Annotated in this window: 55 protein-coding genes and 1 tRNA gene (2 of these 56 cut by a window edge); 26 read left to right on the top strand and 30 right to left on the bottom strand. The window is 41.6% G+C overall.

Features of this window, described 5'->3' with window-relative positions; translation table 11 throughout:
• Nucleotides 1–133, bottom strand: partial view of a LytR/AlgR family response regulator transcription factor gene (locus tag BFS30_RS24095; protein WP_069381635.1) — the 5' end (the start) only. 569 nt of this gene lie to the left of the window's left edge; only the first 133 of its 702 coding nucleotides appear in the window; it begins with the start codon at nucleotides 131–133; its stop codon lies beyond the left edge, outside the window.
• Nucleotides 130–1,794 carry a histidine kinase gene (locus BFS30_RS24100; RefSeq protein WP_069381636.1) on the bottom strand — a complete coding sequence of 555 codons (1,665 nt, stop codon included), beginning with the start codon at nucleotides 1,792–1,794 and terminating at the stop codon, nucleotides 130–132. The genes BFS30_RS24095 and BFS30_RS24100 overlap by 4 nt, the downstream gene beginning before the upstream one ends.
• Before the next feature lie 125 nt (nucleotides 1,795–1,919).
• Here BFS30_RS24100 and BFS30_RS24105 point away from each other — a divergent pair, with 125 nt between their 5' ends.
• On the top strand, nucleotides 1,920–4,316 hold the full coding sequence (locus BFS30_RS24105) for an outer membrane beta-barrel family protein (protein WP_069381637.1): 2,397 nt from the start codon (nucleotides 1,920–1,922) through the stop codon (nucleotides 4,314–4,316).
• On the opposite strand, the gene BFS30_RS24110 is transcribed toward BFS30_RS24105, so the two are convergent.
• Nucleotides 4,313–4,726: a DUF1348 family protein gene (locus BFS30_RS24110; protein ID WP_069381638.1), complete on the bottom strand. Its 414-nt coding sequence runs from the start codon at nucleotides 4,724–4,726 to the stop codon at nucleotides 4,313–4,315. The genes BFS30_RS24105 and BFS30_RS24110 overlap by 4 nt on opposite strands.
• A gap of 160 nt (nucleotides 4,727–4,886) precedes the next feature.
• On the opposite strand from BFS30_RS24110, the gene BFS30_RS24115 reads away from it, so the two are divergent.
• From BFS30_RS24115 to BFS30_RS24135, 5 genes are all read left to right on the top strand, one after another.
• Complete coding sequence (locus BFS30_RS24115) at nucleotides 4,887–5,417, top strand: DUF4269 domain-containing protein (protein WP_069381639.1); 531 nt, start codon at nucleotides 4,887–4,889, stop codon at nucleotides 5,415–5,417.
• A gap of 110 nt (nucleotides 5,418–5,527) precedes the next feature.
• Nucleotides 5,528–5,959, top strand: a complete 432-nt coding sequence (locus BFS30_RS24120; RefSeq protein WP_069381640.1) for a MarR family winged helix-turn-helix transcriptional regulator — start codon at nucleotides 5,528–5,530, stop codon at nucleotides 5,957–5,959.
• Nucleotides 5,960–5,992: 33 nt separating this feature from the next.
• Nucleotides 5,993–6,418: an organic hydroperoxide resistance protein gene (locus BFS30_RS24125; protein WP_069381641.1), complete on the top strand. Its 426-nt coding sequence runs from the start codon at nucleotides 5,993–5,995 to the stop codon at nucleotides 6,416–6,418.
• 84 nt (nucleotides 6,419–6,502) lie between these two features.
• The gene (locus BFS30_RS24130; protein ID WP_237028652.1) at nucleotides 6,503–8,275 is read left to right on the top strand and encodes an ABC transporter ATP-binding protein; all 1,773 of its coding nucleotides are present in this window, start codon (nucleotides 6,503–6,505) and stop codon (nucleotides 8,273–8,275) included.
• Nucleotides 8,205–9,893 carry a Na+/H+ antiporter gene (locus tag BFS30_RS24135; RefSeq protein WP_237028653.1) on the top strand — a complete coding sequence of 563 codons (1,689 nt, stop codon included), beginning with the start codon at nucleotides 8,205–8,207 and terminating at the stop codon, nucleotides 9,891–9,893. Before BFS30_RS24130 ends, BFS30_RS24135 begins: the two co-directional genes overlap by 71 nt.
• Nucleotides 9,894–10,103: 210 nt before the next feature.
• On the opposite strand, the gene BFS30_RS24140 is transcribed toward BFS30_RS24135, so the two are convergent.
• The 6 genes from BFS30_RS24140 to BFS30_RS24165 form a co-directional block, all read right to left on the bottom strand.
• Entirely contained in the window at nucleotides 10,104–11,420 is a 1,317-nt protein-coding gene (locus BFS30_RS24140; RefSeq protein ID WP_069381643.1) for a short-chain dehydrogenase, read from the bottom strand.
• A gap of 19 nt (nucleotides 11,421–11,439) precedes the next feature.
• A complete protein-coding gene (locus BFS30_RS24145) occupies nucleotides 11,440–12,801 on the bottom strand; it encodes an ankyrin repeat domain-containing protein (RefSeq protein WP_069381644.1) in 1,362 nt (453 codons plus the stop codon).
• Nucleotides 12,802–13,067: 266 nt separating this feature from the next.
• Nucleotides 13,068–13,907, bottom strand: coding sequence for an MBL fold metallo-hydrolase (locus BFS30_RS24150; protein WP_157263025.1), 840 nt, complete (start codon nucleotides 13,905–13,907; stop codon nucleotides 13,068–13,070).
• Nucleotides 13,908–13,995: 88 nt separating this feature from the next.
• Complete coding sequence (locus BFS30_RS24155; protein ID WP_208603004.1) at nucleotides 13,996–14,628, bottom strand: DsbA family protein; 633 nt, start codon at nucleotides 14,626–14,628, stop codon at nucleotides 13,996–13,998.
• Nucleotides 14,629–14,633: 5 nt separating this feature from the next.
• Entirely contained in the window at nucleotides 14,634–15,089 is a 456-nt protein-coding gene (locus BFS30_RS24160) for a MoaF-related domain-containing protein (RefSeq protein WP_157263026.1), read from the bottom strand.
• 75 nt (nucleotides 15,090–15,164) lie between these two features.
• Complete coding sequence (locus tag BFS30_RS24165) at nucleotides 15,165–15,746, bottom strand: Crp/Fnr family transcriptional regulator (RefSeq protein WP_069381645.1); 582 nt, start codon at nucleotides 15,744–15,746, stop codon at nucleotides 15,165–15,167.
• A gap of 112 nt (nucleotides 15,747–15,858) precedes the next feature.
• On the opposite strand from BFS30_RS24165, the gene BFS30_RS24170 reads away from it, so the two are divergent.
• On the top strand, nucleotides 15,859–17,553 hold the full coding sequence (locus tag BFS30_RS24170; RefSeq protein ID WP_069381646.1) for a patatin-like phospholipase family protein: 1,695 nt from the start codon (nucleotides 15,859–15,861) through the stop codon (nucleotides 17,551–17,553).
• Nucleotides 17,554–17,656: 103 nt separating this feature from the next.
• Here BFS30_RS24170 and BFS30_RS24175 read toward each other — a convergent pair whose 3' ends face one another.
• Nucleotides 17,657–18,994 (bottom strand): serine hydrolase domain-containing protein, encoded by a 1,338-nt coding sequence (locus tag BFS30_RS24175; protein WP_083252217.1) that lies wholly within the window; start codon nucleotides 18,992–18,994, stop codon nucleotides 17,657–17,659.
• A gap of 77 nt (nucleotides 18,995–19,071) precedes the next feature.
• Nucleotides 19,072–20,310 carry an MFS transporter gene (locus BFS30_RS24180; RefSeq protein WP_208603005.1) on the bottom strand — a complete coding sequence of 413 codons (1,239 nt, stop codon included), beginning with the start codon at nucleotides 20,308–20,310 and terminating at the stop codon, nucleotides 19,072–19,074.
• A gap of 127 nt (nucleotides 20,311–20,437) precedes the next feature.
• Between BFS30_RS24180 and BFS30_RS24185 the strand changes: the two genes are divergently transcribed.
• Complete coding sequence (locus BFS30_RS24185) at nucleotides 20,438–21,328, top strand: LysR family transcriptional regulator (protein WP_069381647.1); 891 nt, start codon at nucleotides 20,438–20,440, stop codon at nucleotides 21,326–21,328.
• Nucleotides 21,329–21,339: 11 nt separating this feature from the next.
• On the top strand, nucleotides 21,340–23,169 hold the full coding sequence (locus BFS30_RS24190) for a serine hydrolase domain-containing protein (RefSeq protein ID WP_069381648.1): 1,830 nt from the start codon (nucleotides 21,340–21,342) through the stop codon (nucleotides 23,167–23,169).
• Here BFS30_RS24190 and BFS30_RS24195 read toward each other — a convergent pair.
• Together BFS30_RS24195 and BFS30_RS24200 are read right to left on the bottom strand one after the other, a co-directional pair.
• The gene (locus tag BFS30_RS24195; protein WP_069381649.1) at nucleotides 23,166–23,909 is read right to left on the bottom strand and encodes a LytR/AlgR family response regulator transcription factor; all 744 of its coding nucleotides are present in this window, start codon (nucleotides 23,907–23,909) and stop codon (nucleotides 23,166–23,168) included. The two genes, BFS30_RS24190 and BFS30_RS24195, sit on opposite strands and share 4 nt — an antisense overlap.
• 5 nt (nucleotides 23,910–23,914) lie before the next feature.
• Complete coding sequence (locus BFS30_RS24200; RefSeq protein ID WP_069381650.1) at nucleotides 23,915–26,440, bottom strand: TonB-dependent receptor domain-containing protein; 2,526 nt, start codon at nucleotides 26,438–26,440, stop codon at nucleotides 23,915–23,917.
• A 222-nt stretch (nucleotides 26,441–26,662) separates the two neighbouring features.
• Here BFS30_RS24200 and BFS30_RS27865 point away from each other — a divergent pair, with 222 nt between their 5' ends.
• From BFS30_RS27865 to BFS30_RS27870, 6 genes are all read left to right on the top strand, one after another.
• On the top strand, nucleotides 26,663–26,824 hold the full coding sequence (locus tag BFS30_RS27865; protein WP_157263027.1) for a hypothetical protein: 162 nt from the start codon (nucleotides 26,663–26,665) through the stop codon (nucleotides 26,822–26,824).
• Between the two features lie 64 nt (nucleotides 26,825–26,888).
• Nucleotides 26,889–28,211, top strand: a complete 1,323-nt coding sequence (locus BFS30_RS24205) for a hypothetical protein (RefSeq protein ID WP_069381651.1) — start codon at nucleotides 26,889–26,891, stop codon at nucleotides 28,209–28,211.
• 11 nt (nucleotides 28,212–28,222) lie between these two features.
• On the top strand, nucleotides 28,223–29,539 hold the full coding sequence (locus BFS30_RS24210; RefSeq protein ID WP_069381652.1) for a hypothetical protein: 1,317 nt from the start codon (nucleotides 28,223–28,225) through the stop codon (nucleotides 29,537–29,539).
• 69 nt (nucleotides 29,540–29,608) lie between these two features.
• A complete protein-coding gene (locus tag BFS30_RS24215) occupies nucleotides 29,609–31,810 on the top strand; it encodes a peptidase domain-containing ABC transporter (protein ID WP_069381653.1) in 2,202 nt (733 codons plus the stop codon).
• Between the two features lie 10 nt (nucleotides 31,811–31,820).
• Nucleotides 31,821–32,549 carry an HlyD family secretion protein gene (locus tag BFS30_RS24220; RefSeq protein ID WP_069381654.1) on the top strand — a complete coding sequence of 243 codons (729 nt, stop codon included), beginning with the start codon at nucleotides 31,821–31,823 and terminating at the stop codon, nucleotides 32,547–32,549.
• Nucleotides 32,550–32,677: 128 nt separating this feature from the next.
• Nucleotides 32,678–32,830 carry a hypothetical protein gene (locus tag BFS30_RS27870; protein WP_157263028.1) on the top strand — a complete coding sequence of 51 codons (153 nt, stop codon included), beginning with the start codon at nucleotides 32,678–32,680 and terminating at the stop codon, nucleotides 32,828–32,830.
• Nucleotides 32,831–32,950: 120 nt separating this feature from the next.
• Here the strand turns inward: BFS30_RS27870 and BFS30_RS24225 are convergent, their stop codons facing one another.
• Nucleotides 32,951–33,376 (bottom strand): VOC family protein, encoded by a 426-nt coding sequence (locus BFS30_RS24225; protein ID WP_069381655.1) that lies wholly within the window; start codon nucleotides 33,374–33,376, stop codon nucleotides 32,951–32,953.
• Nucleotides 33,377–33,621: 245 nt separating this feature from the next.
• Between BFS30_RS24225 and hmpA the strand changes: the two genes are divergently transcribed.
• The 9 genes from hmpA to BFS30_RS24275 all read left to right on the top strand — a co-directional run bounded on the left by hmpA (nucleotide 33,622) and on the right by BFS30_RS24275 (nucleotide 43,322).
• Complete coding sequence (hmpA, locus tag BFS30_RS24230; RefSeq protein ID WP_069381656.1) at nucleotides 33,622–34,830, top strand: NO-inducible flavohemoprotein; 1,209 nt, start codon at nucleotides 33,622–33,624, stop codon at nucleotides 34,828–34,830.
• Nucleotides 34,831–34,842: 12 nt separating this feature from the next.
• Nucleotides 34,843–35,298, top strand: a complete 456-nt coding sequence (locus tag BFS30_RS24235; protein ID WP_069381657.1) for an RrF2 family transcriptional regulator — start codon at nucleotides 34,843–34,845, stop codon at nucleotides 35,296–35,298.
• A gap of 12 nt (nucleotides 35,299–35,310) precedes the next feature.
• Nucleotides 35,311–35,811: a GNAT family N-acetyltransferase gene (locus BFS30_RS24240; RefSeq protein WP_069381658.1), complete on the top strand. Its 501-nt coding sequence runs from the start codon at nucleotides 35,311–35,313 to the stop codon at nucleotides 35,809–35,811.
• Between the two features lie 6 nt (nucleotides 35,812–35,817).
• Nucleotides 35,818–37,722, top strand: a complete 1,905-nt coding sequence (locus BFS30_RS24245) for an AAA domain-containing protein (protein WP_069381659.1) — start codon at nucleotides 35,818–35,820, stop codon at nucleotides 37,720–37,722.
• A gap of 223 nt (nucleotides 37,723–37,945) precedes the next feature.
• A tRNA-Lys gene (locus BFS30_RS24250) sits at nucleotides 37,946–38,018 on the top strand.
• A 223-nt stretch (nucleotides 38,019–38,241) separates the two neighbouring features.
• On the top strand, nucleotides 38,242–39,507 hold the full coding sequence (locus BFS30_RS24255) for a site-specific integrase (RefSeq protein WP_069382647.1): 1,266 nt from the start codon (nucleotides 38,242–38,244) through the stop codon (nucleotides 39,505–39,507).
• Between the two features lie 182 nt (nucleotides 39,508–39,689).
• Nucleotides 39,690–40,004, top strand: a complete 315-nt coding sequence (locus tag BFS30_RS24260) for a helix-turn-helix domain-containing protein (protein ID WP_069381660.1) — start codon at nucleotides 39,690–39,692, stop codon at nucleotides 40,002–40,004.
• 557 nt (nucleotides 40,005–40,561) lie between these two features.
• Nucleotides 40,562–42,199, top strand: a complete 1,638-nt coding sequence (locus tag BFS30_RS24270) for an ATP-dependent nuclease (protein WP_069381662.1) — start codon at nucleotides 40,562–40,564, stop codon at nucleotides 42,197–42,199.
• Nucleotides 42,180–43,322, top strand: coding sequence for a UvrD-helicase domain-containing protein (locus BFS30_RS24275; protein WP_069381663.1), 1,143 nt, complete (start codon nucleotides 42,180–42,182; stop codon nucleotides 43,320–43,322). The genes BFS30_RS24270 and BFS30_RS24275 overlap by 20 nt, the downstream gene beginning before the upstream one ends.
• A gap of 117 nt (nucleotides 43,323–43,439) precedes the next feature.
• Here the strand turns inward: BFS30_RS24275 and BFS30_RS24280 are convergent, their stop codons facing one another.
• The 5 genes from BFS30_RS24280 to BFS30_RS24300 all read right to left on the bottom strand — a co-directional run bounded on the left by BFS30_RS24280 (nucleotide 43,440) and on the right by BFS30_RS24300 (nucleotide 50,357).
• Nucleotides 43,440–44,162: a hypothetical protein gene (locus BFS30_RS24280; protein WP_069381664.1), complete on the bottom strand. Its 723-nt coding sequence runs from the start codon at nucleotides 44,160–44,162 to the stop codon at nucleotides 43,440–43,442.
• 108 nt (nucleotides 44,163–44,270) lie between these two features.
• Entirely contained in the window at nucleotides 44,271–44,870 is a 600-nt protein-coding gene (locus tag BFS30_RS24285) for an alpha-ketoglutarate-dependent dioxygenase AlkB family protein (protein WP_069382648.1), read from the bottom strand.
• A 7-nt stretch (nucleotides 44,871–44,877) separates the two neighbouring features.
• Nucleotides 44,878–48,105 carry an error-prone DNA polymerase gene (locus BFS30_RS24290; RefSeq protein ID WP_069381665.1) on the bottom strand — a complete coding sequence of 1,076 codons (3,228 nt, stop codon included), beginning with the start codon at nucleotides 48,103–48,105 and terminating at the stop codon, nucleotides 44,878–44,880.
• A 16-nt stretch (nucleotides 48,106–48,121) separates the two neighbouring features.
• Nucleotides 48,122–49,618 (bottom strand): Y-family DNA polymerase, encoded by a 1,497-nt coding sequence (locus tag BFS30_RS24295; RefSeq protein WP_069381666.1) that lies wholly within the window; start codon nucleotides 49,616–49,618, stop codon nucleotides 48,122–48,124.
• A gap of 1 nt (nucleotide 49,619) precedes the next feature.
• Nucleotides 49,620–50,357: an ImuA family protein gene (locus BFS30_RS24300; protein ID WP_069381667.1), complete on the bottom strand. Its 738-nt coding sequence runs from the start codon at nucleotides 50,355–50,357 to the stop codon at nucleotides 49,620–49,622.
• A gap of 73 nt (nucleotides 50,358–50,430) precedes the next feature.
• On the opposite strand from BFS30_RS24300, the gene BFS30_RS24305 reads away from it, so the two are divergent.
• Entirely contained in the window at nucleotides 50,431–51,231 is an 801-nt protein-coding gene (locus tag BFS30_RS24305; protein WP_069381668.1) for an XRE family transcriptional regulator, read from the top strand.
• 87 nt (nucleotides 51,232–51,318) lie between these two features.
• Nucleotides 51,319–51,876, top strand: a complete 558-nt coding sequence (locus BFS30_RS24310; protein ID WP_069381669.1) for a GNAT family N-acetyltransferase — start codon at nucleotides 51,319–51,321, stop codon at nucleotides 51,874–51,876.
• Between the two features lie 46 nt (nucleotides 51,877–51,922).
• Here the strand turns inward: BFS30_RS24310 and BFS30_RS24315 are convergent, their stop codons facing one another.
• From BFS30_RS24315 to ligD, 11 genes are all read right to left on the bottom strand, one after another.
• Nucleotides 51,923–52,459: a hypothetical protein gene (locus BFS30_RS24315; protein ID WP_069381670.1), complete on the bottom strand. Its 537-nt coding sequence runs from the start codon at nucleotides 52,457–52,459 to the stop codon at nucleotides 51,923–51,925.
• 654 nt (nucleotides 52,460–53,113) lie between these two features.
• Nucleotides 53,114–53,311, bottom strand: coding sequence for a hypothetical protein (locus tag BFS30_RS24320; RefSeq protein WP_157263030.1), 198 nt, complete (start codon nucleotides 53,309–53,311; stop codon nucleotides 53,114–53,116).
• A 136-nt stretch (nucleotides 53,312–53,447) separates the two neighbouring features.
• Complete coding sequence (locus tag BFS30_RS24325; RefSeq protein WP_069381672.1) at nucleotides 53,448–53,723, bottom strand: hypothetical protein; 276 nt, start codon at nucleotides 53,721–53,723, stop codon at nucleotides 53,448–53,450.
• 214 nt (nucleotides 53,724–53,937) lie between these two features.
• Nucleotides 53,938–54,183: a hypothetical protein gene (locus BFS30_RS24330; RefSeq protein WP_069381673.1), complete on the bottom strand. Its 246-nt coding sequence runs from the start codon at nucleotides 54,181–54,183 to the stop codon at nucleotides 53,938–53,940.
• A gap of 41 nt (nucleotides 54,184–54,224) precedes the next feature.
• Entirely contained in the window at nucleotides 54,225–54,992 is a 768-nt protein-coding gene (gene xth / locus BFS30_RS24335; protein WP_069381674.1) for an exodeoxyribonuclease III, read from the bottom strand.
• Nucleotides 54,989–55,552, bottom strand: coding sequence for an alpha/beta hydrolase (locus tag BFS30_RS24340; protein WP_069381675.1), 564 nt, complete (start codon nucleotides 55,550–55,552; stop codon nucleotides 54,989–54,991). Before BFS30_RS24340 ends, xth begins: the two co-directional genes overlap by 4 nt.
• 37 nt (nucleotides 55,553–55,589) lie before the next feature.
• Nucleotides 55,590–55,766 (bottom strand): DUF3606 domain-containing protein, encoded by a 177-nt coding sequence (locus BFS30_RS24345; RefSeq protein ID WP_069381676.1) that lies wholly within the window; start codon nucleotides 55,764–55,766, stop codon nucleotides 55,590–55,592.
• 20 nt (nucleotides 55,767–55,786) lie between these two features.
• A complete protein-coding gene (locus tag BFS30_RS24350; protein ID WP_069381677.1) occupies nucleotides 55,787–55,981 on the bottom strand; it encodes a hypothetical protein in 195 nt (64 codons plus the stop codon).
• Between the two features lie 8 nt (nucleotides 55,982–55,989).
• Nucleotides 55,990–56,586, bottom strand: a complete 597-nt coding sequence (locus tag BFS30_RS24355) for a DUF4142 domain-containing protein (protein ID WP_069381678.1) — start codon at nucleotides 56,584–56,586, stop codon at nucleotides 55,990–55,992.
• A 90-nt stretch (nucleotides 56,587–56,676) separates the two neighbouring features.
• Nucleotides 56,677–57,054 (bottom strand): VOC family protein, encoded by a 378-nt coding sequence (locus tag BFS30_RS24360; protein WP_069381679.1) that lies wholly within the window; start codon nucleotides 57,052–57,054, stop codon nucleotides 56,677–56,679.
• Nucleotides 57,055–57,074: 20 nt separating this feature from the next.
• On the bottom strand, nucleotides 57,075–57,671 hold the end of the coding sequence (gene ligD / locus BFS30_RS24365) for a DNA ligase D (RefSeq protein WP_069381680.1). The gene runs 2,163 nt beyond the window's last position; the window shows 597 of its 2,760 coding nt (coding positions 2,164–2,760); the start codon falls outside the window, past its right edge; it ends in the stop codon at nucleotides 57,075–57,077.

The raw sequence follows: 57,671 nt of genomic DNA on the forward strand, positions 1-57,671 counted from the left end.
CTAAAAAAGACAGGGCCTCCTCTATCGATTCACAAATGTGTATTTTTTGGAGTTTTATTCCAAAAAAATTACGGCTCATGCGTTCAATTCTTCCCGCAATCCGGCCCTCATCCTCAACAACTAATATCGTCATTTATAAATTTTTATTTCTGTTTGCCAGCCGCCTGGTATAGCAGCAGAATTAAATTCCCATTGGCTACCATAGCTTTCTGTTAATCGTGCCTGGATATATTGAAAACCTGTCCCAGATGTTTTATCTTTTCTCATAGGCCTGTTTTTGGCGGTTGTGGTTAAAGTATATTTTTTAAAACGTGCAGCCCGCTCAAAGTTTAAATTAAAACGAATAATTCCATCTTCGGGTGCTGCACTATGCGTAATCCCATTTTCCAGGGCGGTATGGATAATTGCCGGAGGAATCATATCGGATAGTTCTATATTTGTTGTTGTCCAGTCATAGCTAACTTCCTTACGAAACTGCATGACCTTCAGATGGACTTCGCACAGCTCTATTTCCTTGCTTACCGGTACTAAAGTCGCATCTGCAATCTGGTTAAGGATATCAAATTCAACGGCCAGCGCCTGAACAAAAAGTGCCCCTTCCCTTGGCGATTCCTCCACCCAATCCATCAGGGAGGTTAGGGTATTCTTAATAAAATGAGGCTGAATATTTTTCTTTACTAATTCCAGCTTTAACCTGGCGGATAAGAACAACGACGTTTGATGTTCCCGTTCCACTTCCTTAGCGCGAATAGCATGCAGGTAAAGCATACAGAGTACAATAATTGCAAAGCTGATAAACAAACCAAAATCATACACCAGAAAATAATTCACAATCCCGCTACATAGCAGTCCGGCCAAGACAATTGCCCCTCCTTTTTCTTTACGCCTACAGGCATCGAGGACCACGGTCATCGATGCCAGCCACATCGCATAACTGAAATACATTGCGGTGAGGTCATAAGACCTTAAATTAAGCAGATATGTTGCAATCAATGTAATCAGCAATACCCCCAGCAATATCCATTTTCTTTTGGAAGAAAACTGAATGGTAAAATAGAGTGGCACCAACAGCGAAATGGCAAAAGTAAGAAAGCCAATCGTCTCCAGCCGAAGGTAAAAATGGGTATAAGGAATGGAGACATAAAATTTGAGGTATTCTATAATCAACAGGGCAAAAAAGAGAAAGCAGGTGATACAGAAAATCAGTATCGCATACTCCTTCCGGTTACTATTGATAAACAGAAAGAAATAATAAATGGCAGCGATTAGAAAAGCACCTGCCGTCATGTTCATAAAGGACATGATAATCAATGGATTCCTTAAAAGTTGCCGGTAATATTCAATTTTTATTCCAAATCTGCGATCAGTATCCTGTTCGTAAGACTGTGAAAGCCTTAAAGCCACCAGATGTGTTCCATTTTTCGCAAGGGAATCCGGGATCAAAAAACAACTGCTTTCTGTACCAGGCTGCTCCGTAACTCCGGCACCTATTTTTCCGTTCTCTCCAATCTTCTGTCCATCCCAGAACACCTCGAAAGCGCCAAAAATATGAACCTCCATTCCTAAATGTTCGATCATCTCTGACCTGTTTAAAGAAACATTGGCCCTCAGCCAAAAAACCTGCGTTCCTGTTTGCCCACGTTCCGGACTCCAGCCTCTTGAATTGAATTCTTTTGCTGCCCAGGACGGGTTATCGCCACGCTTATATACCGGGTCAGATACCTCATAACTGACGTTATTTTTACAGGAGGATAAAGCCAGAAGAAGCGTAATCAATATAGTAAGTCGGAACATGTGGTAAAGTTAAGATGAATATAGGAGAGAAAAGTGTATTACACAAGGTCATAGAGCAGTTCGCATGTTTTCTCATTAAGGAAAGCATCCGGGAGATTAATCTTGCAGCATATATCGGATAAATCATGAAACTACGACTCTTTCTCTTTCTTGCATTTCTTTGCTTCAATGCAAATGCACAACAGTTATCTCCTGAAAAAAACAAAGGAGTAGTTAGCGGCCGGCTAACAGACCATCAGCACAAACTGCCCACCAGCTATGTCACCATTAGCATTAAAGACCAGGCAGACAAACCAGTTGCTAAAGCGATAAGTAACGAACAAGGGGCATTTAAAATTGATGAGTTGCCATTTGGCAATTTCCGTATAGAATTCAGGTTTATGGGGTATCAGCCGCTGATTAAATCCATCAGTATAACTGCAGCTGAAAATAAGATTGACCTTGGCATCTTGTCGCTGGAAGAAGATAAAAACCTGCTCAATGAAGTGAACATCAACAGTGAAAAATCCGCACTCAGTTTAAAACTGGATAAAAAAGTGTTTGAGGTTGGAAGAGATGTTTTGCTGCAAAGCGGTTCGGTAACTGAATTGCTGAACAGCGTCCCTTCTGTCTCTGTAAATCCCTCAGGAGCGGTAAGCCTGAGAGGAAACAGCAATGTTCTGGTATTGATCAATGGCCGCCGCTCCGGATTAACCCAAAGCAATGCCCTGGAGCAAATCCCTGCTGATCATATTGAAAAGATTGAAGTCATCAGCAATCCATCTTCCAGATATGATGCTGCGGGATCAGCGGGTATTATCAATATCATTCTCAAAAAAAATAAAAATGCCGGATTTAACGGACAGGCAAGGCTGGTTACCGGTTTGCCTAATGATTCCAGAATCACGCCAAGTCTGAATTATAAGTCAGACAAAATCAACCTGTTTTCCACCTTTGGCCTTAGAAATACGGATTATAAAGGCGTTTACAGTTCCAGACAAACGATCAAAGAGCAGTCCGCATCCACACACCTGAACCGGCAGCAGGACGAGGACCGCCATGACGACGGGAAATTGTTCTATCTGGGTGCCGATTATTTTATAAATGCACGCAATACCATTACTGCAGCCTTCTTTAAAAATGCGACTAAAGACCATGATAAAACATCATTAGATTATGATTACCGCAATGCGCTTTCTTCCGACAGTACCATCCAGCGTAAGGGAGAATCTAAAGAGTCCAGAAATTACAACCAGCTGGAGTTTAACTACACCCGAACATTCAAAGAAGCCGGAAAAAAACTGACCCTGGATATGCAATATGATTTTTGGAACAGTGATAAAAAATGGGCGCTGAGTACCTCAAAACTTTCCCCCGTAATGGAGACAAGACCAAAGATCAGAACCGGTTCAATAGGCTCCAGCAAGGATTTTCTCATACAAACTGATCTCTTGCAGCCACTGAACAATAAATCAAACCTGGAGTTGGGATTAAAACTGGAAAACAGACTGGTCACCACGAACTTTAAAGCGGAAGAAGAACTTATCGATTCCTGGAGTGTTATTGATGACATTGACAATAAAATGGATTATAATGAGCTGATCGGAAGTGCTTACACTCAGTTTAGCAGCAAAATCAATAAATTTTCTTATTTACTGGGTTTACGTGCTGAAGCGACAAAAATCACGATTAAAGATCTTGGAAATCTGTTTAACAACAACAAAGAATACCTCCGTCTATTCCCGACCTTTCATACCAGTTACCAGTTTAAAGAAGGCAGCGCGTTACAATTTAGTTATAGTAAACGCATCAACCGTCCGTCTTTAGGTCTGTTATATCCATTTAATGAACTCACTGATTTCAATGCTCAGTTTATAGGCAACCCCAATCTGAATCCCTCCTATTCGGATGTATTTGAGCTTGGCTTTTTACGAAATTGGGGAACCTTAACTTTTAACCCATCTTTATACTATCAATATGTAAAAGACCCTCTGCAGGACTATACTTACCGAAATTCAAAAGGTGTTTTTATCAGCTCTGTGGTTAATATTGATCAGGAAGTAAGAAGGGGGATTGAAGTCAGCCTCTTGTACAATCCCCTCAAAATGCTCTCCCTGAACCTGGAACTAAATCTTTATCAGTTTGAGCAGAAGGGCAAATCCGGCACACAGGATTTTAATTTCTCCGGAGGTGCTTCGACTACCCGCCTGGGCGCACAGGTAAAACTCCCGGCTCAACTAAGCTTTCAGGGAAGATACAACTTTACCGGAGCACAAAGTAATGCACAAAGCCGGACAAGGGCCATCCATTTCATAGATCTGGGTTTAACTAAAAACTTGTTAGAAAATAAGGCAAGTTTGATTTTAGATGCTACAAACCTGCTCAATACCCGGAAGACAAACACGGTAACCAGCGGACAGGATTATGTTTTAAACCAGCTGAGTAATCCAAATGCAGCACGTTATCGCCTAAGCTTTGTCTATCGCTTTAATGCAAAAGAAAACCAGTCTGTGCGTCAGGCAAAGACTGGAAATCGAAATTAAACTAACCTACGCTCTGACTCGTCAATTGGGAGGTCATTAATGCTGGCATAACGTTTTTCCATCAGGCCATTTTCATTAAACTCCCAATTTTCATTTCCATACGCCCGGAACCATTGCCCCTGCTGGTCTTGCCATTCGTATTCAAAGCGCACCGCAATCCTGTTATCAGTATAGGCCCACAATTCTTTTTTAAGTTTATAGTTCAGTTCTTTTTTCCATTTCGTTTCCAGAAATTCCTGAACCGCCCTGCGGCCATTTATAAACGTTGAACGGTTTCTCCAGACGGTATCTATCGTATAAGCGAGAGATACTTTTTCAGGATCCTGTGAATTCCAGGCATCTTCGGCAAGTTGAACTTTTTGAACCGCTGTTTCGAAGGTAAATGGTGGTAACGGATGTTTCTGTTCCATAATGATGTTCTTTGATTTAAGGCAAAAGTATAACAGGCAAAAGCGCTTTAAAAACGATAAAAAATGATATCATGCATCATAATTAGTGATTCATCAGGAAGCTAATTGTCATAAACGGAAGGAAAATGTACATTTAACCTATTCTGACGGGCAAAACATAATGATTACAAAATTTGATACGATTGAACAACTGGCCAATGGTAGTCCACGACAGCGACATGCTTACCATACGCTTCAGCAACATCAGATCATGGAGATATTAACTCCTTTTGATCCCATACTTGCAGGAACTGTTCCCATCAACATCGATATTGAAAGCAGCGATCTGGATATCATTTGCGCTTATCAGAATGGGCGGGATTTTCAGGAATATCTGAAACTCCATTTCTCCGGATTCCATCAATTTCAATTGAAAGAACGCTTTGTCCATAATGAAAGCTCAGTCATCGCAAATTTCGTAATCAACGATTGGCCCATAGAAATTTTCGGACAGATCAAGCCTTCAAGAACTCAGGCCGCTGTCATTCACATGTATGTGGAGTACAATCTGCTTTCCATTCATGGAGAACAATTCCGTCAGCATATTATTCAACTGAAAAAACAAGGACTAAAAACAGAACCAGCCTTTGCACAAGCCCTGGGAATTAAGGGCGATCCGTATCTTGAATTACTGAAACTATATCCGGCCTAAGCCCAACATCCGGATTCTTCAGGTTTTCTCTCATAGAAAAGTCATGTTATAAATTATAGCTTGCAATTAAATTGTACACAACTTAATTTTACACAACAAAACAAACAGCTATGGAAAGTTTAAAACTTGAAAATCAATTGTGTTTTCCAATATATGCCTTATCCAGACAAATCACTGCGATATACCGGCCTCATCTGGAAGCCATTGACCTTACTTATCCTCAATATCTGGTTATGCTTGCACTTTGGCAGCATGAAACGGTTACCGTAAAACAACTGGGCAAATTGTTATGGCTGGATAGCGGAACTCTTACCCCATTGTTAAAACGAATGGAAGAAAACGAATTGCTGACCAGGAACCGCTCGGAAGCAGATGAAAGGGTCGTCAACATCAGAATTTCGAAAAAAGGGACGGCATTAAAAAAACAGGCAAAGTCAATTCCGGATGCCATTAAAAATGCACTGGCAACGGATGAAGATCAACTTTTTCAATTGCGGGACCAATTGAAACAAATCCTGTCAGTAACCGCTGAAAATAAATAGAAACGAATAACACAAACCCATAAAAAAGATAAAATGAAAGTATTGTATACAGCCGCAGCTACTGCTACTGGCGGAAGAAATGGACAAGTTAAAAGTTCAGATGGTGTGTTGGATCTGGAAGTACGCATGCCGAAGGCATTGGGTGGCGCGCAGGATGGTTATACCAATCCGGAACAATTGTTTGCTGCCGGATATGCTGCCTGTTTCGACAGCGCGTTAAATCTGGTGATTAAAACTGCTAAAATCAGTACAGGAACGACTACAATAAGCGCAGAAGTAAGCATTGGCCCGAATGAAACCGGCGGATTTGGACTGGCGGTAAAATTAGCCGCAAACATTCCCGGTGTGGATCAGCAGCAAGCAGAAGAACTGGTAGCGAAAGCCCACCAGATCTGTCCGTATTCCAACGCAACAAGAGGAAATATTGAAGTGGAGTTAAGTGTCAGCAATAACGACTAATCTTCATTCGCTTTTAACGTAAATAAAGGCCTGAGCTGATTCTATGGAAGCCGCTCAGGCTTTTTTATTGGCACAATAATTCGTATGTTCACATACACCCTCTTCTCATCTCCTATGCCGATCCTGTGGAAATATTTTAAAGAGCAAAAATGGTGGGTCGTCCTGGCCCTTATTCTTGCAGCTGTAGCTCAGTTGTTAAGCCTGACTGATCCGATCATCTTCGGGAAAATCATTGATGAATATGCTACAAACCCCGGTAATAAAAGCCAACAGGAACTGGTAAACGGGGTGCTTTACTGGTTGGGTATCGCTATTGCTATTGCCATTGCAGCAAGAATCGCCAAAGCTTTCCAGGAATATTATACCCGGCTCGCCGTACAGCAATTTGGTATGCAAATCTTTAACGACGGCCTGAAACAAACGCTGCGCCTCTCCTTTCAGGAATTTGAAGAAAGTCATAGCGGAGAAACCCTATCCATCCTGCAAAAAGTAAAGACAGATACCGAACGTTTTATCAACGCTTTCATCAATATTCTCTTTTCTTCCATCGTCGGAATGGGGTTTCTGATTTGGTATTCCATTACTAAAAACTGGATGCTCGTACCGGTATTTATCATCGGAATCCTGGTTCTGGGATCTCTGACAGGCTTGTTGAGTAAAAAGATTAAAACGGTACAAAGGTCGATCAATCGGGAAACGAATAAGATGGCAGGTGTAATTACCGAGTCGCTCCGGAATATTGAACTGGTAAAGAGCCTGGGCTTAACCTTTCCCGAAATCCGCAGGTTAAAAATACAAACACGGAATATCTACGACCTGGAGATGATGAAAACCAAAAGGGTCCGGACACTTTCTTTTCTTCAGGGCACGACACTCAACCTGTTGAAACAATCCATTCTGTTTATCCTGCTCTGGCTGATCTTCCGCAACAAACTCAGTACCGGAGAGCTGATCACCATGCAGTTCATTTCTACTTCCATTTTCGGACCTTTACAGGACCTGGGAAACATTATCCTTAGCTACCGCGAAGTAGAAGCCTCTGTTCATAATTTTGATCAGTTGATGCAGAAACCAATCGAACGGAAACCAGAATCGCCTAAAAAAACCGGCCCGCTAAAAAACTTATCATTTGACCGGGTTGTTTTTCGTCATAAAACAGCACAAAGCAATGCCATCGACGACCTCTCTTTCCATGTCAACAGTGGAGAAACCATTGCCTTTGTTGGTCCTTCCGGATCTGGAAAATCCACCTTGGTTAAGCTGCTGGTCGGGCTGTATCGCCCGGTATCGGGTTCCATCCTGTTCAATGAATTCAATGCAAAGGAAATCAGTTATAATGAACTTCGCCGTCAGATTGGTTTTGTCACACAGGATACCCAATTGTTTGCGGGCACCATCAGGGAGAACCTCTTATTCGTAAAAGGAACTGCAACAGAGGAAGAGCTGCTGGATGCATTAAACAAAGCTTCCTGTACCAAACTGCTGGAAAAATCGGAGAAGGGAATTGATACCCTGCTTGGTGAAGGTGGTTTGAAATTATCAGGCGGAGAAAAACAAAGGATTTCCATTGCAAGGGCGCTATTGAGAAACCCAAGACTACTCATCTTTGATGAAGCAACCTCTGCGCTCGATTCTCTGACAGAAGAAGAAATCACCAGCACCATCCGTGATTTGTCCATGAGCCAGGACCGCATCACCATTGTTATTGCCCATCGTTTATCTACGATTATGCATGCTGATATGATCCATGTACTGGAAAAAGGTAAGATCTCTGAAGCTGGTTCTCATGAAGAGTTACTGGAACAAAAAGGACTTTACTACGCCATGTGGCGGCAACAGGTTGGAGAAAGGAAGTGATTTTTTCTATTTTTGTCAAATGATACATGCCAATTTACTCCTGATCCTTGCCTTGTTTTTTGCAATGGCACTACTTTATCTGCTAAGCCAACGCTGGAAAATATCTTATCCTATTTTCCTTGTGATCGGCGGATTGGGGATCAGCTTCATTCCGGGCATTCCTCCGATAAATGTTAATCCTGACATTGTATTTCTGATCTTCCTTCCCCCTTTACTATTTGAAGCGGCCTGGTACACCTCATGGAATGAGTTCTGGAAATGGAAAAGATCCATACTTCTGCTCGGTTTTGGGCTGGTACTCATCACTTCCGTGGCCATCGCCTATTTCTCGGTCAGCATTATCCCGGGTTTTACACTTGCCCTGGGCTTCCTGCTGGGTGGCATCATCTCTCCACCGGATGCGGTGGCAGCAACCTCGGTATTAAAGGGTGTCAGCATGCCAAAACGAGGACTCACCATGCTTGAAGGAGAAAGTCTCGTCAATGATGCCGCATCCTTAACGGTATTCCGCTTTGCATTGGCCTGTATCCTTACCGGACAATTTGTATTTCAGAAAGCAGCCACAGATTTTATCGTTCTGGCAGTAATGGGCGTATTTGTAGGGTTGACGATTGCACATATCCTTTATCTCGTACTTCGTTACTGGGCAAAATCATCCAGCATTACTACTCCCATTACGCTGATTGCTCCTTACCTCATGTATATTGTTGCAGAGCAATTTCACTGGTCCGGTGTTCTGGCAGTGGTTAGCGGTGGATTGTTTCTTTCCTTTCGTTCCAATGATTTCCTAAACTACCATACACGTATGCAAACCAAGGAAGTATGGGCGACGGTAGGCTTTTTGCTCAACGGCTTTGTTTTTATCCTCATCGGACTGGAATTGCCGGTTATTGTAGCAGGGTTGGAAGGTTATTCGATCAAAGAATCCATCCATTATGCATTGATGATTAGTGTAATTGTCATTGTAGCCCGTATTATTCTCGTTTACCTGGTAACTTTTATCCCCAGATTGCTGAGCCCGAAAATCAGGAAGAACGAGAAGAGTCCGGGTTTCAAACTTCCATTTATCATCGGTTGGGCAGGTATGCGCGGCGTAGTGTCCCTGGCATCCGCTTTGGCCATTCCCTTAACCCTGACTAACGGAGCCGCTTTTCCTCACCGTAACCTGATCTTGTTCATCACTTTTATTGTCATTCTGGTTACCCTGGTATTTCAGGGATTGACACTTCCGATCTTCCTGAAATTATTAAAAGTGGAAGAAATAGATGATCATATTCCTTTTGATCAGCAGAAGGAAGCCATTCACCTGTTGATTGCCAAAGAGACCGTTTTACATATGGATCGTAAATACAGCAAAGAAATGGCTGATTTTGAAACCATAGCCAGAATTAAAGAGCAGATGGAGCGCAGCATCAGGGCTACCGAACAGACCGTTACCGAGCAGAAACAGCAGGTGGCTTCAGTAAGAAAGCTTTACAAAAAAATAATGCTCGACCTCACCGCCTTCAGAAGAATGGAATTAAATAAACTGCGTGCAACAAAACAATATGATGATGAGGTGCTCAGGGATATGGAAAGTAGCCTGGATCTGGAAGAAGCACGTTTTTATAAACACTAAGAAATCATTTACAACTGTCCGGGATCTGTTTCCGGACAGATATAATATATGATATAGAGATATCAAGATGTCTAAAGTAATTATCCGGTTTTCTCCATTCCTTATAAGGTAGTCCTTTCAATTGAAAAGGATAATACTGCTTTAACAACCAAAAAAATCTTCCAGCGTAAGGTTCGTTTCAGGAGAGGCACTTATGAATAAAAAGAATGCTTACTTTAAAAAGTCTGATACTTTATCCAAAAGTTGGTTTCCTTTTTCTTTTAACCCTTTACCCTGATCGGTAATATTCTTCTGGCTGGTCATTTTTTCCATTTCGGCACTCAGGGTTTTGAACCGGTCTATGGTGGCAAAAATCTCATCAGTATGGCTCACCTTATTTTCTTTCATCAGCTTTCTCCAATCAATTTTAGCAAGGGTTGCCATCATATACCTCGTACCGATCTTACTGATAAAAACTTTATCATAAATGCCATTTAGTTTTGCATCGGGATCCCGCTCTTTAAGGTAGCCGATAGACTCTTCAATGGATTTCTTTTCACTATCAGAGAGCAGCGGACTGGCCTTTAGTTTAGTCAGCGCAGCAATAGCCTGATCATTTCTTCGTCTTTTTATTGCCACATAACTTTCAATACTCCAAACCAGTTCAGTCTGTAAACCCAATTTATGCGCATCAGCGAGGAAGGCTTCGAAATCATCCAGTGCACGCTCTTCATCAATATCCCGTTTCATCATCAGGCGGTCAAAGCCTCTGAACAGATGGTTAAGACTGTGAAAAGCGACATTGGTCTGCTCATTATTCAGCTTTCCCCAATTAAAAAATGCTCTGGTATATGGGAGATCAATACCTTTATTTTTTTCCAGCCATTTGATGTTGCTACCCATCTCATCTTCTGATAAATAATAAAACCGGTTGGAAAAGAAGAGAAAACCACGGACAAACTGAAGTAAGGTTTTCATTTCACTATCAGGTAATTTATCTGGCTGGGTTTTACTGCATTCATAAAGAGAAATTTCCACACCTAAATCCCTTGTAGCCAATACCAGCATACTCAAAATAGCATGTTCCATATTCTGCAGGAAAATTTTATCCGCTTCACTGCGTTTTACCGCCTGTTTTACCAGATTTTGCTTTTCCACAGGCTCAGCATACACAGCATTGATTCCGTCCATCAAAGGAGGAAAGATATCTTCATCGGTTTCCACGACAAAGCTTTTAATATTCCGGTAATCACGGTACAAAAGAACCATCTCTGTTATGGAAAGCTCTTTCTTTTTCGGATCGATCCCGGAAAGACTCCTGGAGACCGACTGTAATTCTCTGGAATGTTTCTGATATTCAGGCATGGTGGTATCCTGTACTCCTGCTGCACGCAATCCAATTTTTCCAAACTTCCAGACAATAATTTTATCTGAAGTCAGGCTCTTTGCAAGTTCAACACGATCTTTTTCCAACAGGATCTGGTCTGTTTGTTCACTGGAACAGCTCCATTGCAGCCCTATCATAAACAGGCAGAGGTATTTTTTCATTTCAAATTTCATTTTAGCATCAGTTTGATTTGCTGATGGCGTCTACGGGCAGGACCTTTTGGTTGATGAAAGGATTCCAACGTTTATCGCCGGTCCTTTTCATCGTTTCTGCAGCCAGAATTTTAGGGGTATAACCGTATTGGTCTTTCACGGTGGTATTTGCTCCTCTGGAGATCAGAAACATCGCGATCTCGTAGCGATTATTTTCAATGCTACGCATCAGCGGGGTTTTGCCTGTTTTATCGGCCAGGTCTATTGTTGCGCCTTTAGCAATCAGCAGTTGCACAATTTTTAGGTTCTTCGGATTCGATGCTGCTTCCAGCAATATACCAGCACCATAATTATTGGTCAGGTTTACATCCGCCCCATTCCTGATCAGGTATTCCGTTATTTCATAGTTTCCTGTTTTCACTGCCGCGGAAAGCGCAGATACACCATCAAAACGTTCACTCTTATAATTCACATCCGAAGATTTGCTGATTAAAAATTTAATCTTGATCAGGTCTCCGTTATTTACAGCTGCAATCAGGGGGCTCACACCTCCATCTTCGCCCAGATTTACAGTCGCGCCCGCACGAATCAGCAATTCCATTACAGCGACCGGAAGGCCCTTATTTGCTGCGGCATAACACAATGCACTCTCTCTTCGATGAGACAGGGCATTTACAGCTACTTTTCTCTTTAATAACTTCTTGATGGAGAGGGTATCATTCTCATGGCATGCCCACATCAATGCGGTCGTCCCATCTGCTTCGTTCTGTTGGTCGGGGTCTGCCGTTTTATCCAGGATAGTACTGACTACTGCTCCACTTATTGCTTTTTTCTTCAAAGCCGTCATCAGTATGGTTTCCCCTGAATTTGTGGAACTTCGGTTTACTTCTGCGCCTTTTTTCAGAAGCAGGGCAGCAAGGTCACTCCTTCCATAATTTAAAGCCCATTGCAATGCAGTCATTCCATTGGGATCTGATCCGGCCTCAGTTACTTTAGCACCATTGTTGATCAATAAAGCGGCTACCTCCGGATGATCTGAAGCACAGGCCAGAAATAGCGCCGTATGGCCACCTCCGTTTTTCGCGTTCAGATCTGCCTTTCTGGCAATCAATTGTTTCACCAGGTCTATTTTATTATGCTCTGAGACCAGCATCAACAAGGTCCAGTCCAGATTGGAATAGTCTTTATCGTCCTTCTTTAAACCACCTCTGAAATTTCCTTTAGCCCTGAGGTTAAGGTTCTTCCCGGCACTAATGTACTTTTTTACCGGTTCATATTTTCTTTCACGTACGTTCAAAAACATCTTTTCAATCAGGGGGCCACCCTGCGCAAAAACGTCGCTAAACGATACAGCGGCCAGGAGAAAAAGACATAGAAAGCGTTTATTCATAATAAATGTGAATTTAGAGAAAATTACCAGATGAGAAAGCAGAATTAATCCGCGGCCTTCCTGTCAACTTCTAAAAGCCCGGGCATAACCTGTAAATGAGGGTCGTTAATTGATAAGCGCATCGCTTTTAAATCAATTAAAAGCGGAAAGCCCCGATATTTTACCAATCGGGGCTTTATTAACAAATCTGGAAAACTGAGTATTTTCTCAGTCCGGTTATTCCGTAAAAAATCAGTTACTTCATCTGGTAAGCCACTGTTTTTCTATCACCATTTCATCTCACCTGTATTTACTTTTGCACCCAGTTGAAGGGCAATATCAAAAGTTGCAGCAGGATATTGTTTTTTCATCAGCTCAATCAGCTCCGCAGAAGTTTTTACTTTAGTCAATGCATCAGCATAAGCTTTGATATAAGCACGGTCATATTTCAACGACTCTATATTTAAAGCAGCAGCCTCACCAAAGTGTGCCGGAATAATAATTGCAGGTTTAAGTGCTTCGATCTTATCCAATGCGGTTAACCATTGCTCACGTTTTTCTGCTGTAGCATCATCTGCCAGCCACAAATGGAACCCCGATCCAAAGATATTGATGCCACCTACTACCGCTTTAATGGATGGGATCCATACAAAAGCACGATGCGCAGCACCTTCTACGTTAACGATCTCCAGCTTATTTCCTTCCAGTTCCAGGCCATTTCCTTTCAACAGCTGTGGCAAAACCACATTTTTGGTTCCATTTTCCGCCAGTTGAGGGCCCCAGACATCCAGCTTTTTCTGTGCAGTTTGTTTAATGCGTTCAATCGTTGTCTCCGTGGCATATACCGTTACCGACGGGAAGTAGCTTTTAAAAACCTCCAGACCGAAGTAAAAATCAGGATCGGCATAGCTGACATAAATTGCGGTTAAATTTTTTCCGCTGGCTTTGATTTCCTCCGCTACGCGCTTTGCATCAGAAAGCGTAAACTGCGCATCGATCAGTACCGCATCGGTCTGGCCGCTGACGATCACTGAGGCTACGCCGAAGCTGGTTTCGGCGGCATGGTAAACGTTAAGCCTTAACGCCCCGCCTTCAATAGATTTAAATGTTTGAGCTGTTGCATTCATATTTAACAAAATTGAGATGAATAAAATAGAGGTTGATAACAGTGTATATGATGTTTTTTTCATGATCATTAGTTGTTGTGAATAAATTTTAAATGGTTTTCAACGCCAGCTGGCTTTCAATCCGACTGGTAATTTCTTCGAAAGACGAATAACCTTGTTCTATCAGTACCAGTTCATTTCCGGTATCCAATAATAAGGTTGGATAAGACATGGCATAATCTGATGCTTTAGCAAAGGCTGCCTGAGTAGCCGCTTTCATTTCCGGACTGTGAAAATGTTTGAAGAATTCCACAGGTTCCATACCGAGGCCACCCAGAATTGCCCTATAGGTGACATCATCATTCAGGTCTTTACCAAAGAAATATCTTTCTTTCTGGACTGCAGCGGCAAAAACCACATTTTTTTCCGGCCAGAACTGTTGTACAGTCACAATTGCCCTGGAAGGAATCTCGCTGTCCAGCACTACCTCCTCCTGATGAATAAACTGAAAATAAGCTTCTCCAAAGGCAGTTCCTGTCAGACTGGCGATCTGCTGATCATGCTTAATAAAATAACCGGCCATCTGTTTACTTTGCCTTCGGACATTATGCCCAGCCCACATTCCTGCCGGGGTCAGCTCAAAATCTATCTGGCCTTTATACTTTTCAGCAGTCTGAAGGGTATTTTTATAATTTCCATAACACCATCCGCAAAGCGGATCCATCACATATATTAATTTCATTATTTCTATTTTTTAAATTCAAACTTTCCTTTCAGAAACTGTGCTGCTCTGCCAGCTGTAGATTTTTCATCTTTATAACTGAGAAAAGCGTCCACCTCTCCTTCTTTAGTATTGATCACCTGGCTTACCGTTAGCCCGTCCTGCTCAATCCAGTTCAGAAAATAAAGATGATCGTTCAACTGCTTATAAGAAATCTTTTCGGTACCCTGATTGGTTTTACCTGTTTTATCGATTGCGGTCCAGTGCACCGTGCTGTCGTTTAAATACGCCACTTCAGCGGTAAAGTCGGTATAGGTAATCTTTCCGGATTTACCGATCAATGCATAGGCAGAATCAATAGCCGCAGCCTGCTTATCTGCAGTCCCTCCGTTCCCGGCACAAGCCTGAAAAAACAAGAGTGCAGAAATTCCGGAGATGATCAGCATCCTTTGGTTTCGATTAAATCGTGTATTTGCTTTCATAAGTCATTGAAGATTAGGAAGGCAAAATTAGAACACCAGAACCCGGAAAAAGTTGAACTAGTTCAAAAAAGAAATTTACCGTTGTCTGGCCAGCTTTTTTCTGATCTTACTCAGGAACTCATGGGTAATCCCCAGATAGGAAGCCACCTGTAATTGAGTGAGTCGTTGTTCCAGCTGAGGATATTTTTCGATGAACTCCAGATAACGCTCGTCAGCAGTCTTACCCAATGCAGAAATCATTCTTCTCTGCAGGGCAACATGCGTCTTCTGTGTCATGATACGGAACAGCTTCTCTACAAAAGGAAGTTGCTCATATAACGCTTCCTTATAAGGTTGGGTGATGAGTAATACTTCGCTGTCTTCGAGCGCTTCTATGTTTAAGATCGAGGGGATATTATTGGTGAAACTATCAATATCGGTTACCCACCAGTCTTCTACTGCAAAATATAGAATCCGTTCCTGTCCCTGTTCATCCAGGTAATATACCCTTAAACAACCCTTGGTAACGAAACCTTCAAACTTACAGACCTCTCCTGCCTTTAAAAGAAACTGCTTCCGTTCTACTTTACGTTGGTAAAAAGGGGCTAAAAACTGTTGGAATTCCTCGTCGGTAACCGGCAGGTGTTTTTCGATATGTTTATGGAGTAACTCGGACATGCCAGCTAATATACGGCGATTGGAATAAATAATATAGAATGATAAATAAGAGAACATTTACCTGCCATTTTTGTTTAATTTACAATCATTAATCATCCCTTTTTTTCAAATTATGTCATCCGAAAATTCAAACGAAAACACCTTTTATTTAGGCCTTTGCATGGCAGGTGCGGTATCCGCAGGTTCTTATACGGCTGGTGTCATGGACTACCTGCTCGAAGCGCTTGGAGAATGGGAAAAAAGAAAAAATGAACCAGGTGTTCCTGTTCATAAAGTGCAGATTCCCGTCATGGGAGGTGCTTCAGCCGGAGGTATGACCAGCATCCTGACCACTACAGTGCTCAACAGCCCACATACCCCTATCGATAAACCTTCAGAAAATCTTCTTGCTGAGCATCCTGAAAACAAGTTTTACCATACCTGGGTAGATCTAAGTCAGGGTGATGTACTGGACAAAATGCTGGATACTTCGGACATTAAATCCGGAGGATTAACCTCTGGTCTGAATTCCGCCTTTATTGATGAAATTGCCCAGAGGGTGGTTACCACAGAAGCCGACAAAACAAAATGGTTGCCCCTCCCCGGCTATATTAAACCGGGATTGAAGATATTCAGCACGTTGACCAACCTGCAGGGCTTTGAATACACTGCAGATTTTGGACCCGATAAACCGCAGACCAGAAAATACCATATGTCTATTCATAATGACTATGCTTGTTTTGAGCTGACAGAAACAGAAATTCTGGGTTCCAATGGCGGCTGGGTGCCCCTAAACCTCAAAGACAACATCAATGTGGATATGGCCAGAGATGCTGCAATCGCTACCGGTGCTTTTCCTGTGGGCCTGAAATCAAGATTATTCAGCAGAGATGCGTCTTATGTAAATGCCAACCTCTGGTTAAAAAAATACCTGAGCAATAACCCGGTAGATCCGGGCAATTATGAAAGCCTGAATGTGGACGGTGGACTGATCAATAATGAACCATTCGAAAAAGTGCGTGATGTGCTCTTTGAACTTACCGGACAGGAAGCCAAAGCTTATAGGGATTTCAGCACCTTCACCTCAACAGTAGTGATGATTGAACCTTTTCCTACTCAAAAACCGAAGCCTATCTCTAAATTTCAGGGCTTGATGAATGTAATGGGGCTTACGCTAAGCTCTATGATCAATCAGATGCGCTCAAAACCCGTGGAAATATCTGATGCTTTAAGTAAAAGCTGTGCGGCACAATTCCTCATCGCTCCTTCCAGATTCGTAAACGGCCCTGAAGGAGAAATGGTCAATGTAACCGGAGAGCTCGCGATTGCCTGTGGGACTTTAAATGGTTTTGGTGGTTTTTTAAATAAAGAATTCAGGGTGCACGACTATTTCCTGGGCAGGCACAACTGTAAAATTTTTCTCAGAGATTACTTTACCATTCCGGAAAGCGCATTGGAGGAAAACGAGATCTTCAGACAAGGTTATGCAAATGCAGATCGGGCGCGCTTTAAATCCACTAAAGATGACGGATATCAGATCATTCCCATATTTGCAGAAACGACTGATTATAGCTTTCCTCAGCTGAAGTTTAAATCCGGAGGAAGCTGGCCTATCCTGGAAGAAAAGGATATCGACCAATACAAATCCAGACTAAAAGACCGTATACAAGCTATATTATTGAACCTGGCTGACCTCAGTGGCTCCAGTAAATTTCTGATCTGGGCAGGTGCTAAAATTGTGTTAAACAGGGTACTTTCCAATGCGGTGATTAAAAAAATTAAGAGAGACCTGGTGACCTGGAAATTGTTACCCGAACAAGACAATTAAGAACGCTTCAGTAATCCGGAGAAATTCAACAGAAACCGTCAGCAAATACAGATTTTATCTGTAAAATACCGGCGCTGTCGAATTTCTCCGGAATTGCTATACCTTATTGGTTGATGGCCTGATAAACTGCTACCTGAAACTCTTCTCCAATACTAAAATATGGAGAAAGGTATTCCTGAGTAAAAAGTAAGGCAATGAGCCCTTCTTTAGGGTCTGCCCAGCCATGCGTATTAAAAGCTCCTCCCCAACCAAATGAGCCTATACTTAATGCCGACAAATAATCATTTTTCTCGGTTTCCAGTGCAAATCCTCCTAAGCCGAACTGAAAATTTTCTGACTGGGCCGGCATTGCCGAAATTTTTACCTGATCACCTAATTGATTCCTGAGCATCAGCCCGATAGTTTTAGTACCAATCAGCCTTTTGCCTTTAAAAACCCCTTTATTCAGATAAAGCATATAAAAATTGGCCATATCAGCCGTTGTAGAACTTAACCCAGCTCCACCAGAAAGATAAGTTCCCTGAAGCCTTGGAAAATCTGCATCTACTCCTTCGTACAAGGGGTGCTTTACCTTAATCAGGCTCCCGGTCAATTGATTTTCTTCCTGTACACGCTCATACAAACTCACCAAACGGCTGTGTTTTTCTTTGGGAAGGTGAAAATAAGTATCTTTCATTTCCAATGGTCTGAAAATTCTGTTTTCCATAAAGACATCCAATGGCTGTCCACTCCATATTTCAATCAGATAACCTAACAGATCAATGTTGAGCCCATACGTAAAAGCTACACCTGGATCGTGTTGTAAAGGCATTTTGGCCAGCAATTCCATTTTCTCCTTAAGTGTGGATTTCGTCGTCCCAATTCCTGAAGGTACTCCGGCACGTTCATAAATACGCCACATTACCGGATCGCTGAACACAGCTGGATAAGCAATACCTGAGGTGTGTCTCAGCAAGTCGCGAATACTGATTTCACGACTTGCAGGCCTGGTCGTATAAGTTCCTTTTTGCGCATCATAAGACAACAACACACCAGGTGATTTAAAAGCAGGAACATACTTAGATAAAGGATCATCCAGCAGGAATTTACCCTCTTCCCAAAGCATCATCACTCCCAGGCTGGTCAGGGCCTTGGATTGAGAAGCAATGCGGAAAATATCGTCCGTTTTCATAGTTCTGCCTGTTTCTACATCCGCATAACCAAAGGCTTTTTGATACACTACCTTTCCATTTTTAAGAATTAATGCGGTTGCACCGGCAATGTGTTGTCCTGCCAGTTGCCGCTGAATCATTTCATCTATCTTTATCAGGCGCGATTGGTCTAAACCTTTCTGGCTGACGTTTTCCTGCGCTACTGCAGTCATGGTAGTTAATGGCGTAATGTTCAATATTAACAATAAGACCGATCTGACAATCCTGTTGTTTAAGAGGTTATAGTTCATTTTGATATATTGATGTGCTAAAATAATTTTTAATAACGATGTGTGTCCTGACCCCAGTGCCCAGGCTAAAGTAAATCCTAATGAAAGATGACGGCATTGCTTTCCATCGGAGTAAAAGTACCCTCGGTCAGCTTTTCTTCTCTGGCACTCAGCATCACCAAACCAATGGCAGCAAGTACAAACAAAGCGCCCACCCAGGGCGCAGCTCCCAGTCCTAAAGTCGAAGAGACCACCCAGCCACCAACATAAGCACCTAAAGCGGCACCGGCATTAAAGGATGCGATATTAAAGGCAGAAGCAACATTCATCATGGATGGATTGATGCGTTCAGCGGTCTGGACAACAAACAATTGGGAGGCTGGAACTGTAGCAAAGGATAAAGCACCGATCACAAATAAAGTAACGACTGCCGGAATGGTATGGTGTACCGTAAAGCTAAAGATCAGTAACACCCCAACCTGCAAAACCAACATCCATAATAGCGCTTTAAGAGGCAGCTTATTAGACAGTTTACCGCCGGCGATATTACCTACAGCGATTGCGATTCCATAAATCAACAGCATTACACTCACCATATTCTGCGACATACCCGTTAACTCCATAAGCAGGGGTGATAAATAAGTAAACACCAGAAATACCCCCGCATAATTGAAGACGGTGGTAAAAAAAGCCAGTAGCAACTTCTTATTGCCAAGAATACCAAATTGTTGTTTTATAGGTGCCGCGGCTTCATTTTTGATGTTTCCAGGCAATAAAAACAAATTAGCCAGGAGTCCGGTCAGTCCCAATCCGGCGACACTTAAAAAAGTAGCGCGCCATCCAAAATGCTGTCCAATCATAGTGCCCAGAGGAACGCCAATAGCCATCGCTACGGTTAAACCGGCAAACATAATGGCTATTGCACTGGCCCTTTTATCTGCCGGGACGATGGCTGCAGCTATGGTAGCCCCAACGGCAAAAAAGACACCATGTGCAAATCCGGTAACCATTCTGGCCATCACCAAAGGAATAAAGCCTGGCGAAATTCCAGCCAGTAAATTTCCCGCTGCAAAAAGCAACATCAGATAAATTAATAATGGCTTACGTGGAAACCGGTTGGTCAAGGCGGTCAATACCGGAGCACCTATTGCTACGCCAATCGCGTAAAAGCTAACCAGCAATCCCGCCGATGGAATGGAAATTGATAAATCTTTTGCAACTGTAGGCAATAAGCCTACAATCACAAACTCCGTCGTACCAATCGCAAAGGCACTAATGGTCAATGCCCATAAAGCCAGTGGCATTCCCGTTTTACTTTTTATATTTTTATTGTTCATGATTTCGTTTATTGAATTAGACAACACAAAGGTGAGCAGTCTAAAACTATAAATGAAATAACATGATTTATACATTAGTATAAATATAATTATAGATAAAGACCGGGATTATCTATAATTTTGAGTTATGGTAAATTTAGAATGGTACAGAACTTTTAAAGCAATCTATCATACGGGAACGCTGACTGGCGCAGCGCAGGAACTGTTGATTTCACAACCCAACGTAAGTCAGCATTTATCCGCCCTGGAAGCGCATATCGGAAAGCAGCTGTTTGAGCGCAAGCCCAGAAGAATGGTTCCCACAGATTACGGAAAGCTATTTTACACCCAGATTATCGAAGCCATGGATAAATTGGAACAGGTAGAATCAGAGTTCAGGTACATCCGTTCCTCTAATCTGCCCCTCACCTGCATTGGCGCGCCCAAAGAATTTTTTTATACGCTGCTGAGTTCCGAAATCGGTAAAGCCCCGGCCAATTTTGTTTTTGAATTCGGGCTGACTAAAAACCTGATGGAGAAACTAGGTAAAGGAAAACTTTACTTTGTCATTGCAACCCACTGTACAGATGAAAAGGATATTGTTTATGAACCAATCAGGGAAGAAAGGTTTGTGCTTGTGGCGAATTACAATATGGACACCGATGAATTTGACCACTATATTGCCAATGGAGAATGCGACAAAGCAGAACGCTGGCTTTGTGAACAAAACTGGTACGCCTACAGTAGTGACCTGGCTATCATCAGGAGGTTCTGGCTGGAAAATTTCAGGAAACGCCCGGCTATCAAACCCCGGTTCATCATTCCGGATTTCAATTCTATACTCAAAGGAATCAGTATTGGAAATGGACTAACCATCGCCTCAGACTACCTGGTCAAAGAGCTAATCGAACAAAAACAACTCAAAGAAATCTGGACAGGTCATAAACCAGCCACCAATACCATTTACCTGACCTACGACAAAAACCGGGCAACTACCGCTCAAATAGAAATGGTGAGAAAGCTGGTTCAAAAACAATAGATTTGCAAAATATGGTCAGAATAGCTACGCTTAGTTTTCTCTTTCTCCTCATCAGCCTTTCCACTATTGCGCAAGACAGTAAATTACTGTTGAGGGGAAAAATGATGACCGCTCTTGCTGAAGAAAAATTAACCGGTGCAGTCTGGTCCACAGTAGATTCCGGCGGGCACATCTCCGCCGACGCCTACGGAATTAAATCCTATGAATCGAAACGCCTCCTTGCTTTCTCAGACCGGGTACAGGTAGGTTCCGTCACTAAAACCTTATTGGCTACCGGGATCCTGAGACTGGTTACCATTCATAAAATAAATCTTGATTCCCCGGTGGAAAAAATATTGCCTGGTATTCATTTTGAAAATCCCTGGGCTTCCACGAATCCGGTTACGGTCCGACATCTGTTAAACCACACTTCCGGTCTGGAGGACCTACGACTCTGGCAAATGTTCAGCAAAAAAGTTAGCCCTAACACCCCATTATCTGAAACCTTTAGCCGGGATCCTTCTGTCCTTCGAATCTATAATCAGCCAGGCAGTGTATTCTCCTATTCAAATATGGGATATACCATGCTCGCTATGGTCATAGAAGCCGTAACCAGACAACGTTACGAAGATTACCTCGATAATTACCTGCTACAACCATTGGGCATGACCAGGAGTACTTTCAACTTTATTACTCAACTGGGTAAAAATGGGGATAAGGACCTGGCAATGGGCCATCTGGACCAGATGCAACGCCAGGAAGCCGTTCCTATGTACCTGAGGCCTGCAGGACAATTTACCACCACTGCTTATGATATGGGGATTTTTATTCGCTTTCTGCTGAGCGATGGCAGGCTTCATCGCTTTCCTTTTATCCGGGAAGATTTACTTAAAGCTATGGGATCCCCTGCGGCCAGCAACGCCATAGAACATGGCCTTCAAAGTGGCTACAGTTTAGGCCTGATGAAAAGAGATCATAACCAGGTGACTGGCCTGGCTCATGCCGGGAATACCATAGGTTACCATGCTATGCTCTACCTTTTTCCGGAAGAAAAAAAAGGATTCTTTGTGGCCCATAATATGGACAGTGAAACCGCAGATTACGAAGTCTTCAACAAGATCTTAATCCAGTCCCTGGCATTGCAAAAGAAACCGGCAAGCAGCCCAACAGTACCCGCTATGCCGGCCGACATGAGCAATTGGAAAGGAAATTATATCCCGGTACGCAACAAATTCAAAGCCTTTGCTTACCTGGATTTGCTGACCGGTTTTTTAACCCTGCTGCCTCAGAAAAATGAACTTGTTTTAAGTCAGTTTCAAAAGAACGACAAGCTGCTTTTTCCTACGGGACACCATTTGTTTAAATCTTCAGACAAACTGCAATCCTCCATCGTTTTCTATTCAGATAAACAAGGCAATCCTCTGTTTACCACAGGATTTAAGACCTATAAAAAAATCAATTCGATTTATTTGTGGACGATCTGGATGAGTTTTATTCTAGGCGTCCTCGGTTTTCTTTATCTCTTTTTCGGCGGTTGGATCCAAATCTTCAAACAAGGAACTACCTTCCTGAAACAAGCAAGGGTCGTTCCTTTTCTGTCTATACTTTGTTTATTACTGCCGCTGCCTTTTTTTCTGACACAGAGTTTTGTTGCACTTGGTGATGTGACACCTGCAAGTATCCTCACAGCAATAGTCACCGCGTTACTTCCAATAGCCTTACTTATCGGGATCGGGGCGCATTTTAAAAACAAAGACAGGTATAAAGCCTCCGGTATCGATTTACTGGCCTTGCTATTCGCCCTGCAGTTTGTAGTTGTACTGGCATTTTGGCAACTGATTCCGCTGCTTTTATGGGTCTAACCATTTAATTCAAAATCAGAGTTATGGTGTTTGAGGGTATATTTTTCAACAAGACTCAAAAACCGATCTTTATAAGAACTGCCTAATTGAAGTGTGGTTTTATCTTTTAAAATTATTTGAGCCCCCTGAATATAGCTGATTTTGGAATGGTTGACAATAAATGATTTATGAACTCTGATAAAATTACTGCTTGAGAATTTGTTCAAAACAGCTTTGAGTGGGATATAAACCTTGTGTTTCGCATGTGCGAGGTTTATAATGATATAATTATCGTTCGACTCTATATAGTACACTTCATCAAATTCAATTTTGACAAGCTTCCCTTTGCTCTCACTTTTAACATAGATAAAAGCAAGCTGTTGTTTTTCTGCTTTATGGGTCTTTTCAGTATAGCTGCTGAGCTTTTTAACACATCTTAAAAATCGTTCTTTAGAAATAGGTTTCAATAAATAATCAAATGCATTGTTGTCAAAGGCAGCCAGTGCAAAATCAGGCAAGGCAGTGATGAATATTTTGTAAACAGAATGACTGATTAAAGAACTTAGTTCCAGCCCGTTTACCAGGGATTCGTTAATTCCTAAAAAAACAAGATCTACAGAATTGTTATTTATTTTATCCAGACCTGCTACGGGATTCGTATCATACCCCACAAGTACCAATTCAGAATGGCGATCTATATATTCGCTCAAGGTCCGGATTGTAGCAATATCATCATCAATTATATAGCACTTTAATATCATGACACTTAGTTTTTTATTCTTTCAAGATCCTCTTTGTTGCTTTTATTCTTCTTCGGCGCTGTGCCCTTACCGCCGAAACTATAAGAGAGACTCGCATTAAATCTTCGGTTCTCATTCCGGTTATAATACGTTGCCGATAGATTTTCAAATTCATTGACCCCCTGATTGATATAAGTATAAAAGATATCAGTAATTCCCAATTTAATAATAGCCTTATTCTTCAACAAACTGTACCTCATAACTACATCAGCACGATATTTACCATCAATGGTACGCGCAAGTACAATCCTTTTGGATTTATAAAGATTCAGGATTTCCAAAGACAGGTCTGGATGCAGCTGAAAAGCATTTAAGATATTAAAGTTATAGCCTCCACGTTGCACATCGATAAACGTACCCAGATAAGGAGTTTGATAACTATCGTAAAATGCATCTCCATTAGCAGTAAGATTCCACCATTTAATCAACTCTTTATGATAACTGAGGGATAAATTCCAGGTGTTGTAATGTTTAAAATTATCTACAGTTTGCCTGGTAGCACCACTGCTATTCGCAAGTGAAGTAAAGTAATTGTAATAATCATTGGTACGGCTATAGCCCAGACTGACATTCAGGTTGCTGTGATAATTATAATTCAGCTCTAAAGAATGCGTTGTTTCCGGCTTTAGTAAGGGATTGCCCTGCGTATAAAAGTATGGAGAGGAATAATCAATAAAAGGATTCAGGTCTTCATAGCTTGGACGACCGATCCTTCGGCCATAGGAAAAACTTAAAGTATTCGGGTCAAAGTTGTGGAGGATAAAAAGACTGGGAAAAAACTGCAGGTAATTTCTACCAGCAGTCTGACCAGTGGTGATGGATTTACCGGAGTAATGGGTATGCTCTGCTCTTAAACCGGCCTGTAAGTCGGTCTGTTTTCCCAATTTAGTAAGGTAATTCAGGTACAATGCGCTGATGTTCTCCCGATAATCAAAGGTATTGCTGCGATTGGGATCGGTAATCAGTTCTCTGCCCGAATTCTCCGATTGAAAGAGAATGTCGCTATTGGAATGAGTAAATGCAACTTTTCCTCCGGTCTCCAGTTTAGTAGAGGGCGTAATCCGGTAACTATAATCTGCTTTCGCCGTGATCAGATCGATCGCTACAGCCGCATCATTTACTATATTTTCAGGCCCTCTAACCAGCTCTCCTGATGAATTAAAGTAATTGTTACTGTAGGTGTTCGGATTTGCAGAACGATAATTGGTATAATCTGCATTTAATAACAATACATGACCATTAACACCCAATACATGCCGTGAATTGACATTTAATCCGTAGGTATTCAACTTAGCAAATCCGTTATTTTGCGACGAAAGGCTGGAATCAAGCTGACGGCTATTAAAGTCGTTAAAATTTATGCGCTGCAAAAAATCAGAACGATCCCTGTTGGTATTTAATGTTCCCAGTACCCCTATCGTATTTTTATCATTCAGATCATAGTCCGCTCCCAGTCTCGCATTATGGCTGTTCGACCGGGAATTTGAATGCTCATCCTGTTCATAGGCCAGAGGATCTTCTCCCCTAATCACTTTACTACTGTGGTACCTGTTCTTGTTTTTATTATGTTGGTAGCTATAATTGCTAAATACATTTAACTTTTTAAACTTATAATTGAGGGTAAGTTCTTCTGTAAATTTTGGATAAGTCCCAACCACAAGGCCAGAACTGATATTGCCGTTAAGACCAGTCCTGCTGCCTTTCTTTGTTTTGATGTTAATGATTCCTCCCTTGCCCTCCGCATCGTATTTAGCCGATGGATTGGAGATCAATTCGACCTGGGCAATAGAACTGGCGGGAATATTTTTCAAAAAGGCGCTAACCTGTGAAGCAGAGAGCTTAACTAACTTATCGTCAATCATCACCATTACCCCTTGTTTACCCTTTAAAGTGATCTGGTTATCATCAACGGATACCCCTGGTGCAATTTCAAGTAGATCTGTAATAGACCCTCCTGTTGCCAACGCACTACTTTCCACATTAATAATCGTCCGGTCGATTCTACGCTCAAACAATTTCTTTTTGGAAACCACACTTACTTCCGCAAGCTGATTAGGTGAAGAGGCCAGGATAAGAACCGGCACAGTAAATATTTCTGAACCCGAAAGCCGAAATTGACCTGAACGGCTTTTCAGGTATCCTATCTGTGTAGCCTCAATCAGATAAGTCCCCGCTATGACATCCTTAAATCTATACCTCCCGGTTGAATCGGCCAGGGTTCTTTTTACCAGACTGAAATCAGATCTCAGTAAGCTAACGGTACCATACTCAACCGGCTTATTCTGCTCATCCCGGATTACGCCATTTATGGAAACATGTTGTCCTGTATCAACCGACTGAAACCAATGGGCCTTTACATCAGGCTTTACCAGATTAGCTGAAGTATTAATTCCGGAAAATGAGCTCAAAGAAAGGAACAGAATGATCAGGACACCTAAAAAACATAAATTATACTTTTTACCTTTTAATAAATAATTAATGAGAAATAACATAAGAAAATGGAGCGTTTTATTGTAATAAAAAATCAGATTTTTCAATTTACTTAAATATATAGATAATTTATCACAAATGTGAAATAAAATTATAATTTAAATATATATAAACATCGGGAATACTCAATTTCACCCTTACAAAAGATACTTACGCCAGATTTTCTTTCTATTCCAACATAAGCTTATTAATTTGGTAAATCATTTAATTTAAACTATTGTATTATGAAAAATCAAAACAATCAAGATTTTGATCCTAAATCATTTTTAGGAGCAAAAGTAATCTCTCCGCTTGAGCAAGAAAAACTTCTTGGCGGTGCTGCTGAAACTGTTGAAAAAGAAAAAGAAAGAGAAAGAGAAAGACAATTAGACCCTGAGACTCTTTAATTTTTGAACCACAATAAGCCGGAATTCCGGCTTATTGATTTTCTAATCATCAACTGATTGTTTTATGGAAAACACAATTGACCTGGCTCCCGCGAAAGGAAACCATCCCGCCTGGAACGAAGCGTGGTGGACAGACTTCCTTGATAAATCTGATTTTTTTAAAAAATCCTTTACCATCCACGATGTCCTTACTGAAGATGAAGTTAATTATTTCAATAAATTAACATTAAACATCATCAACGAAATCTTTGTTAGGCAAAATACCTCCTACGATTTCAGGCTCTATATCGAAGGCATATCAAAAGATAAAGCCTATATGAAAGATCATCTTTTTCTCTTCCCTCCCCTGGCATCCGAAACACCTGAGGAATGGGCAAAAAGAGTTTTCGATAAACAGAAATTTGGACTGATCATTAATTCCGGAGAGAAGTTTTCAAATGATCTTGCAGAAAAGCTTGCGCTTTACCTGGATCCACTCCTAAAGATGGCTGGAATCCCTTTGAAAGGAATTAACATTACGATATTTCTTGGGAATTATGGCTTTACACCTCTTGGTATCCACAAAGATCATCCCGGAGAAAATGTCATGCACCTGCATTTAGGCCCCGGCGACAAAACCATGTACAACTGGGAAATGGCAGAATATGAAGAGTTAACCGGAAATGCTCAGAACAATAAAAATGTAGTCCCATTAATTCCACTTGCCACAAAATATCACTTTAGAAAGGGTGACATCTATTTTATGCCCTGGAATAAATACCATATCGGAAATACGGAAGATTTTTCTGTAGGAATTAGTGTATGGTATAACAATATGCCCTTGAACAAATTCTTAACTACCCTTCTCAGATCGTTCAAAATACAACATATCAAATCTGAACAGGACCAAGACAGCCGGGTAATCGTCCCGCCCTATCGGCAAGTTAGCGCCGATGAAGGCTTCGATCAGGTGCTAACCGCACTGAATATTGATCAGGAAAATCTGGAATCAAGCCTGGATGCTATTCTAAAAAACATATACAAGGATTACGTACTTGCTCTTCATAGCAACCAAGGTTGGAAAACGAGACCAATCCCATTGGATCAGGAATTGAATCAAAACGATGACCTCAGCAATTTTTACCATTTAAAAGGTAAACTCCTCAAATCCGTTTACCCATTTACCATGTCGTACCGGGTTATTAATGATACAGTCCTGATTTTTGCCAGAGGAACAAAAATTGAAATCAAATATCAAGAAGAACTCCTGAGAATTATAGACCGGTTAAACACCGGACAGGAAATCCTGACTGAAGACCTGCTTCAGGGGCTCAATCAATTCTGGCCAGAAGAAGCCGGACTGTACACCCTTAACCTTTTCTATATTAAAAGAGCAATCATTTATTAAAATCAACCCCTATGGCAACCATCATTTTACAGGAAACATCCACCACAACCGAACAACCTATAGATCTGGCTACCTGGCAAAAGATATTAGAAAAAACAAATAATTTTAAACTTCCGGGAGTAGAGCAAGGAATTCTGTCGGCACAACAGGTACTGGACTTTAAAACATCAATTATGGATGTGATCAGGTTCATTTGTACACAACAGACGGATGAATATGGTTTCCGGGTATACCTGGATGGAAAAAAAATGGGCTCTGATTACCTTAAGTCAAGTGTCTACCCCAATCTTCCGGCGGTTGGTGACGATGGCTCCACATGGACAAAAGATGTTTTTCAGGAAAATAAATTTGGCATCATACTGAATTCCAGCGAGAAGTTCAGCATGAAGATCGCAGATCAGCTTTCGGCCTTAATGCACCCCTTACTGGATACGCTTGGCATTCCTTCCAGCGGAATGCATTCTACGGTATTTATCGGTAATTATGGATTTACCCCACTGGGCATTCACCAGGACCATTATGGCGCAAACGTGATTCATTTCCACCTGGGGCCAGGAGAAAAAATCATGTACACCTGGGATGCCAGCCTGTTCGAAGGGCTGGATCCGGCGGATAAAACTCTGGAAGAAGTCCTGCCCAAAGCAAAGGAGTTTCCCTTTGGCACAGGAGATCTTTACTTTATGCCCTGGGACCAATACCATATCGGGCGGACCGACGAAATATCCACAGGACTTACGGTATGGTTTGACAACCATAGTAACAAAGCGCTGTTGGAAACATTAATTTCTGCAGTTAAATTACAATTTCCAAACGATCAGCTCACAGACATCACTCCTCTGGAGAAAGACATCCATCAATTAAATTTCAGCATCATTGATAAAATTGTAAGCGGTAATCCCCGGGCTACTGAACTGTCATTTAAAGACTTATTGAAACAGACATTTTCAGAGTTCAAGCTGGCTTTATTCAGCAACAGGGGCTGGCGGGCAATTCCAATGACCATGGAAGAAATCAGTTCTTTCAAAGTGGATGATCATTACAATGAATTAAACGACAAGAATATTCAGGTTCCCTTTCCTTATCAACTCTACTATAATGTCAATGAACCGGAGATTACGGTGTACGCCAGAGGTGCAAAAATAACCATCAAACACCATCCGTATATCGAAGAAATCATCGCTGAGCTCAATAGCAATCAGGTCATCAATACCGATATTTTGCTGGAAAAACTGACTACAGTCTGGCCCAAAGAAGCAGGATTGTACTTCTTGGCGATGCTATACAATAAACGGGGATTTTACATCATTTCAGACCCATCTAAACCTTAAAAACTGACCCAAAGCTCACAATAGTGAGCTTTCTTTGATTTTCATTTTCAGCTTTCAGGTATTCTTAGAATGGCAAACTTTCCTCACTTTTCACAATATGATTCCATTGATTGCGGCCCCAGTTGTCTGCAGATCATTACCGCACATTACGGACGTAAATATCCGCTCGGCCTATTAAGAAATCTGTGTAATGTAGGCCGCGAAGGAGTCAGTGTTTTAGGAATCACCACTGGAGCCGAAAAACTCGGTTTAAGTACAACAGCGATTAAAATCAGCTTTGAAACCCTGCAAAAGAAAGCCACACTCCCATGCATTGTACACTGGCAGCAAAATCATTTTTTAGTGGTTTACCGGATTACGGAAAAATACGTTTTTCTCTCCGACCCCGGCTCTTCCAAACAAAAGATCAGCCTGTCAGAGTTTAAGAAGAACTGGATCAGCGACACCATTGACAATGAAGAGGTTGGCGTCGCAATTTTACTCGAAGTACTTCCTTCGTTTAAAACAATAGAACCCGAAAGCTGGAATAAATCAGAATCCGACAAAAGTCAGGGGCTTTACTATTTCTTTCAACACCTGTTTAAGTATAGAAAAATTCTCCTGCAAATCATACTCGGATTATTTGCAGGAACGGCTCTCAGTCTGATTCTGCCTTTTTTCACCCAGGGAATAATTGACACCGGAATCAAAGCCAAAGATGTCGACTTCGTAATTCTGCTCGCATTGGGGCAGCTCGCAATTTATGCAGGACAACTAACCATAGAGTTTATCCAAAGCTGGTTGCTGCTCTATATAGGAGCAAGAATAAACGTAACCATGGTTTCGGAGTTCCTGACAAAGATCATGCGCATGCCAATTAAATATTTTGACACCAAACTGTCAGGAGACCTTTTGCAGCGCATTGACGACCATAAACGTATAGAAAAATTCCTGACCTCCAAAACACTGGGATTGGTATTTCAGGCCATTATATTCATTGCCTTCATCAGTGTTCTTGCTTATTACAATGCAGTTATTTCAGTGATATACCTGGCCGGAAGCACATTATTTATTGGATGGGTCATCATTTTCTTAAAGAAAAGAAAGATTTTAGATTTCAAAAGATTTATTGAACTCAGTAAAAATCAGTCCAAGCAAATTGAAATCATCAATGGAATGCAGGACATCAAATTGCACAATGCCGAAAAACAGAAGAGATGGGAATGGCAGGAAATACAGGCGCGACTATTTAAGCTTAATTTAAAATTTGTCTCTCTGGAACAATATCAACGCCTGGGCGCCAGATTGATTAATAATATCAAGAATATTATCATTACGGTAATTGCCGCACGTGCCGTCATATCAGGAGACCTGACACTCGGCCAGCTGATCGCTATTCAGTATATTATTGGTGAACTTAACGCCCCTTTAAACTCAGCCATCGACTTCATTCAATCTTATCAGGAAGCCAAAATCAGTTTAGACAGAATTGGCGAGATGAAAATCGCACCCCTAACCGCTGTCATCCCGGCATTTGCCAATGACCTGCCTCAGGGTTCGATTACTTTAAAAAATGTCAGTTTCAAATATGATGGCACACATCATTTCAAAGTACTGGATGGGATTGACCTAAAAATTCCTGAGGGGAAAACGACCGCTATTGTCGGATTAAGCGGAAGTGGTAAAACTACCCTAATCAAACTGTTAATGAAATTTTATGAACCCAGCTCCGGCCTGATTTCGCTGGGCGATTATGATTTAAGAGGAATTGATGAGCAACAATGGCGTGAAAAGTGCGGATCGGTCTTACAGGATGGATATATTTTTTCCGATTCAATTGCCCGAAACATCGCATTGGGCGACGATAAGATTGATCAAAGGCGCTTATTAGCCGCCGCAAAAACAGCCAACGTCCTGGAATTCACAACCAACCTGCCACTCGGCTTCAACACAAAGATCGGTCCCGAAGGAATGGGCATTAGTCAGGGACAAAGACAAAGGATCCTTATTGCCAGGGCCGTCTATAAATCTCCGGAATATTTATTCTTTGATGAGGCTACCAATGCTTTAGATGCAAATAACGAAAAAGTAATTATTAAAAACCTCAACGATTTTTTCCAGGGCAGAACGGTGGTGGTAGTGGCACATCGCCTAAGTACCGTCAGGAATGCCGATTTGATTTATGTCCTGGACAAAGGTAAAATCATTGAAAGCGGAAATCACCAGCAACTTGTAGATCATTACGGTGCTTACTATACACTCATCAAAAATCAACTGGAACTAGGTAATTAATATACCCATTATGGATGAAGAAATTAAGTTAATTCAGGCAAAGGTAAATGACATCATCAGCAGGCCCTCTTCCTGGTTTTTCAATTGGGGCATTATCGTCACTTTCTCTACCCTTGCGCTTTTAGTTTTGGTATCCTTCGTAATTCCATACCGGGAACAACTCAGCTGCAAAGTGATTTTCAATACAAGACACGAACTATACGCCGTAAAAAGCCCGGCTACAGGCATCATTAAAAACCTCACATTAAATCCGAAGGATAAAATTGAAAACGGCAGACAACTGTTAGTGATTCAGGAATACCCATCAGGAAAGATGATCCCCCTCAGGGCAGTAGTTTCCGGTTATTACTCCAGAAGCAAAAATGAGCCGCAGGTAAATGACCGTGTTCATCAACATGAAATACTCTTTAATATTGCTCCTGATATTACAGACGACAATGAACTTTATGCAGTTGGCTACCTTGACAAATTTGAAATTTCAAAACTGACCATAGGCAATCCAGTGTCATTAACCGTTGAAGAATATAATAAACAGATTGAAATCAGTGGTTACATCAGCAGTATATCTAATTATCCGGCCGGGTCACATCGCAAATATCCTTTTTATATAGCGCTGAACAAAAAAGACATCGCCTACCTTCAAAAAAGCAAAGCGTTCTATTTTAATATGAGTGCCGATGCCCGTATCAATTACAAAAACCAAAAAATTGCCAGAAAGGTATTTGACTTCTTGTATTAGGGAGATTCCCTATCAGGCATAAATCGCCACCTTTATATCAGTCTGCGCTCCATTCAGAAAAAAATAAAATATGACAAACACATTTGCAAGAAACTACTTAACTTTAAGTAACTCATTTGCAAAACGATATGAAAACAAGCCACTTAAATTATCCTGATCCAAGGGAGGAAGGGGATGAAAAACAAAGGATGTATGATGACGATGAATTTGACCAGGATATTGATGAGCCCTGGAGGGAAATGGATGATGATGAGGATAATGAGGATTATTACGACGATTAACCATCAGCATTCTTTTTAAAGCATTTCCAAATCGTAATTAGTCCGTATAAATGCCTTTCGATAAAAGCATTTATACGGACTAAAGTATAGCCATAGACTATACATGTGATTCATTTAGAATTATTTCTCGTTGTAATCAAAATTTACCAGCCATTGGATGCCAAATCTGTCTTTTAACATTCCAAAATAAGCACCCCAGAAAGCTTTCTCTAAAGGCATGATGATTTCTCCACCTACTGCAAGTGCATTAAAAATCTGATCAGATTCTGCTTCACTGTCTGTATTTACCGAGACAGAAAAATTATCACCAACGTTTAGTTTTTGTCCCATAGATTCCAGCGTATCGGTTCCCATCAAGACGTTTCCGTTTATAGGTAAAGAAACATGCATGATTTTATTTTGATCGTCAACAGACATCTTATCTCCGTCTGGCATGTCTTTAAACCGCTGAATTACGGTAAACTCTCCTCCGAATACGGATTTGTAAAAATTGAACGCTTCTTCTGTCTTTCCCTCAAAATTTAAATAAGGATTAATTGTAGCCATGTTTTGTTTTTTAGTATCAGGTTTAAATAATGATGAATCGGAAATATCCGATTAATTCAATAACCCAAATTAAGCGATTATATACTCCACAAAAGAGGCAGTACAAGACAATAAAAGGGGGCAATTACGACAATATATATACCCCCTGCCTATTATCCCCTGAATGTCATTTCCTGAGATAATTTCTCAAAAATTATAGTGTACATTTTAAAGTTGTAGTTTTGATGCAACTTTAAATACACATTATGCTTACAACATCAGAGATTGGCTTAATCAAGGCCACCGTACCAATTTTAAGAGAACATGGAGTATTGTTAACCCAACATTTCTACAAAAGAATGTTCAGTCATAACCCTGAACTAAAGAATACTTTTAACATGGGCAATCAGCAAAACGGCAGTCAGCAGACCGCATTGGCGCTTGCAGTACTAGCCTATGCAGAGCACATAGAAAATCCAGGTGTACTCCTGCCCGTCCTGCAAAGAATAGGCGATAAACATACCAGCCTGCAGATTACACCGGAACAATACGACATTGTTGGCAATCACCTGCTTGCTTCTATCAAAGAAGTATTGGGAGAGGCTGATACAGAAGACCTGATTACTGCATGGGCCAAGGCCTATGGCCAGCTTGCAGACATTATGATCAACCTGGAGAAATCCATATACCTGCAAAAGGCATCTGCTCCCGGTGCCTGGACCGGGTGGCGCAAATTCATCATCGATAAAAAGGTCATTGAGTCCGACGAGATCAGTTCTTTCTATTTACGTCCTGAAGATGGACAGGAAGTTGCCTTACACCAACCAGGCCAGTACCTGAGCATCAAAGTTTTCATCGAGCCGCTTGGTATTTATCAGCCCAGACAATACAGCATTTCCTCTGCTCCGGATCATCAGTACTATCGCATTTCTGTAAAAAGAGAACCAGGAAGCGCAGACAAAGCCATGGGGACGGTATCCAACTTTCTTCATCAGCATACACAGGAAGGTGATACCGTCGAAGTAAGTACCCCATCAGGAGATTTCGTGCTAAATACGGAACATCAGGTTCCTCTCGTATTATTAAGCGGTGGTGTGGGTCAGACCCCATTTGTTTCGATTATGGATTTTTTAAGCCGCTCTGATCAGCAACGCCAGGTAAGATGGGCCCATGCTTGTCGCTCGGAACAGGTACATGCTTTTCGCAATCAGGTGAAACAATGGGATGAGGCACACGATTGGTTTGAACATGTAGTCTTCTACGAAAATAACTCCATTCAGGATAAAGGAACCAGAACCGGTCACATGGAAGTCTCTGAAATCAGCGAGATGGTACTTATACCCGAAGCAGAATACTATCTTTGCGGTCCCAAACTCTTTATAGAAAAAACAATCCGAGATCTTTCTGCCCTGGGCGTAGACCGTAAAAATTTGTTTTTCGAAGAATTTGGCCCTCAAACGATTCAAATGAATTAATATATAATTTCAATGAAACTGAACCAATTTACCGATTATGGATTAAGGATCCTGATGTATATGAGTCAGAAACCGGACCACCTTCCGGCAACCACCATTACAGAACTGGCCGATCGCTTTGGCATCTCCAGAAATCACCTGGTAAAAGTGGTTCAGTTTCTTTCCAACAACCAGATTATCGATGCCCAAAGAGGCAGAGGCGGTGGGCTTAAGCTCTATAGTTCAGTAGAAACTTACCGGATCGGCAAACTCGTCCGCCTGCTTGAAAACGATGAAGACCTCATCAATTGTCAAAGTCCGCTTTGTATTCTTGCCGGAAATTGCGGCCTTAAATCTATATTGGACGGCGCCATGGAAGAACTTTACAAATACCTGGACCAGTATACGCTGGAGGACATCAGTAAGCCTGCGGTCAGCAAAACTTTAGAATCTTTATTCCTAAATATTCCCGATCAACAAATTTTCTAAATACCTTTATCAATGCTTAGTATTTACAACGCGACTTCCAAGGACTATCCCATCATTCAGGAGATAGCACATCAGACCTGGCCGGATACTTTCGGGGCCATATTGTCAAAAGAACAAATCAGCTATATGCTGGAAATGATGTATAGTACCCCCGCTCTAACAGAACAGACGGAAAAAAAAGGACATCATTTTCTGATCGTAAAAGACGAAGACATTCCTTTGGGTTATGCTTCCTACGAACTCAATTATAAAGGCTCATCAAAAACAAAAATCCATAAAATCTATATCCTGCCTGAAGCACAAGGTAAAGGTGTGGGCAAATTGTTGATGAACACCATTACTGATGTGGCCAGGGAAAATCAAAATAACACGCTCTCCCTCAATGTAAACCGAGACAATTCCGCATTTGATTTTTACAGCAAAATCGGCTTTGAGAAAGTTGGGGAAGAAAACATCGATATCGGTGACGGCTTCCTGATGGAAGATTATATTATGGACAAAAAATTAGCCTAATCCCGATTGGAATATTTCAAAAAGCTGCTTGAGTTACTGAAGACTGAGCGCGAAGAAGACCTCAGGTCGTACTTACAATTAACGGAATCTTCTTCTGTTGCAGAACGAAGAAGCAATGGTCTTTCCTGGTATCCGATCGCCATTAGAGGGTCAGAAATGAGTCGTGGCGATTATTTAACTGTAGAAATAGAACGCACTACTCATCAGGAGCTGGCACACCAGCTTCGCTTTGGGGCTTCGGCGGTTTTGTTTTCCAATCATGATCCTAAAGATCGCGTAGAAGGCACAATTACTCACCAAAGCGGCAATAAGCTCAAGATTACCTTAAAGACAGATGAGTTGCCTGACTGGACCAGAGATGGTAAGCTGGGCATTGATGTGCTGTTTGACAACAACAGTTATGATGAAATGCAAGCTGCCCTTAAACATGCCGCTTCGTCCATTGAAAAGACCGACCAAAGCCGTCTGATTAAAATCCTGACTGGTGAAGGTAGTCCGACTTTTTCTGATCAGATCCACCATTATGAGATCGCGGGATTAAATGAGGTACAGCAACAGGCGGTAAACAAGATTGTGTCTGCTCAGGAGCTGGCCATTGTTCATGGTCCTCCGGGAACAGGAAAAACAACCACTCTTGTACAAGCGATAAAAGCGCTGTTCAAGCAAAATCATCAACAGATTCTGGTCGTAGCCCCAAGTAATACCGCAGTAGATCTGCTTACTGAAAAACTGGACGAAGAAGGTTTAAATGTAGTTCGCGTTGGAAATCCTGCCAGGGTTTCAGACCGCTTGCTGTCCCTAACCCTGGACGGAAAAATGTCTGAGCATCCCAGCATGAAACAGATCCGGGCATTTAAAAAGCAGGCAAATGAGTTCAAAAACATGGCGCATAAATACAAGCGTAACTTTGGCCGTGCAGAAAAAGAACAGCGTAAGGCACTCTTCGATGAAGCACACAAGATCATGAAAGAAGTGGGCAATACGGAACAGTATATCATTGACGACGTATTGGGAAAAGCGCAGGTGGTAACCGCAACTTTGGTTGGCGCCAACCACTACACCGTAAGAAACCTGAAATTTCATACCCTGGTGATTGACGAAGCCGGACAAGCACTTGAACCCGCCTGTTGGATCCCGATTATGAAGGCTCAGAAAGTCATCTTTGCCGGAGACCATTGTCAGCTCTCTCCTACCATTAAATCAAATGAAGCTGCAAAATCAGGCTTAAGTACTACCCTGCTTGAAAAATCCATTGCCCTGCATCCGGAATCGGTAACACTTCTGGAAGAACAATACCGGATGAACAAAACCATTATGGGCTATTCTTCAAAGGTATTTTACGAGAATAAATTAAAAGCACATGGTTCAGTAGCGGATCGCCTGTTGTTTTCTGAAGATAGTCCTTTAGCTTTTGTCGATACAGCAGGATGTGGATTTGAAGAAAAATTAGAAGGAACAAGTTCTACCAATCCTGAGGAAGCTGCTTTTCTATTTAAACACCTTACCCAACTGGTTGCAACACTCGGCGGACATTATACCACAGAAACATTTCCAACAATTGCGGTAATTTCACCTTATAAACAGCAAATCCTGCTGATGAAGGAGCTTTTATTGAATTCAGCAGCGCTTCAGCAATATGGAGAAAGGATCTCGGTAAATACGATTGATAGTTTCCAGGGCCAGGAGCGCGATCTGGTTTATATCAGTATGACCAGGAGTAACAATGAAGGCATTATCGGTTTCCTTTCAGACATCCGCAGGATGAACGTGGCCATGACCAGGGCGCGCAAGAAACTGGTAGTGATTGGAGATAGCGCTACACTTTCCCGATTGCCTTTTTATGCAGATTTTATCGATTATGCTGAGGAAAACAATGCTTATCAAAGTGCCTGGGAGTTTGCAGAGTTGTAAAACAGCTCAGACGGCGGCTAAGCTGCACAGCCAAACCTATGGCAGTGCGAATTTCAAAGCAAACAACAAGGCAAAATGTGCCCTGACGCTAAACAATTGATTATTAAACAGCTAACACAACACCGAAAAATTAACTACAAAATATCTTAAGTTTTTTTTATTTTTATTAGCAACTTAATATAAATTTTCTACCTTTGCACTCCCGAAACAAGGGAAAGAATATGATTCCGTAGCTCAGCTGGTAGAGCATTACACTTTTAATGTAGTGGTCCTGGGTTCGAATCCCAGCGGAATCACAAAGCCACTCTTAGGAGTGGCTTTTCTCGTTTAAACACGCCTAAAAACGCTGTTTTTAAAGAAAAGCATAACAAACATAAACAATGATAAACAAGCGCAAAGGGTACCTATTCGGGTACCGATAATGTTTGTTTAAATTGGTACCCTAGAAAAAACCTGAAGAGGTTTGTGAAGATGGGCTTTAGGCTCGAACGATTTATCGTCCACCCTAAAATGTGTGTTATGAAGGTTAATGAAAAACTCTCCATTTTACTAATCTTGGAGAAATCTAAGGCTTCAAAAGATGGCCTTACCCCTATTACGGTTCGTCTTACCGTAGATTCAAAAAGAGCGGAACTCTCGCTCGGGCAAAAAATCAATCCAAAGTTGTGGAATCAGGAAGCTGGCATCGCCAATGGTAATTCGGCTATCGCACAGCAAATCAACGCAACAATTCTGCGGGTAAAGAGCAGACTTAAACAGCACTATGATCAGCTATGTACACAGAACGATTATGTATCCTCAGCGATGGTCAAACAGGCTTTTTTGGGAAAACAAACTCCTACCGAAAAGAAGTCACTAATTCAGACAATTGATTTCGTTATTGAAAAATTGGCAAAAAAAGTTGACAAGAAAGCAAGGTCAATTGGTACACTTAAAAGATGGGGAGTTACAAAGCGTAAAATTCAGGCGTTTCTGAAGTTTGAGTATAAGATACAAGACATGACATTAGATACTGTGGCATATGCATTTGCCGAAGATTTCACAGACTTTCTTATGCTGGAACAGGACCTTCAAAGCAATACTGCAATGAAGTATGTAAAAAATGCCAAACATGTTTTTAAAACAGCTGTGGAAAGAAACTGGTTATTAAGAAATCCAATCGAGGGATATAAATGTACTTATCTAAATCCCGATCGCGACATTCTCAACGAAGATGAGATTATGCTATTGTATAATAAGTCACTTACAATCCCCCGATTGGCTGAAGTAAGAGATGTTTATCTTTTTATGTGTTTTACGGGTTATGCATTTAAAGACACCCACAATCTAAGTCCTGAACATATAGTTAAATTTTTTGATGGCGAAGACTGGATTATCAAAAACAGGGAAAAAACATGGTGTAGAGAGAACGTACCACTTCTACCGATCGCTAAAGAAATGATTGTTCGCTATAAGAATCACCCTGTTTGCCTTGCTGATAACACATTGTTTCCTATCAAGAGCAATCAGAAGTTTAATGCCTACCTGAAGGAAATTATGGAGATATGTGGAATCGAAAAAGAACTGACGAGCCACACTGCCCGCCATACTTTTGCAACTACGGTAACGCTGGCTAATGGAGTGCCTTTGGAGACTGTAAGTGCGCTTTTGGGACATAAGTCTATCAGGACAACCCAAATCTATGCGAAGATTGTAGCCAAGAAAATCAGCCAGGACATGTTACTGTTAAAAGAACGATTACATATTTCAATGCCCGCATCGCTAATGCAAGGACGAGCAGCATAATCATTAGAGCTATTCAACAAACACGTTGGATTGCTCTTTTTTTGAAACGTCCTAACCTAGTATCAAAAAAATATAACCATTTCCGCAAGATTTGCTGGTTAACGACGAGGTGATTCAGAGGTTCAATTTGTTTAAGAGATACCATCTGCAATTTCAACTACCTACTACTAAATTTTGTGAAGATGGACAGCGCGGGAGAAAAAAGGAATAGGATTTACAGGGACCAACTGATTACTGTTGGAGACCTGGAACAGTTTAAGAAAGAAATTTTGGATGCAATTAATGTACTATCCGGAGGAAATAAGGCCGTATCTACAAAAATGTGGCTAAAAACCTGGGAGGTTCGCAAGATGCTGGGTGGTATTTCGGCAGGCAAGTTGCTTACTCTTCGAAGCAACGGGACACTCCCCTTCACAAGAATCGGAAGCGTGATATATTATGACCAAGATGATATTCAAAGGATGTTTGAGGAAGGCAAATTCAACAAACATGAATAATCAATATTTATGACACAAAAGGAACAGCTTGAAATTGGGTTGGGAAGGAAAGTTCCTCCGTCAAGGATATTCGTGACGATCTACTTTATTCAAAAAGGTTTGAATGAGCAGCAGGCTGATTTTTTTTACCTCAAATATGAATTGGTCGGATGGTGTGACAGCAAAGGTAGTCCACTAAGGAATTGGAAGACTTTGGCCTCAGAATGGATATGGAATTTGAAGCATAATAGTTAAAAAAAACAACACCTAGAAACTGAAGAAATCTGGGTTGGCTCCATAATCAATTTTCTTCTCTGGAATGGGATAAGAAGGAATAGAAAACAATTTCAATCATTGTAATAAGAGAGAAATATTTATCCAGCTTAATTGTGAACTGTTCAAATTTGGTTGATCGAAAATGACAAAGTACTTTTGATTGTTGCTTTATATAAGACAGACTAGTAATACATAAATTTTGGCCTTCATTAATTAGTAGTATTGTAATTAGGTGCCAAACACGATTCTAATTTAAATAATGATTAATTTGCTATAAATTAAACTCATTAATTAACGCCAATATGTATATAAATAAAGTGACGATAAAGAACTTCAAGTCTTATAAGGACCAAGTCTCAATTAAGCTAAATGACGGTTTAAATATACTTGTTGGAAATAATGAAACGGGAAAGTCTACCATTCTTGAAGCTATACACTTAGCTCTTTCGGGTTTATCCAACGGCAAGTATATTAAAAACGAGCTTTCTGAATATCTTTTTAATCAACAATCGGTATCGGATTATTTAGAATCTTTAAAAAACAAAAAACCTATCCCACCGCCCGAAATTTCAATAAAAATTTTTATCACAGGAGAGAATATGTCCTTTTTTGAGGGTGATGGCAATAGTCCCAATCAGAATGAATGTTGTATTTCCTTGAAAATTGCATTAGATGATAGTTTTCGCAATGAGTATAATAAATATATCACTGGTCCTGTGGTTTCGGCATTGCCAATAGAGTTTTATAGCGTTAACTGGGAAACGTGCGCTCGTGAAAAAATCACTCCCAGAACTATTCCAATTAAGTCAGCACTTATTGACTCCAGTAGCAACCGGTATAAAAACGGATCGGATATATATATATCCCACATAATAAAAAATCATCTAGAGGTTTCTCATAAGAATGACTTAGCCCAGGCGCACCGGAAATTGCAAGCTGCATTCTTAGAAGATGATGCAGTAATAAAAGTTAATCAAGTTATAGGTGGAAAAGGTATCGATTCTAAGAATGTTCAATTAACAATCGACCTTTCGTCAAAAGATGCATGGGAGCATAGTTTTTTGACATGTGTCGACGATATTCCTTTTCATCACATTGGTAAAGGTGAACAAGCCATTATCAAAACGAAACTAGCTCTTCAACATAAAAAAACTGAAGAAGCAAACATAATTCTTCTAGAAGAGCCGGAAAACCATTTATCTCATTCGAAACTAAACCAGTTAATAAGATATATTCATGATAAATGCAGCACAAAACAAATCCTTATCTCTACGCATAGCAGTTTTGTAGCTAATAAATTGGGGCTTAAAAATCTTATTCTAATAGCCAATAAAAGTACATTAAGGCTTGATGATTTAAACGCGGATACTCAAGAATTCTTCGAAAAAATACCAGGATACGATACTTTGAGACTGATTCTTTGTAAAAAGGCAATTTTGGTGGAGGGAGACTGTGATGAATTAATTGTCCAACGAGCTTATATGGATGCCAATAGTGGTAAAATGCCAATAGAGGATGAGGTCGATGTGATTTCCGTAGGAACGAGCTTTCTTAGGTTTTTAGAAATTGCAGATAAGATCTCGAAAGAAGTATGTGTGGTTACTGACAACGATGGCAAAGTTCCTGAACTAAAAAAGAAATACTCCGCTTATTTAGGAGACAACAGAAAGACGAACATAAAAATTTGTTTTGATGAAGTAATTGATACAGGAAGTCTTGAAATCAAGGGCAAAAAATTCAACTACAACACTCTAGAACCCAAATTCCTTAAGGAAAATGGGTTACAGAAATTCAAGGAAATTTTCGACCAAGACAGAACCGAGGAGCAATGGCATATATATATGAAAGCGAACAAAACGGATTGTGCTTTAAAAATTTTCAGTTCACCCGCTAAATTAAAATACCCTAAATATATTCTGGATGCCATTGAAAAAAAATAAACTGCTACTCGCTGCAGCAGGTTCAGGAAAAACCACCCACCTTGTGAAAGAGGCGTTGAAAATTAAAACGAGCAGAGTTTTGATTACAACATATACTGAGGCAAATGAGGAGGAGATTAGAAAAAAGATTTACGAAATAAATGGGTTTATTCCAGAGAATATAATCATTCAGACATGGTTCTCATTCCTTATTCAGCATGGTGTAAAGCCCTATCAAGGGGTGTTGTTTGAGGGGAAAATTAATGGCATGCTTTTAGTAAGCAGCCAGTCCGGTGTTAAAGCTAAAAGTTCAAAGGGTTTCCCTATTACTTTTTCCGAAGAAAAAGAATTTGACCAACATTATTTTAACAAAAAAACGAAAATCTTTTCAGACAAAATTTCAAAATTCGTCCAAAAAAGCAATGAAGCAAGTGCTGGAAAGGTGATTAAGAGGATTGAAAGGATTTTCAGTCATATTTTTATTGATGAAGTGCAAGATATGGCAGGCTACGACCTTGAGCTCTTTATTGATTTGTTTAAAAGCAGTGTAATAACAACTCTTATTGGTGATCCTCGACAAGTTACATATCTCACGCACAATCCAAAGAAGCATCCTGGTTATAAAAATGGTAAAATCAAAGAATTTATAATTGACAAATGTTCTAAGCTGTGTGAAATCGATGAAACGACTCTAATGTATTCTCATCGAAACAATGCGGAAATTTGTAAGTTTGCGTCAAAACTATATCCTCAATACGTTGAAAGCGCGCCTTGCGTTTGCAATGAGTGCAGAGATTTTAAGTCAGAACATATCGGTATTTATCTGGTCAAACCACGAGATATTCCTAAATACCAAAATGATTACAACCCGATCGTGTTACGTTATCAGTTGGCTGAAGAACCGGAATGGAACTTCGGAAATTGTAAAGGGCTTGGTTTTGATAGAGTTTTAATCCACCCCACGGCTCCTATAATTAAGTATCTCAAAACTGGTACCATTATCAAAAATGATATTGATAATGAAAAAGAAGCTTTTATTCCTAAATTTTATGTTGCGCTTACCAGGGCAAGACATAGTGTTGGGATTGTTGTTGACTATGGTAATGAAAACTATATTGATGGTATAATTAAATGGATAGCTTAGTCATTTTGCATTTACCGATTGATGAACATTAGTAAGGATTCGCATAATTAAATTATTATCGGCATTTTGCTAAAGAGAGCGTTAATAGGGAACCGGGCGAAAGCCTTGTTCTCTTTTTCAATTTGTCCTTAATTGGAAAGTAAATACTGCTTTTGTTTCGACAGGCTTTCCATTTTTGATCATTGGCTGAAGTTCTGGCGAATTGAGAAATACCCTTATCATTTCACGTTTTAACGGCCCCACGGGATCACGTCTGAATTTCACATCAGTAACCTTTCCCACCGGGTCAATTGTTATTACTGCCCTGACTCCCAATGATTGCGCATCACTTAAATAGGCCGCTACAGCTTCGTTAAGGTAAAATTCCCGGATGTAATATTCCGAGAAATTCTTGTATTTACCGGGTTTTAAAACCGGCTCTGACAGTCCTGGCTCAGCTTCTGATGGGTTACCCATTGATGGTGGAGCCTCCGCATATATCGTTGGCGCTCCTGCACTCTTTTCATTTTCTTTCACTAATGCCTGATATTTTATAGCAGTATCATAGCTAAAGGTTCTTATCTTTTGTTGTTTCGTGTCGTAAACCTTCCATGTGCCAACGGGTAAACCCTCAGTACCATAGATTTCCAACGCCATCATTTTCCTACCCTTTAGATCATACTTATCCAAGGTATAACTTCCATCATTTGAAGTTTTTTTTGTGATCCTTATTGTCGCATCCTTCTCAGCTACAGGAACAGCCTCCTCATTATAATATAAAATATCAGGCTTAGCGGCCTGTCCGAAGGATTTCGCTGCAAATAAAAAGAGTATAAGGGATAAGAAATAGATTTTTTTCATAGCGATTATTTAGATGATTGTTATGCCCGATTTAATTTTTTTCTCCTCCAAGGTATTTGTTTAACCGAGCCAAAACTATGCCACTAATAGAATCCATATGTAAGTTGATTACTGGTTTATTACCTTTCGGAAAGTCAGGTTAATACGCCCTTTCATAGGTGTTGCAGACTTGGCGATCCTGTGTTCCCAGTATTTCTGCAGATCACCTTTCATAAGCAGTAATGAGCCATGCTCCAGTTTTATAGAATAGCATTGCCTATGATTATCTTTATTCCTGAAATCAAAATTCCGTTCCTGCCCAAGACTTACTGAAGCTATTTCTGTTTTCAATCCTGGAATGGTATCCTTATCGGCATGCCAGGCGACAGAATCGTTTCCGTCCCGGTAATAATTTAACAGGACACCATTAAACACCATGCCCGTATGTGCTTCGATTTTTGCTTTCAAAGATAAGAGTTCCGGTGTCCAGGGTAAGGGAGTGCGTTTATCTTCTGAGCGGATACGACGATCACCAAACCAGGCTGAAAGCCTTGGCGTAAGTACTTCTTTTTCATACATCATTACTTTGCTTTGCTGCCAGGGAACCGTTTCTAATAGATGGTTCAGGAGGATATCACTTTCTGTCCGGCTAATGAAGCCGGGCGTATAATCCATCAATTCCTGTGGCAGCATCAGCTGCTCATAATCATTAAAAAGTTTATGTTGCATGTGATTATCATTTAAAATTTCTGCCACCAGCAAAGAGCTCTGTCTGTATCACCTTTTTTCCTTTTGATTTGGGGACATACTTGCGGAAAGGCTCTCCACTATTCTCATCTGCTCGCGCTAACGTGAGCACATCTGGCTCCTGATCTGTCTCAGTTAAACCTTGCAACAGGTCAGATAAATTAAAACAGCGTTTTACTACAACGTGTGTAACTTCTCCCTCTCGTTGCAACTGGCCTTCAACCATAAGTAGCCTCGATCTTAATATTTCCTTCCGGTAGTGATCGAAGAGCTTTTTAAACACCACCAAGTTAGCTACGCCGGTTTCATCCTCTATAGTAATAAAACATATCCCTGATGCTGTGCCAGGTCTTTGCCGGACTAGTACCAGACCAGACACCCGTACCAGCGTCCCGTCCGGCCATAGTGCCAGTTCTTTATTGCTTAACACATGGCGATTGAACAGTTCCTGGCGTACAAAGCTTACCGGATGTGCTTTGAGTGATAGCGCAGTGCTACCATAATCCTGGACCACATGTTCTGAGAGGGACATTTTAGGGAGCTGGATATTCTGCTCTTCTGCATGGTTTACTTCATGGCCTTCAAATAATCCTACAGGACGATCAGCAAGTGCCGAAACTTCCCATAAAGCCTGCCGCCTATCCATGCCCATAGACCTGAAGGCATCGGCATCCGCAAGTTTTTCCAAGGTTGCCAGGGACAATCCTGCCTCCATTAACGTAAACATGTGGCTATAAGTTTTGTGCCTCTGTTCTATCAACAAGGTTATCTCTTCTTCCCGTATACCGCCGATCTGACGAAAGCCCAATCGCATGGCACAGTATTTCCCAGCTTTTTCTTCCAATATATTGTCCCACATTGAAAGGTTGACATCAACCGGGCGCACTTCAACCCCATGTTTTCTGGCATCGATAACGATTTGGGCAGGTTGATAAAATCCCATTGGCATACTATTCAACAATCCGGCGGCAAATATTTCCGGGTAATAGCACTTCAGCCAGGAAGATATATAGACCAGCAATGCAAAGGATGCTGCATGGCTTTCCGGAAAGCCATAGCCCTCAAAGCCCTGGAGCTGCTTGAATACCCGTCTTGAAAACTCCTCTTCATAACCACGGGCGACCATACCGTCTACCAGTTTCTTTTCATACAGATGCAGTTTGCCATTGGCTTTAAACGATGCCATACTTCTTCGCAACTGATCAGCCTCTGCCGGTGTAAAGCCTGCCGCGACAATCGCGATTTCCATTGCCTGTTCCTGGAAAAGCGGCACCCCCAAGGTCCTGCCGAGTATCTCTTCGAGTTCTTTGGATGGATATTCTACCGGCTCCTCTCCATTCCTGCGGCGCAAATAAGGGTGTACCATATCGCCCTGGATCGGACCTGGTCGTACAATAGCCACTTGAATCACCAGGTCATAAAAGCATTTCGGACGTAAACGAGGTAGCATGGACATCTGCGCACGGCTTTCAATCTGGAAAACACCTATGGTGTCGGCATGGCTAACCATATCATATACCTTCTGGTCATCCTGGGGAATGTTGGCTAAGGTTAAATCCAGCCCATAATGTTGCTTTGCAAGATCAAAACCCTTTCGGATCATGGTCAGCATGCCGAGTGCCAATACATCCACCTTTAAAATACCCAATGCTTCCAGGTCGTCCTTATTCCATTCCAGCTGTGTCCGGTTTTCCATCCTTGCGTTAAGTACAGGGCAGATATCCGAGAGCAGGTTATCGGTGATCACAAAGCCTCCGGTGTGCTGTCCAAGCTGACGCGGGAAACCGACGTATTGCTGCGTCAAGTCCAATACTTTTAACAGGTGCGGGTTTTTGGGATCAAAGCCTTCGCTTGAACCTGTTTTACCTTCGAGCCACTCCGGTGTCAGCTCATAGCCGGACTTCGATAACCGGTCTACAGCATCAACGGATAATCCCATTGCCTTACCGACATCACGCACTGCTCCTTTCCAATGCACCTGGGTAACTGTGCCAACAATGGCAGCATGTTCCCGGCCATAATCTTCATAGATGTACTGGATAATTTCCTCGCGCCGCTCATGTTCAAAGTCGACATCGATGTCGGGCCATTCCTCCCGGGCATCAGACATGAACCGGGAAAACAGCAGGCGCGATTTCATGGGATCAACTGCAGTTATGGACAAACAATAGCACACCGTTGAATTGGCAGCGGAGCCCCGCCCCTGGTAAAGAATGCCAAGTTCCTGTGCCTTCTGCGTATACTTATAAACCCGTAAAAAATAAGCAGCAAGTTTTCGTCGCTCTATAAACGCAAATTCAAATTCAAGTTGCTTTTGAATTTTTTCTGGTATTACTGCTCCATAGCGGTTATGCGCGCCTTCGAGGGTGAATTTTATTAACCGCTGCTGTGGTGTAAGTCCGTCAACGATCTTCTCCTCCGGCTCTATATATTTCAGGCTATCGAGTGAAAAGGTGCAGGCCGCTTCGATTTCCTGTGTTCGCCTGATTGCGTCCGGATACTGGCGGAACAAACGTTCCATTTCCTGGGCAGGCTTCAGATACCGCTCCGCATTTTGGTGCAGCAGATAACCCGCGTTGTAAATCGTACGTTTCTCCCGCACACAGGTTACTATATCCTGAAGCTCCCGCCGCTGATGGCTATGAAAGTGTACATCATTTGTGGCTACCATAGGTACGCCTATATCCTCTGCTAATTCAGCAATCCGGAATAATTTCTTTGCATCATCACCCTTATAAGAAAAACAAGCGCCCAGGTACAGATTTTCACCGAACATGCTCTTATATTCTTTTACAGCGGATTTGAAAGCTGGATCAAAATCAAATTCATGGTTTAATTTTCCAGGGAGTACGGTTATAAATTTAATACCTGCATTATAGCGAAATACATCTGCTTTGTATATCTCACAGCTGCCCTTTTCGGTCCGCAGGTTCCCCTGGGTGAGAATTGCAGAAAGATTACTATATGCCTGCTGATCCGTGGGATACGCCAGCAGGCTCGGACCGTCGATAAGATCCAGCCTGCAGGCGACAATAATGCGCATGCCAATTGCCTTTGCTGCAACATGCGCCCGTACAATACCAGCCAGCGTATTATGATCGGTAATGGCAATGGCAGTATAGCCAAGCGCTGCAGCTTGTTCTACCATTTCTTCGGGGTGTGCTCCTCCCCTTAAGAAACTGAAATTTGTGGTAACCTGTAATTCTGTATAACTCATAACATCCTCCTTTCACTTAAGCAAAAAATCCATGTATAAACCACTCCGGTTCGTGATTTTCATAATGGCCTGAACGGAATACCCAATAACGAGCGCCCTGCTCATCCTCAACCCTATAATAATCCCGGATCAGCCCCTGTTCGATCCACCATTCCCGTTCAATCCTTTCCGGTCCGTCTGCCTTTCTGATCTTATGGATCTGGCCTTTATAAATAAATAGCATGGGGGGATAATCCGGTATGGGCGAAGTCACCTGGATAGGCTCTGGTTTAGCTAAAAGGCATACCGGCCTTGGCTGATCATCCGGCCAGGTAATGGCCGGTTTTTCCTGTAAAGAGGAAGCCTCCCGAATAGAACGTTCAGGCCAGTAATGCTCATCTGGCAGATACCGGTGTATTGCTCCTGCGCCAAACCTGCCGGCTATTCTATCCAAAAGACTAGCAATAGCAGTATGTTTCTGATTGCTGGCTGCCCACAGGCTTTCCTGCTGAATGGAAAGGTCTTCTACTACCGGCGCTTCCAGAACGAAGAGCTCTATTCCTAATCCAGGTCTGATCGTTGCTATCTTAAGCTGGAATAATTTAAACAGGTGTTCTATATTTCTGACCGGCTGATTGGTGCCTATTTCGATCTGCTGCACTTCACCGTCAATCCGGTAGCCCCTGAATAAAGATTTTCTCAGTCCTTTACCTTCCCGGAACAGGCGTTGACAAAGGGCTTCCAATAAACGACGCAAGGCAATCTCTATACCGGTAGCTGTTCGTATCGGCTCCAAACTGGGCAAGCGCTCCTGGAAAGGTACGACGGGCTGTATCGGTTCAATCTGCTCGGGAGCTGTTCCCAAAGCCTGGTCTAACCGGGTTAACAGGTCGGCACCGAAACGCCTGCGCAGTGCAGTCCGTGGCATATTGATAAAACTGCCTATCCGGTAAAGACCGAGCTTTTGTAATCGGGCAAGTATCCCTGCTTCCAGGCGCAACGCTGCCGGGGGCAATTGTAAAATGGCATCAGCATGGGCACCCAGCAGAATAATTGGACTGATCTGTCCAAACCGGGATACGGCCCAGGAAGCGCCCACGGTATCTGCAATTGCAGCACGGACTTCATAACCTGCTGACCGAAGCCTGGTCTGTATCTCTTTGAGGTAGGGTGGCTCTCCTCCCCAAAGGTGGGCGCAGCCGCTGATATCCAGTATCAGGCTATCCGGTAAATCTATTGCTACAACCGGGGTATAGCGCAGGCACCATTCCGCTAATGCGCGCAGTAATTTTTCAGCCCTTAAAGGGTTATCATCTAATACCTCCACTTCCGGCAGTATAGCCCTTGTATCTGCTACGACCATGCCCGGTTCTATCCCTTTAGCGCTGGCTACAGCGCTGCATGCCTTCACAACCATGCGTCCGCGCTCCGCCGCCGCCAGCACGAAAGGTTTTCCTTTCAGCTCTGGTTTACGGATGGCAAGCTGATCCGTCGTTAAATGACGGAACCATATTGTTAAATAGCGCCTGGACATATTATACGGCTTGGTGAATGAAGTTCTTTTGTTTGTCGGCTGTAGTGGCAGGTGCAATATGTTTGAAGTGACCAGCTACCCATTGCAATTGCCAGTTGCCGGGCTGTCCATTACGAACTTTCTGCAGATCCACATTCCAGCATGGATGACCGACACCTGGAAGACCATACAGATTACTGACAACCGGGGTGATCTGCCAGCGGGATACACAGGCTATGTTATCTATCTTACGCGGATTGCGCCGGTGCAAAAAGCCGGTTACCCTGCTTTTTTCAACAGCCAACTGCAGCCGCCTGGATTCGGTCAGATTAATTTCTTTCAGTTCTGCTACGACAACGGTTAGTTTTTCGCATTTTAAAGCCTCTTCTACCGCCCACAGTACATCCCTGTCCCATTGCAGATCAACAAAAATGATCCGGTCCGGATCAAGGCCAAAAGCCCTTAAACCGGGTGGGAATAACTGGCGCCCGGTACCCACCCAAAGGCAGGTGCCGTCCTTTGGCATTAAATGCCCCATCAGTCCGGCCATAAAGCCGGTTGTAGCAGCAGCGTCGGCAACTGTGGGGCTGATAAACTCGTGTACCGCAGCAACTGGGAAAATCTGGTTGGGAAAGGCATGTTCCAGGGAGCCAAGTCCCGTATCCCGGCGGTTGTAATCCAAAACAGGCCGGAAGCCCTGCATGACAAGAATATCCTGCCGCAGTTTTTCGATCAATTCTTTTTTATTCGCCGCTTCCATCACAATTAAATTTAATTTCCTACATTTGACACGATTAGTGACAAAGTGTTGACATCAATAATAGCAATACAAAATGAACAACCAAAAAGTTTTTTTCCCCACCAATATTAAATTCCTACGGGAACGGAAGAAATTAAGCCAGGAAGCAATGGCTGAAATCCTTGGTATTGGGCGTTCTAAGTACAATGCACTGGAAAATGGGCAGACCAAAGCCCCTCAACCCGAAGACCTCATACATTTTTCAAACACATTTAAAATAAGTATTGATTCTTTGCTAAAAATCGACCTTTCTAAAATTTCGGAGCTTAAACTTCGGGAATTAGAGGCAGGAAGTGATATTTATTTGCAGGGAGGAAATATTCGTGTCCTGGCGATTTCTGTAGATAAAAATAACAAGGAAAATATGGAGTATGTCCCTGTCAAAGCAAAGGCTGGCTACAGAACAGGCTTTAATGATCCGGAATTTATTGCCGCATTACCAAAATTCTCCATGCCGAATCTACCGAAATCGGGTACTTTCCGTATGTTCCCAACAACCGGAGATTCCATGCTGCCTATTCCGGAAGGTTGTGATGTGATCTGTAAATTTGTTGCCGATTGGTTACAGGTAAAACCGCGCACACTATGCATTGTGGTATTAAAGGGAGAGCAGGATTTTGTATTCAAGCTGGTAACGATCGGCTCAGAGGGAACAGTATTGTTGGAATCATTAAATAAGTTGTACGCCCCATATACCGTTACCGTTTCTGAAGTACTGGAAATATGGCAATTTCACAGTTATCAAACGCAGGAAGTGCCAGACACTCAGACCGATCTAATGGAAATTAAACGAATGATCAGTTCTCTACAGGACCAGGTACTCAAAAAACTGTAGAGCGAACTCGAAACCAAACTTTAAGAATCAAATCGATATCAATAGTTTTGGCACTTTTGTTGCCTCCGAGAAAAGAATTAATTAAAAATGTTACAGCCCATAAGTTTTGAAACGGAGAAGTTACGAGTCCATTCATTTCGAACCAGCGATGTTGAAAATTACAAACAATTAGCTCTCGAAGTCCTTCCTATTCTATCTGACCCTTTTACTCTCAGGTTTGTTCCTGAAAAGCGCTTGAATAATATTGAAGCAGCCGAAGATTATATAAAAACCATGTTCATTAATCACCATGTAGGACGAAACCACTTACATTTTATTTTTTCGAAAGACATGGATCGTGTGATTGGTATTGTTGACCTGATCGCTCCAAAAGTTGTTGAAGAACATTACCAGCTGCCTGAATATCCGTATTTCATTGAATTTTATCTTCTTGAAATGCTTAGTGGAAGATTGGTAATGACAGAACTGTTACCAGAAATTATTAAGGAAGTACAGCGCCAGGGCATTGAGAAAATAGCAGCTGTGGTAAATAGACAAAACAAGGCTGCTATAAAAGTATTACAAAGGTCCGGCTTTCAATTACAAGCCTCGTTTGATATTATTCAGGATTTGTATCTTGTATCCGTCTCAGAACCAAATCCGTAAATTTTGCATCATGAAACTCCCATTCCTGTTCATCTTACAATAAAGGCTATTTGAAATCAATATGGGGTCTCAATGCATCAATGAGAAATTGTGTCATTTCATAATCCGCTAGCTGAAGTGTCCTGGTTATTTCGTTGGGCGCTAGTCCAGTCTCTTCCATAAGATCTGAAACATCAACGTCATCTTTGATACCCTTACTTATTTTTCTAAATCGTTCCCATATATCCTCTTTCAGAGAACATTGCTTTTCCATGTCTGTATATGTTTTATAGGGAGGAAAATCAACACCTATGGCTTTGATGAAAATATCACCAAGCTCACTCTCAATGGTTATAGCGGGAACCGACTTCCCTCCGCTCTCGATTGAATCAGCTTCGATCAGCATGGCTGTCAGCTTGATAAAACATAGAAAATCTTCCGGGCTACTAGACCATTCCTCAAATCTTGCAAACATCAGGAATAGAATGTCTTCGCGAATAATCATAGGATAACGATGTGGAGTGACGATTAGAATTTTAATTCTCACAAAAGTATTAAAAGAACCATAAGCAAGGATTAAATATTGCTGTTTTAAGTCAACCATAGGGCTTAACCCGATTCTTTCTTTTAATTGTAGGATATCTTTACTACATGGATCAGAAAGAAGAGATTATATCCTACTAATTTGTTCTTTTAGCACTTAATCTAATTATTATTATTGGAGCATTTATTTGATAATATTCAAAGGCAGGCGGTTTGTATTTTATATAAATGTTTGATTCATTAAATATGAAATATGCGACGAATCAGGTATTAGTTTGAATCAATACAGCCAAGAACCGTAAAAAAGTATTGTCATTTTTATTACCTATAGTAAAAAGGGGGATTATATAATATCTTCGGAGCATATCATGACCATATCCTGGTTAGGCAATAGCTCGGTTGCCACCTTGCTGACCATGTTCGATCTCATGTATAGAGGCAATTTGAAGGTCAAATGATTACCAAAGGTTAGAATATTGTATTTGCTTTGGTCGGCGCAGGTATTAACATCAATGCAGTGGCTTAAAGTCCTGTTGTAATGAACTCAGGAATCTCAATAGCCCTGAGACATGGGTTAGAAGGAATAACTCTATTTGGTATCGGATTACGTCCTGTTGGTTATACATGATCTGAAATTGACAGAATGCCTCATTAATTAATAATTTGACCAAGTGATCATTTAATGACAAAACCACCTCGGTGGGTGGTTTTATTATTAGTCTGTGGCTTCCTTAAGTTTACCTATAATAGGGTCAATCCAATCATCAGGAATAGAAGCCATGAACGGGGATAAATTTTCATCGACATACATTCGCTTATCGCCCATTTTTACCTCCGCCATTTGACCATAGTCAGATTGTGCATGGAATTCATAGGTAAAATAATGGCACTCGCCATGTATGAGTACTGACATTTTACTAAGTTGCATGAGATATAACCCTTGAAAAAATCTTATGGGCGTTAAGGAAGTCACAATAAATAGTGCATACACCGGGGTTATTTATGAGGGCGAATATCCGAGATAATTGCTGCGTACTTCGGATAGATTTTTATTTGGAGTTAGCTGCCGTAATACCGACTACCGCGTCAATAATATCCTGCACCTTCTCCCAGCTTAATATCTGCTCGTCGGTTAGCGCCGGAAATCCTCGATATTGTAGCTCCTGCTCTACCGTAAATCCAATTAGATTAATTTCATGACGAGATAAACCGAGGTCATCGGCGAGACTTGCCCCTGGAGCAAGGTAACGTTCAACTTTCTCTGTCGGACATGCTTCCAAGATACTGTCTAATACCATAAGATCTGTTTCTGTTAGTTTTTTCACTAGTGAGTATTAGGTTGAAAATCGAGTAAAAGATTTCTCTTCGTCTTTTCAATGATCATGTATCTGAATGCAACTACTCCATAGTATTATACGATGCGACTCGGATATATGTGGCTTGTTGGTTATTTAAAAATATACAGTGTTTTTTAAGAAAAAACGTATGGATTCAACCATACAGATACTCACTTCAGAAAGAACTCACAGCATTTCTTTATTACTTTGAACGCCAGAAGTGATCGTATTCCTTTTCATATCCTAGGATTTGCCTTAGTTTTTTGATTACAGGAGGTATCCACTTTTCGGACATATTTCCATCAATAGCAGCAAAATGCTGGTCAACCTCCAAAGTCATATTTTCCGACCAAACCTTTCCGACCTGTCCGAATTCATTTTTTGCAGTGTCGAAGTTGAAATACCGAACCTCTCCATTACTAGCTACAGGAATCTCCTTATAAAGCATCTTTACGAATATTTTGATAGGTGGTAATTTCAGAAAGCTCTTTACTTAATTTCAATCCAGGCCGGTGCATGGTCGCTTGCTTTTTCCCAGCCCCTGACGTGTTTGTCCACGCCTCCTTTTTTTAGTGTTTCTGCAATGAGCGGGCTGAGCAGAAAATGATCCAGCCGTAAACCGGCATCGCGTCCGTAAGCATTGCGCAGGTAATCCCAGAAGGTATAGATTGGTTCGTCAGGATATAACGTTCTTAAAGCATCAGTCCAGCCTTGTTTCAACAGGTTTTTGTAAGCTGTCCGGATCTCCTTACGAAACAACGCATTATCCAGGTATTTTTCAGGCTTGTAGACGTCAAGTTCTGTGGGCATCACATTATAATCTCCAACCAACATCACGGGCAGTTCCATTGCCATTAGTTTTTTTGCATGTGCTGCCAGCCGCTTAAACCATTTTCTTTTATACTCAAATTTGGGTCCAGGGTAGGGATTACCATTGGGTAGGTAAATACAGCCTATGACTTTTTGAAAGGTAATGGCTTCTATGTAACGGCTTTGTACATCTTCCGAATCGCCAGGAATTCCCCGCCGAACCTCCTTGATCTCGTCCTTGGATAAAATAGCTACACCGTTCCAGGCCTTCTGCCCATGCCAAATAGAATTATATCCCGCCTTTTTAATTGCCGCTGCAGGGAACCGATCTTCCGGAGCCTTTAACTCCTGCAGGCATACTATATCAGGTTTGGCTTCTTTGAGCCATTTAAGCAAAACAGGCAAGCGTCCATTTATACCATTTATATTAAATGTCGCTATTTTCATGATTGTGCATTTGCTGCTAAATCCCTGATGTCTTGAATCATGTTCGGTATAGCTTTGTGATAAGAATGATCCATGCCGGAAAGCAACCTGTAATGTGCCTGTGGCATTAACTTCTGGTAGGTTTCAAAATGATGCTTGGGGATTACCTCATCGGCGGTTGAATAGTAAAAATGAACATTATCCAGTTTACTAAGGTTACCTAAAAAATCATCCTCTATCACATATTCTGAAACATCCCAGTTCTGATCCTTCCAATAGGGCGCACCAAACAGGATCATTCCAATTACATTATCCGGAACCGGCTCCCGGGAAAAATGTTTCAATATAACAGATGCTCCTAATGAATGCCCAAGCAGGATGACTTTGCCGGATAACTCTTTCAGGCCTGCCATCAAAACGCCATCCCAAGATTCATAGCTGGGGTTGTCAGCATCCGGTATAGGTGGATAAATAATGTTAAACCCTTCGCCAAGTTCAGCCCTAAGCGCATCGACAATAATCTGTTCCTCTTCTGTCGTTACCAGACCCGCGCCCTGAATCAATAATATTTCATAGCTCATTGGCCTTAGTTTATGATGGCAAGTAAATACTCCATATCTACTTTTTCAGATAGGCTTCAATCTTTTGACGGTCGTTTCCAACGGCCTTAATGGCTTCCAGCACTTCAGCTTTACTTACACCAAGCTTTGTGGCTAAATATGATACTTCATATTCCTGGTCTGCCGCAACCTTGTTACGGTCCTGACCTCCTGTTTTGTCTTTATTATCTGGCATAGCTTTATTGTTTAAAATGGTTAGTCCTTATCTTTGGTTTTCTTTTTTTCCTCGTTTTCAAAATATTCCCTCGCAAGCTTAAGCCCGGTTGCAATCGCAGTGCCTTCCTCTTCTCCTTCTTCGAGCATCGCATTGGCAATCTCTACTGCTTTTTCCTGCAGCTTTAGCGGCTGGTTTTTATATGATGGCGGATAGTCTCCATTGTACCAAGGCATAAATCCTCCTATTTTTTTACTTTTTCAATTCCCTCAATATGTCCCAAATGCGCTTTAAGCGTGGGAAGCGTTTTAATAATAAAAGCCTTGATATCAGGGTCTGTTACCTTTTCTTGTGCTTCTTCAAAAAGCTTGATATCCTTTTTATGATCATTTACCATCAGTTTCACGTAAGCTTTGTCAAAATCTTTTCCTTTTTTTTCAGTAAGGGCATTGAGGATTCTCTGGTTTTCCTCACCGAGTACAGCAGGGAGAACGATGTTTTTTTGCTTGGCCAGCACTTTCAATTCCTCGTTTGCCTTGGAATGATCACTGACCATCATAGACCCGAAATCCTTGACACTGGGATCTATAGCTCTTTGCTGCGCCATTTTACCAAGGTCTACTTCAGCAAGGCCACCTTCAGCTGCATCTACGGCAAATTTTGAATCTTCTTCTCCTGGAACAACCTGGGTGCTTGCAGTAATGGAATCCCCTGGAATGCTATCAGTTTTTGACCGGTTCATACTGTCAGCAGTTTCCTTACTGTCCATTGGGGCATTGCTGCAACTTTGCGTCATAACTGTTGATAAAGCGATCAGAGCCAAATAGGTTATCTTCTTCATGTTTAAGTATATTGATTGAGAGGTAAACAACTCGGTCAGCGAATTGGTTTCTTTATTACCATTATAGGTATGTTAAAAACTCGTAATTCATTAATTGTCTTTACCTACCGGTAATTGGACAATGCAGAAAAGGTTATCGTCCGGATCGGCCAGTACGACAAAATCGTCGCCTGGCTCGTAGTGCCAGGGGTATCTTCTCGCCCCCAATAAAAGCAAACGTTCTACCTCCTCTATTTGGTGATAGGTATAAAGATCCAGATGAAGCCTGCTGCGTGGGCCGCTACGCTTATCAGCAACTTTTTGCAACGACAGGTTACTTCCATTACCGGTAGGATCAGTAAGAACGACCCATCCACCCTCTGCAGGTTCCCTTGGGATATAATTTAATCCAGCCGTCCAGAAATCCATCATTTTCTCAAATTCATAACAGTGGATCACAACGGAGCCGATTCTTAGATTCTGTTGCATATTGATTGATTTATAATTCTTTATCTTTTTCCTGACGCCTGTTTGATAATTTTGATTAGATCAATACCCTTTCCCAATACCGGTTTAAAGATATCGCCTTCAGCCCGAAGCCTTGCTACAGCATTTTCAATCGTAAAATCAGACATCTTCATTCCCTTTTTCACTTCATCCCAATGCAGAGGCATCGATACTGTGGCACCGGGCTTTGGCCTCACTGAATATGGCGCCGCAATAGTTGCATGTGCACGGTTCTGCAGGAAGTCCAGATACATCTTACCATTCCGATCCTTTACCGTTCTTTCCAGGCTGGTAAACTTGGGTAATTCACGATGCACCAGGGTCACAATGACCCTTGCAAATTCTTTGCTTTGCTCATAGGTGTATTTATTACCCAAAGGAATATACACATGCAAACCGGTTGACCCACTCGTTTTTGCGTAACAGGGAACGCCTATATCATCGAGGATGGCCTTCGTGACATTTGCTGCCTCAATTACCTGGTCGAAGGAGTTCTTATCGGGGTCAAGATCAATGACACACCAAGTGGGATGATCCGGTTTTTTCGTGGTACTGCTCCATGGATTTATTTCTATACAGCCAAGACCGGCCATATACAG

The organism is Pedobacter steynii, assembly GCF_001721645.1.
In the GTDB taxonomy this organism is placed as follows: domain Bacteria; phylum Bacteroidota; class Bacteroidia; order Sphingobacteriales; family Sphingobacteriaceae; genus Pedobacter; species Pedobacter steynii_A.

What these genes read in the sequence shown, in the direction of transcription:
- BFS30_RS24100 (WP_069381636.1), bottom strand. Translation starts at nt 1,794, where the DNA reads ATGTTCCGACTTACTATATTGATTACGCTTCTTCTGGCTTTATCCTCC.
- BFS30_RS24105 (WP_069381637.1), top strand. Translation starts at nt 1,920, where the DNA reads ATGAAACTACGACTCTTTCTCTTTCTTGCATTTCTTTGCTTCAATGCA.
- BFS30_RS24110 (WP_069381638.1), bottom strand. Translation starts at nt 4,726, where the DNA reads ATGGAACAGAAACATCCGTTACCACCATTTACCTTCGAAACAGCGGTT.
- BFS30_RS24115 (WP_069381639.1), top strand. Translation starts at nt 4,887, where the DNA reads ATGATTACAAAATTTGATACGATTGAACAACTGGCCAATGGTAGTCCA.
- BFS30_RS24120 (WP_069381640.1), top strand. Translation starts at nt 5,528, where the DNA reads ATGGAAAGTTTAAAACTTGAAAATCAATTGTGTTTTCCAATATATGCC.
- BFS30_RS24125 (WP_069381641.1), top strand. Translation starts at nt 5,993, where the DNA reads ATGAAAGTATTGTATACAGCCGCAGCTACTGCTACTGGCGGAAGAAAT.
- BFS30_RS24130 (WP_237028652.1), top strand. Translation starts at nt 6,503, where the DNA reads ATGTTCACATACACCCTCTTCTCATCTCCTATGCCGATCCTGTGGAAA.
- BFS30_RS24135 (WP_237028653.1), top strand. Translation starts at nt 8,205, where the DNA reads ATGAAGAGTTACTGGAACAAAAAGGACTTTACTACGCCATGTGGCGGC.
- BFS30_RS24140 (WP_069381643.1), bottom strand. Translation starts at nt 11,420, where the DNA reads ATGAAAAAATACCTCTGCCTGTTTATGATAGGGCTGCAATGGAGCTGT.
- BFS30_RS24145 (WP_069381644.1), bottom strand. Translation starts at nt 12,801, where the DNA reads ATGAATAAACGCTTTCTATGTCTTTTTCTCCTGGCCGCTGTATCGTTT.
- BFS30_RS24150 (WP_157263025.1), bottom strand. Translation starts at nt 13,907, where the DNA reads ATGAATGCAACAGCTCAAACATTTAAATCTATTGAAGGCGGGGCGTTA.
- BFS30_RS24155 (WP_208603004.1), bottom strand. Translation starts at nt 14,628, where the DNA reads ATGAAATTAATATATGTGATGGATCCGCTTTGCGGATGGTGTTATGGA.
- BFS30_RS24160 (WP_157263026.1), bottom strand. Translation starts at nt 15,089, where the DNA reads ATGAAAGCAAATACACGATTTAATCGAAACCAAAGGATGCTGATCATC.
- BFS30_RS24165 (WP_069381645.1), bottom strand. Translation starts at nt 15,746, where the DNA reads ATGTCCGAGTTACTCCATAAACATATCGAAAAACACCTGCCGGTTACC.
- BFS30_RS24170 (WP_069381646.1), top strand. Translation starts at nt 15,859, where the DNA reads ATGTCATCCGAAAATTCAAACGAAAACACCTTTTATTTAGGCCTTTGC.
- BFS30_RS24175 (WP_083252217.1), bottom strand. Translation starts at nt 18,994, where the DNA reads ATGAACTATAACCTCTTAAACAACAGGATTGTCAGATCGGTCTTATTG.
- BFS30_RS24180 (WP_208603005.1), bottom strand. Translation starts at nt 20,310, where the DNA reads ATGAACAATAAAAATATAAAAAGTAAAACGGGAATGCCACTGGCTTTA.
- BFS30_RS24185 (WP_069381647.1), top strand. Translation starts at nt 20,438, where the DNA reads ATGGTAAATTTAGAATGGTACAGAACTTTTAAAGCAATCTATCATACG.
- BFS30_RS24190 (WP_069381648.1), top strand. Translation starts at nt 21,340, where the DNA reads ATGGTCAGAATAGCTACGCTTAGTTTTCTCTTTCTCCTCATCAGCCTT.
- BFS30_RS24195 (WP_069381649.1), bottom strand. Translation starts at nt 23,909, where the DNA reads ATGATATTAAAGTGCTATATAATTGATGATGATATTGCTACAATCCGG.
- BFS30_RS24200 (WP_069381650.1), bottom strand. Translation starts at nt 26,440, where the DNA reads ATGTTATTTCTCATTAATTATTTATTAAAAGGTAAAAAGTATAATTTA.
- BFS30_RS27865 (WP_157263027.1), top strand. Translation starts at nt 26,663, where the DNA reads ATGAAAAATCAAAACAATCAAGATTTTGATCCTAAATCATTTTTAGGA.
- BFS30_RS24205 (WP_069381651.1), top strand. Translation starts at nt 26,889, where the DNA reads ATGGAAAACACAATTGACCTGGCTCCCGCGAAAGGAAACCATCCCGCC.
- BFS30_RS24210 (WP_069381652.1), top strand. Translation starts at nt 28,223, where the DNA reads ATGGCAACCATCATTTTACAGGAAACATCCACCACAACCGAACAACCT.
- BFS30_RS24215 (WP_069381653.1), top strand. Translation starts at nt 29,609, where the DNA reads ATGGCAAACTTTCCTCACTTTTCACAATATGATTCCATTGATTGCGGC.
- BFS30_RS24220 (WP_069381654.1), top strand. Translation starts at nt 31,821, where the DNA reads ATGGATGAAGAAATTAAGTTAATTCAGGCAAAGGTAAATGACATCATC.
- BFS30_RS27870 (WP_157263028.1), top strand. Translation starts at nt 32,678, where the DNA reads ATGAAAACAAGCCACTTAAATTATCCTGATCCAAGGGAGGAAGGGGAT.
- BFS30_RS24225 (WP_069381655.1), bottom strand. Translation starts at nt 33,376, where the DNA reads ATGGCTACAATTAATCCTTATTTAAATTTTGAGGGAAAGACAGAAGAA.
- hmpA (WP_069381656.1), top strand. Translation starts at nt 33,622, where the DNA reads ATGCTTACAACATCAGAGATTGGCTTAATCAAGGCCACCGTACCAATT.
- BFS30_RS24235 (WP_069381657.1), top strand. Translation starts at nt 34,843, where the DNA reads ATGAAACTGAACCAATTTACCGATTATGGATTAAGGATCCTGATGTAT.
- BFS30_RS24240 (WP_069381658.1), top strand. Translation starts at nt 35,311, where the DNA reads ATGCTTAGTATTTACAACGCGACTTCCAAGGACTATCCCATCATTCAG.
- BFS30_RS24255 (WP_069382647.1), top strand. Translation starts at nt 38,242, where the DNA reads ATGAAGGTTAATGAAAAACTCTCCATTTTACTAATCTTGGAGAAATCT.
- BFS30_RS24260 (WP_069381660.1), top strand. Translation starts at nt 39,690, where the DNA reads ATGGACAGCGCGGGAGAAAAAAGGAATAGGATTTACAGGGACCAACTG.
- BFS30_RS24270 (WP_069381662.1), top strand. Translation starts at nt 40,562, where the DNA reads ATGTATATAAATAAAGTGACGATAAAGAACTTCAAGTCTTATAAGGAC.
- BFS30_RS24275 (WP_069381663.1), top strand. Translation starts at nt 42,180, where the DNA reads ATGCCATTGAAAAAAAATAAACTGCTACTCGCTGCAGCAGGTTCAGGA.
- BFS30_RS24280 (WP_069381664.1), bottom strand. Translation starts at nt 44,162, where the DNA reads ATGAAAAAAATCTATTTCTTATCCCTTATACTCTTTTTATTTGCAGCG.
- BFS30_RS24285 (WP_069382648.1), bottom strand. Translation starts at nt 44,870, where the DNA reads ATGCAACATAAACTTTTTAATGATTATGAGCAGCTGATGCTGCCACAG.
- BFS30_RS24290 (WP_069381665.1), bottom strand. Translation starts at nt 48,105, where the DNA reads ATGAGTTATACAGAATTACAGGTTACCACAAATTTCAGTTTCTTAAGG.
- BFS30_RS24295 (WP_069381666.1), bottom strand. Translation starts at nt 49,618, where the DNA reads ATGTCCAGGCGCTATTTAACAATATGGTTCCGTCATTTAACGACGGAT.
- BFS30_RS24300 (WP_069381667.1), bottom strand. Translation starts at nt 50,357, where the DNA reads ATGGAAGCGGCGAATAAAAAAGAATTGATCGAAAAACTGCGGCAGGAT.
- BFS30_RS24305 (WP_069381668.1), top strand. Translation starts at nt 50,431, where the DNA reads ATGAACAACCAAAAAGTTTTTTTCCCCACCAATATTAAATTCCTACGG.
- BFS30_RS24310 (WP_069381669.1), top strand. Translation starts at nt 51,319, where the DNA reads ATGTTACAGCCCATAAGTTTTGAAACGGAGAAGTTACGAGTCCATTCA.
- BFS30_RS24315 (WP_069381670.1), bottom strand. Translation starts at nt 52,459, where the DNA reads ATGGTTGACTTAAAACAGCAATATTTAATCCTTGCTTATGGTTCTTTT.
- BFS30_RS24320 (WP_157263030.1), bottom strand. Translation starts at nt 53,311, where the DNA reads ATGTCAGTACTCATACATGGCGAGTGCCATTATTTTACCTATGAATTC.
- BFS30_RS24330 (WP_069381673.1), bottom strand. Translation starts at nt 54,183, where the DNA reads ATGCTTTATAAGGAGATTCCTGTAGCTAGTAATGGAGAGGTTCGGTAT.
- xth (WP_069381674.1), bottom strand. Translation starts at nt 54,992, where the DNA reads ATGAAAATAGCGACATTTAATATAAATGGTATAAATGGACGCTTGCCT.
- BFS30_RS24340 (WP_069381675.1), bottom strand. Translation starts at nt 55,552, where the DNA reads ATGAGCTATGAAATATTATTGATTCAGGGCGCGGGTCTGGTAACGACA.
- BFS30_RS24345 (WP_069381676.1), bottom strand. Translation starts at nt 55,766, where the DNA reads ATGCCAGATAATAAAGACAAAACAGGAGGTCAGGACCGTAACAAGGTT.
- BFS30_RS24350 (WP_069381677.1), bottom strand. Translation starts at nt 55,981, where the DNA reads ATGCCTTGGTACAATGGAGACTATCCGCCATCATATAAAAACCAGCCG.
- BFS30_RS24355 (WP_069381678.1), bottom strand. Translation starts at nt 56,586, where the DNA reads ATGAAGAAGATAACCTATTTGGCTCTGATCGCTTTATCAACAGTTATG.
- BFS30_RS24360 (WP_069381679.1), bottom strand. Translation starts at nt 57,054, where the DNA reads ATGCAACAGAATCTAAGAATCGGCTCCGTTGTGATCCACTGTTATGAA.